At 43.4% G+C, this 57281-nt stretch carries 55 protein-coding genes, 1 other RNA gene and 2 pseudogenes (1 of these 58 running past the window's edge); 21 read left to right on the plus strand and 37 right to left on the minus strand.

The genetic code is table 11. The features are described 5' to 3' along the window. The first annotated feature begins 467 nt into the window (after positions 1-467). From murF to ACERC8_RS02985, 3 genes are all read left to right on the plus strand, one after another. Positions 468-1835, plus strand: a complete 1368-nt coding sequence (gene murF, locus ACERC8_RS02975) for a UDP-N-acetylmuramoyl-tripeptide--D-alanyl-D-alanine ligase (RefSeq protein WP_373658417.1) — start codon at positions 468-470, stop codon at positions 1833-1835. Beyond that, a complete protein-coding gene (locus ACERC8_RS02980) occupies positions 1828-2496 on the plus strand; it encodes a TIGR02206 family membrane protein (protein ID WP_373658418.1) in 669 nt (222 codons plus the stop codon). Before murF ends, ACERC8_RS02980 begins: the two co-directional genes overlap by 8 nt. 183 nt (positions 2497-2679) lie before the next feature. Next, a complete protein-coding gene (locus tag ACERC8_RS02985) occupies positions 2680-4224 on the plus strand; it encodes a peptide chain release factor 3 (protein ID WP_373658419.1) in 1545 nt (514 codons plus the stop codon). 62 nt (positions 4225-4286) lie between these two features. On the opposite strand, the gene ACERC8_RS02990 is transcribed toward ACERC8_RS02985, so the two are convergent. The 3 genes from ACERC8_RS02990 to ACERC8_RS03000 form a co-directional block, all read right to left on the minus strand. Continuing rightward, entirely contained in the window at positions 4287-5063 is a 777-nt protein-coding gene (locus ACERC8_RS02990) for an ABC transporter permease (protein WP_373658420.1), read from the minus strand. Positions 5064-5072: 9 nt separating this feature from the next. Next, complete coding sequence (locus ACERC8_RS02995) at positions 5073-5771, minus strand: ABC transporter ATP-binding protein (protein ID WP_373658421.1); 699 nt, start codon at positions 5769-5771, stop codon at positions 5073-5075. A gap of 132 nt (positions 5772-5903) precedes the next feature. Continuing rightward, on the minus strand, positions 5904-6275 hold the full coding sequence (locus ACERC8_RS03000; RefSeq protein WP_018368935.1) for a GntR family transcriptional regulator: 372 nt from the start codon (positions 6273-6275) through the stop codon (positions 5904-5906). A 531-nt stretch (positions 6276-6806) separates the two neighbouring features. Between ACERC8_RS03000 and ACERC8_RS03005 the strand changes: the two genes are divergently transcribed. From ACERC8_RS03005 to ACERC8_RS03025, 5 genes are all read left to right on the plus strand, one after another. Further along, complete coding sequence (locus ACERC8_RS03005) at positions 6807-9914, plus strand: DNA polymerase III subunit alpha (protein ID WP_373658422.1); 3108 nt, start codon at positions 6807-6809, stop codon at positions 9912-9914. Between the two features lie 113 nt (positions 9915-10027). Beyond that, positions 10028-11041: a 6-phosphofructokinase gene (gene pfkA, locus ACERC8_RS03010; RefSeq protein ID WP_373658424.1), complete on the plus strand. Its 1014-nt coding sequence runs from the start codon at positions 10028-10030 to the stop codon at positions 11039-11041. A gap of 33 nt (positions 11042-11074) precedes the next feature. After that, entirely contained in the window at positions 11075-12580 is a 1506-nt protein-coding gene (pyk, locus tag ACERC8_RS03015) for a pyruvate kinase (protein WP_373658425.1), read from the plus strand. A gap of 79 nt (positions 12581-12659) precedes the next feature. Further along, complete coding sequence (locus tag ACERC8_RS03020) at positions 12660-13652, plus strand: aromatic acid exporter family protein (protein WP_373658426.1); 993 nt, start codon at positions 12660-12662, stop codon at positions 13650-13652. 41 nt (positions 13653-13693) lie between these two features. Continuing rightward, positions 13694-14152 carry a Fur family transcriptional regulator gene (locus tag ACERC8_RS03025; RefSeq protein ID WP_373658427.1) on the plus strand — a complete coding sequence of 153 codons (459 nt, stop codon included), beginning with the start codon at positions 13694-13696 and terminating at the stop codon, positions 14150-14152. A 38-nt stretch (positions 14153-14190) separates the two neighbouring features. Here the strand turns inward: ACERC8_RS03025 and ACERC8_RS03030 are convergent, their stop codons facing one another. Then, the gene (locus ACERC8_RS03030) at positions 14191-15108 is read right to left on the minus strand and encodes a neutral zinc metallopeptidase (protein WP_373658428.1); all 918 of its coding nucleotides are present in this window, start codon (positions 15106-15108) and stop codon (positions 14191-14193) included. A 47-nt stretch (positions 15109-15155) separates the two neighbouring features. Between ACERC8_RS03030 and ACERC8_RS03035 the strand changes: the two genes are divergently transcribed. From ACERC8_RS03035 to xerS, 5 genes are all read left to right on the plus strand, one after another. Continuing rightward, complete coding sequence (locus ACERC8_RS03035) at positions 15156-15365, plus strand: hypothetical protein (protein WP_373658429.1); 210 nt, start codon at positions 15156-15158, stop codon at positions 15363-15365. 133 nt (positions 15366-15498) lie between these two features. Continuing rightward, a complete protein-coding gene (locus ACERC8_RS03040) occupies positions 15499-15831 on the plus strand; it encodes a putative DNA-binding protein (protein ID WP_373658430.1) in 333 nt (110 codons plus the stop codon). A gap of 90 nt (positions 15832-15921) precedes the next feature. Next, a complete protein-coding gene (gene ffh, locus ACERC8_RS03045; protein ID WP_373658431.1) occupies positions 15922-17481 on the plus strand; it encodes a signal recognition particle protein in 1560 nt (519 codons plus the stop codon). A 148-nt stretch (positions 17482-17629) separates the two neighbouring features. Continuing rightward, a complete protein-coding gene (gene add / locus ACERC8_RS03050) occupies positions 17630-18655 on the plus strand; it encodes an adenosine deaminase (RefSeq protein ID WP_373658432.1) in 1026 nt (341 codons plus the stop codon). 160 nt (positions 18656-18815) lie between these two features. Then, on the plus strand, positions 18816-19886 hold the full coding sequence (gene xerS, locus ACERC8_RS03055) for a tyrosine recombinase XerS (RefSeq protein WP_373658433.1): 1071 nt from the start codon (positions 18816-18818) through the stop codon (positions 19884-19886). Positions 19887-19944: 58 nt separating this feature from the next. Here xerS and ACERC8_RS03060 read toward each other — a convergent pair whose 3' ends face one another. From ACERC8_RS03060 to efeO, 6 genes are read right to left on the minus strand one after another with little or no spacing between them, the layout of a single operon-like run. Then, positions 19945-20313, minus strand: a complete 369-nt coding sequence (locus ACERC8_RS03060; protein WP_373658434.1) for an OsmC family protein — start codon at positions 20311-20313, stop codon at positions 19945-19947. Next, positions 20313-20486 (minus strand): twin-arginine translocase TatA/TatE family subunit, encoded by a 174-nt coding sequence (locus ACERC8_RS03065; RefSeq protein WP_373658435.1) that lies wholly within the window; start codon positions 20484-20486, stop codon positions 20313-20315. Before ACERC8_RS03065 ends, ACERC8_RS03060 begins: the two co-directional genes overlap by 1 nt. Positions 20487-20488: 2 nt before the next feature. Continuing rightward, a complete protein-coding gene (gene tatC / locus ACERC8_RS03070) occupies positions 20489-21193 on the minus strand; it encodes a twin-arginine translocase subunit TatC (RefSeq protein WP_373658436.1) in 705 nt (234 codons plus the stop codon). Further along, positions 21190-22887 carry an FTR1 family protein gene (locus tag ACERC8_RS03075; RefSeq protein ID WP_373658437.1) on the minus strand — a complete coding sequence of 566 codons (1698 nt, stop codon included), beginning with the start codon at positions 22885-22887 and terminating at the stop codon, positions 21190-21192. The genes tatC and ACERC8_RS03075 overlap by 4 nt, the downstream gene beginning before the upstream one ends. Next, positions 22865-24106: an iron uptake transporter deferrochelatase/peroxidase subunit gene (gene efeB / locus ACERC8_RS03080; protein WP_373658438.1), complete on the minus strand. Its 1242-nt coding sequence runs from the start codon at positions 24104-24106 to the stop codon at positions 22865-22867. Before efeB ends, ACERC8_RS03075 begins: the two co-directional genes overlap by 23 nt. Positions 24107-24115: 9 nt before the next feature. Beyond that, positions 24116-24979, minus strand: a complete 864-nt coding sequence (efeO, locus tag ACERC8_RS03085; RefSeq protein ID WP_373658439.1) for an iron uptake system protein EfeO — start codon at positions 24977-24979, stop codon at positions 24116-24118. A 144-nt stretch (positions 24980-25123) separates the two neighbouring features. On the opposite strand from efeO, the gene ACERC8_RS03090 reads away from it, so the two are divergent. Next, a complete protein-coding gene (locus ACERC8_RS03090) occupies positions 25124-25531 on the plus strand; it encodes a NusG domain II-containing protein (RefSeq protein WP_373658440.1) in 408 nt (135 codons plus the stop codon). 30 nt (positions 25532-25561) lie between these two features. Here the strand turns inward: ACERC8_RS03090 and ACERC8_RS03095 are convergent, their stop codons facing one another. The 5 genes from ACERC8_RS03095 to ACERC8_RS03115 form a co-directional block, all read right to left on the minus strand. Next, positions 25562-26518, minus strand: a complete 957-nt coding sequence (locus ACERC8_RS03095; RefSeq protein WP_373658441.1) for a 1,4-dihydroxy-2-naphthoate polyprenyltransferase — start codon at positions 26516-26518, stop codon at positions 25562-25564. After that, positions 26508-27548 (minus strand): FAD:protein FMN transferase, encoded by a 1041-nt coding sequence (locus ACERC8_RS03100; RefSeq protein ID WP_373658442.1) that lies wholly within the window; start codon positions 27546-27548, stop codon positions 26508-26510. The genes ACERC8_RS03095 and ACERC8_RS03100 overlap by 11 nt, the downstream gene beginning before the upstream one ends. A gap of 53 nt (positions 27549-27601) precedes the next feature. Then, positions 27602-28129 (minus strand): FMN-binding protein, encoded by a 528-nt coding sequence (locus tag ACERC8_RS03105; RefSeq protein WP_373658443.1) that lies wholly within the window; start codon positions 28127-28129, stop codon positions 27602-27604. 61 nt (positions 28130-28190) lie between these two features. Continuing rightward, entirely contained in the window at positions 28191-29162 is a 972-nt protein-coding gene (locus ACERC8_RS03110) for a polyprenyl synthetase family protein (protein ID WP_373658444.1), read from the minus strand. Positions 29163-29423: 261 nt separating this feature from the next. After that, positions 29424-31307: an FAD-dependent oxidoreductase gene (locus ACERC8_RS03115; protein ID WP_373658445.1), complete on the minus strand. Its 1884-nt coding sequence runs from the start codon at positions 31305-31307 to the stop codon at positions 29424-29426. 266 nt (positions 31308-31573) lie between these two features. Between ACERC8_RS03115 and ACERC8_RS03120 the strand changes: the two genes are divergently transcribed. Continuing rightward, a complete protein-coding gene (locus ACERC8_RS03120) occupies positions 31574-32089 on the plus strand; it encodes a Gx transporter family protein (RefSeq protein ID WP_373658477.1) in 516 nt (171 codons plus the stop codon). A 115-nt stretch (positions 32090-32204) separates the two neighbouring features. Here ACERC8_RS03120 and pcrA read toward each other — a convergent pair whose 3' ends face one another. After that, a complete protein-coding gene (gene pcrA / locus ACERC8_RS03125) occupies positions 32205-34481 on the minus strand; it encodes a DNA helicase PcrA (protein ID WP_373658447.1) in 2277 nt (758 codons plus the stop codon). A 99-nt stretch (positions 34482-34580) separates the two neighbouring features. Between pcrA and ACERC8_RS03130 the strand changes: the two genes are divergently transcribed. Continuing rightward, positions 34581-35774 (plus strand): cation diffusion facilitator family transporter, encoded by a 1194-nt coding sequence (locus ACERC8_RS03130; RefSeq protein ID WP_373658448.1) that lies wholly within the window; start codon positions 34581-34583, stop codon positions 35772-35774. 29 nt (positions 35775-35803) lie between these two features. On the opposite strand, the pseudogene ACERC8_RS03135 reads toward ACERC8_RS03130, so the two are convergent. After that, a pseudogene (locus ACERC8_RS03135) lies at positions 35804-36183 on the minus strand (PH domain-containing protein). 12 nt (positions 36184-36195) lie between these two features. Continuing rightward, on the minus strand, positions 36196-36795 hold the full coding sequence (locus ACERC8_RS03140; protein WP_373658449.1) for a TVP38/TMEM64 family protein: 600 nt from the start codon (positions 36793-36795) through the stop codon (positions 36196-36198). 80 nt (positions 36796-36875) lie between these two features. Between ACERC8_RS03140 and ssrA the strand changes: the two genes are divergently transcribed. After that, positions 36876-37222, plus strand: a transfer-messenger RNA (tmRNA) gene (gene ssrA, locus ACERC8_RS03145). A gap of 415 nt (positions 37223-37637) precedes the next feature. On the opposite strand, the gene nox is transcribed toward ssrA, so the two are convergent. From nox to ACERC8_RS03215, 14 genes are all read right to left on the minus strand, one after another. Further along, the gene (gene nox / locus ACERC8_RS03150) at positions 37638-39005 is read right to left on the minus strand and encodes a H2O-forming NADH oxidase (protein ID WP_373658450.1); all 1368 of its coding nucleotides are present in this window, start codon (positions 39003-39005) and stop codon (positions 37638-37640) included. A 295-nt stretch (positions 39006-39300) separates the two neighbouring features. Then, positions 39301-40248 carry an ABC transporter permease gene (locus tag ACERC8_RS03155; RefSeq protein ID WP_373658452.1) on the minus strand — a complete coding sequence of 316 codons (948 nt, stop codon included), beginning with the start codon at positions 40246-40248 and terminating at the stop codon, positions 39301-39303. Position 40249: 1 nt separating this feature from the next. Then, the gene (locus ACERC8_RS03160; RefSeq protein WP_373658453.1) at positions 40250-41311 is read right to left on the minus strand and encodes an ABC transporter permease; all 1062 of its coding nucleotides are present in this window, start codon (positions 41309-41311) and stop codon (positions 40250-40252) included. Then, positions 41304-42836, minus strand: coding sequence for an ABC transporter ATP-binding protein (locus ACERC8_RS03165; RefSeq protein ID WP_373658454.1), 1533 nt, complete (start codon positions 42834-42836; stop codon positions 41304-41306). The genes ACERC8_RS03160 and ACERC8_RS03165 overlap by 8 nt, the downstream gene beginning before the upstream one ends. A 129-nt stretch (positions 42837-42965) precedes the next feature. Continuing rightward, positions 42966-44027, minus strand: a complete 1062-nt coding sequence (locus ACERC8_RS03170; protein ID WP_373658455.1) for a BMP family protein — start codon at positions 44025-44027, stop codon at positions 42966-42968. A gap of 81 nt (positions 44028-44108) precedes the next feature. After that, positions 44109-44498, minus strand: coding sequence for a cytidine deaminase (locus ACERC8_RS03175; RefSeq protein ID WP_373658456.1), 390 nt, complete (start codon positions 44496-44498; stop codon positions 44109-44111). Then, positions 44485-45147: a deoxyribose-phosphate aldolase gene (gene deoC / locus ACERC8_RS03180; RefSeq protein WP_373658457.1), complete on the minus strand. Its 663-nt coding sequence runs from the start codon at positions 45145-45147 to the stop codon at positions 44485-44487. The genes ACERC8_RS03175 and deoC overlap by 14 nt, the downstream gene beginning before the upstream one ends. A gap of 13 nt (positions 45148-45160) precedes the next feature. Beyond that, on the minus strand, positions 45161-46438 hold the full coding sequence (locus tag ACERC8_RS03185) for a pyrimidine-nucleoside phosphorylase (protein ID WP_373658458.1): 1278 nt from the start codon (positions 46436-46438) through the stop codon (positions 45161-45163). Next, positions 46425-47024, minus strand: coding sequence for a class I SAM-dependent methyltransferase (locus ACERC8_RS03190; protein ID WP_373658478.1), 600 nt, complete (start codon positions 47022-47024; stop codon positions 46425-46427). The genes ACERC8_RS03185 and ACERC8_RS03190 overlap by 14 nt, the downstream gene beginning before the upstream one ends. A gap of 420 nt (positions 47025-47444) precedes the next feature. Continuing rightward, on the minus strand, positions 47445-47864 hold the full coding sequence (locus ACERC8_RS03195) for a VOC family protein (protein ID WP_373658459.1): 420 nt from the start codon (positions 47862-47864) through the stop codon (positions 47445-47447). Positions 47865-47911: 47 nt separating this feature from the next. Next, positions 47912-48661, minus strand: a complete 750-nt coding sequence (locus ACERC8_RS03200; protein WP_373658460.1) for a class A sortase — start codon at positions 48659-48661, stop codon at positions 47912-47914. Next, complete coding sequence (gene gyrA, locus ACERC8_RS03205; RefSeq protein WP_373658461.1) at positions 48645-51110, minus strand: DNA gyrase subunit A; 2466 nt, start codon at positions 51108-51110, stop codon at positions 48645-48647. The genes ACERC8_RS03200 and gyrA overlap by 17 nt, the downstream gene beginning before the upstream one ends. A gap of 103 nt (positions 51111-51213) precedes the next feature. Continuing rightward, positions 51214-51552 (minus strand): hypothetical protein, encoded by a 339-nt coding sequence (locus tag ACERC8_RS03210; RefSeq protein ID WP_373658462.1) that lies wholly within the window; start codon positions 51550-51552, stop codon positions 51214-51216. Then, entirely contained in the window at positions 51536-51688 is a 153-nt protein-coding gene (locus tag ACERC8_RS03215; RefSeq protein ID WP_373658463.1) for a hypothetical protein, read from the minus strand. Before ACERC8_RS03215 ends, ACERC8_RS03210 begins: the two co-directional genes overlap by 17 nt. A gap of 29 nt (positions 51689-51717) precedes the next feature. On the opposite strand from ACERC8_RS03215, the gene ACERC8_RS03220 reads away from it, so the two are divergent. The 3 genes and pseudogenes from ACERC8_RS03220 to ACERC8_RS03230 all read left to right on the plus strand — a co-directional run bounded on the left by ACERC8_RS03220 (position 51718) and on the right by ACERC8_RS03230 (position 52622). After that, positions 51718-51936 carry a hypothetical protein gene (locus tag ACERC8_RS03220; RefSeq protein WP_373658464.1) on the plus strand — a complete coding sequence of 73 codons (219 nt, stop codon included), beginning with the start codon at positions 51718-51720 and terminating at the stop codon, positions 51934-51936. Between the two features lie 102 nt (positions 51937-52038). After that, a pseudogene (locus ACERC8_RS03225) lies at positions 52039-52342 on the plus strand (hypothetical protein). Continuing rightward, a complete protein-coding gene (locus ACERC8_RS03230) occupies positions 52329-52622 on the plus strand; it encodes a DUF5960 family protein (protein ID WP_373658466.1) in 294 nt (97 codons plus the stop codon). The pseudogene ACERC8_RS03225 and the gene ACERC8_RS03230 overlap by 14 nt, the downstream one beginning before the upstream one ends. Here ACERC8_RS03230 and ACERC8_RS03235 read toward each other — a convergent pair. After that, entirely contained in the window at positions 52580-53503 is a 924-nt protein-coding gene (locus tag ACERC8_RS03235; RefSeq protein ID WP_373658467.1) for a carboxylesterase family protein, read from the minus strand. The genes ACERC8_RS03230 and ACERC8_RS03235 overlap by 43 nt on opposite strands. Continuing rightward, entirely contained in the window at positions 53452-53934 is a 483-nt protein-coding gene (locus ACERC8_RS03240; protein ID WP_373658468.1) for a carboxylesterase family protein, read from the minus strand. The genes ACERC8_RS03235 and ACERC8_RS03240 overlap by 52 nt, the downstream gene beginning before the upstream one ends. Before the next feature lie 75 nt (positions 53935-54009). Here ACERC8_RS03240 and ACERC8_RS03245 point away from each other — a divergent pair, with 75 nt between their 5' ends. Continuing rightward, positions 54010-54474 carry a MerR family transcriptional regulator gene (locus tag ACERC8_RS03245; RefSeq protein ID WP_373658469.1) on the plus strand — a complete coding sequence of 155 codons (465 nt, stop codon included), beginning with the start codon at positions 54010-54012 and terminating at the stop codon, positions 54472-54474. A gap of 243 nt (positions 54475-54717) precedes the next feature. On the opposite strand, the gene ACERC8_RS03250 is transcribed toward ACERC8_RS03245, so the two are convergent. The 3 genes from ACERC8_RS03250 to ACERC8_RS03260 all read right to left on the minus strand — a co-directional run. Next, the gene (locus tag ACERC8_RS03250) at positions 54718-55602 is read right to left on the minus strand and encodes an aldose 1-epimerase family protein (RefSeq protein ID WP_373658480.1); all 885 of its coding nucleotides are present in this window, start codon (positions 55600-55602) and stop codon (positions 54718-54720) included. Between the two features lie 63 nt (positions 55603-55665). Beyond that, positions 55666-57072 carry a 6-phospho-beta-galactosidase gene (lacG, locus tag ACERC8_RS03255; RefSeq protein WP_373658470.1) on the minus strand — a complete coding sequence of 469 codons (1407 nt, stop codon included), beginning with the start codon at positions 57070-57072 and terminating at the stop codon, positions 55666-55668. A gap of 76 nt (positions 57073-57148) precedes the next feature. Beyond that, positions 57149-57281: the end of a lactose-specific PTS transporter subunit EIIC gene (locus tag ACERC8_RS03260; protein WP_373658471.1), read on the minus strand. It continues 1568 nt past the right edge of the window; 133 of the gene's 1701 nt are visible here — the last part of the coding sequence; its start codon lies beyond the right edge, outside the window — the gene reads right to left on this strand; the stop codon is at positions 57149-57151.

The following is a 57281-nucleotide window of genomic DNA, read 5'->3' on the forward strand; positions in this document are numbered from 1 at the left end:
CTAGACATAGAGTTCTCCTGTTTTCTTTAGTGTAGAACACTTTATAAATTCTGTCTAGTTTAGTGTAACCGATTCAGAAAAATCAGTCGACGGTATTGAGGTACCTGCTAAGTATTCTCTGTTTCTTGATGCTACCTGCTGTTCTGTATTTTGGGACAGCTCTTGCTGTTATCCTCTTGACTATTGGGTAATGGTCCTATGGCTACGCTGATGTTGTCTATCAAGGGCAGGCTTATACCATTGTGTACACCCATAAGACCTCTGGTTTGTTTTTTTCAGAAGACCAAACTTTTAACCGAGTATTTATACCAGAAAAACACTTATCGACCGATCCGTGAGCGACAAGAAATCATTAGTTATGACCCTAGCTATGCTCATGACAACTTACGATTTCAGCTACCAAAACCAGAGGAGCTGGCTGGTTACCTGGATAGCTTTACCGATCTTGATGAGAATTTGGAGAATCAATGAAATTAACCTTACACGAAATCGCCCAAGTGGTGGGTGCTAAAAATGATGTGGCTGCCTTTGATGACCTGCCACTGACAGGACTAGAGTTTGATAGCCGAAAGATTGCATCAGGCCATCTTTTTGTCCCGCTCAAGGGTGCTAGGGATGGTCATGACTTTATCGAGACAGCTTTTGAGAACGGTGCAGTAGCGACCTTTTCGGAGCGTGACTTGGGAGAGCGCCCTCACTTGTTGGTCGATGATTGCTTGGTAGCCTTGCAAGAGCTGGCTAGCTACTACATTGACAAAATGCAGGTGGAGGTCATCGCTGTCACAGGCTCAAATGGCAAGACCACGACCAAGGACATGATTGCCCAAGTCCTAGCAACTACCTACAAGACCTACAAGACCAAAGGCAACTACAACAACGAGATTGGGCTGCCCTACACTGTTTTTCAGATGCCAGATGATACAGAAAAGCTGGTGCTGGAGATGGGGCAGGATCGTCTGGGTGATATTGCGCTACTGTCTAAGATTGCACGCCCTCGTCTATCTGTGGTGACCATGATTGGAGAGGCGCATTTGGAGTTCTTTGGTAGTCGGGAAAAAATCGCTGAGGGCAAGATGCAAATCACTGACCACATGCCAGACGGGGGCTTGCTGATTGTTCCAGACGATGAGATTATTCTGCCATTTTTACCTCACCATCAGACTATCATCAGGGCTGGTCAGGACATCCAGCTGACAGAACTTGTCGAGCACAAAGAGAGTGTGGACTTTTCGGTCAATTTTATGGCGAAAGGGCTTCATCTGCCTGTGACAGGCAAGTACAATGCCACCAACGCCATGCTGGCAGCCTATGTCGGCAAGGAACTAGGGGTGACAGAAGAGGCGATTGTGACCAGTCTAGCTGATCTCGTCTTGACCCGCAACCGTACCGAGTGGAAAAAGGCAGCCAACGGTGCTGACCTGCTTAGCGATGTCTACAATGCCAATCCGACGGCGATGCGCTTGATTTTAGAGACCTTTTCAGCCATTCCTAAAAATCCTGGCGGGCAAAAAATCGTGGTCTTGGCAGATATGAAGGAGTTAGGAGCAGCTAGTTTTGACCTTCATGCTCAGATGATGGACAGCCTAGACCCCAAGGTGCTAGACAGGGTCTTCCTCTATGGGGAGGACATCCGAGCGCTCTATGATCAGGCTGTATCAGTCTTTCCAGCTGGTCGCGTCAGCCATTTTATCAAGACAAAAAATCTAGATCAGCTAGAGGAATTGACGCAGGCGCTCAGAGCAGTCCTTGAGCCAGCCGACCAAGTCCTCTTTAAGGGGTCCAATTCCATGAACTTGAGCCATGTGGTAGAGGCACTGGAGGTTGAGAATGCCTGATTTTTTCACGACCCAAGCTAGTCAAGCTCCTGAGCTATCTTTGTTGGTGCGTGCTAGCTTGTTAGGAATGTTACCGATTTTGCTTTTGCTGACCATTCGCTATAGAGACAAAGTAGCCTATCAACGGATTTTCCAAGGGTTGCAGCTGGTACAATTGGTATTTCTGTATAGCTGGTACCTATCAGACGGTTTTCCGCTGGAGGAGAGTTTGCCACTTTACCATTGCCGGATTGCCATGTTTGCGGTACTCTTCTTGCCAAAAGCATCGCTCATCAAAGATTATCTCGCTTATTTAGGGATTGGTGGTGCCATTGTTGCCTTTGTTTATCCTGTTTTTGATCCCTTTCCTATCTGGCATGTGACGACTGCTTCCTTTGTGCTGGGGCACTACACCCTCTTTGTCAATGGCTGGCTGTATCTACTTGGTAAACAGAAAGAGGAAAACCTCACTGTGCTGAGGAGTTTGACGTATAGCTTGGTGATTAACTTGTTCCTCTTGTTGGTCAACCAGCTGACAGGCGGAAATTACGGATTCTTAGCGGTAACACCTCTGGTCAACAGCCATAATATCTGGCTCAATCTTGTTCTTGTTACGCTTGCCAACCTTGCCTTGGTAGCCTTGGTGCAGAAAGGGCAGAAGCGATTGCTAGAGCTTAGTTAACTAATTCCTTCTGTTTTTCAGGAGGAATTTTTATAAGGTTTGAAAAAGCCCTTCTTTTTTGGTATAATAGGAGGGTTAAGATTATAAGAGGACTATCCAATGTAGCAATAGACAATCATCATATCCGTATTGAAAACCAGCAGACCAGCTCTGCTATTTATCAAAAAAGAAGAAAGAAATACCATGAGTTTACAAGATCAGATTCAAAAACGCCGTACCTTTGCCATCATCAGTCACCCAGACGCAGGAAAGACCACCATCACTGAGCAGCTCCTCTACTTTGGGGGTGAGATTCGCGAGGCTGGGACGGTCAAGGGCAAGAGGACTGGTAACTTTGCCAAGTCCGACTGGATGGACATTGAGAAGCAGCGGGGGATTTCGGTGACCTCGTCTGTCATGCAGTTTGACTATGCGGGCAAGCGGGTCAATATCCTGGACACCCCGGGGCACGAGGACTTCTCTGAGGACACCTATCGGACCCTGATGGCGGTGGATGCGGCGGTCATGGTCGTTGATTCGGCCAAGGGGATTGAGGCGCAGACCAAAAAGCTTTTTGAGGTCGTCAAGCACCGCAATATCCCTGTCTTTACCTTTATCAATAAGCTGGACCGCGATGGTCGTGAGCCCTTAGATTTGCTCCAAGAGCTGGAGGAGGTGCTAGGCATCGCTAGCTATCCGATGAACTGGCCGATTGGGATGGGCAAGAGCTTTGAGGGGCTCTATGACCTGCATAACCAACGTCTGGAGCTGTACCGTAGTGAGGAGCGGTTTGCGCCTTTGGAAAATGGCGGAGCTCTCTTTGCCAATAACCCCTTTTATGAGCAGGTTTTGGAAGACATTGAGCTCTTGGCTGAAGCTGGAAATGAGTTCTCCCGTGAGGCGATTTTGTCTGGAGATTTGACCCCTGTTTTCTTTGGATCAGCCTTGACCAACTTTGGCGTGCAGACCTTCCTTGATACTTTCTTAGAGTTTGCACCAGAGCCGCACGGTCACAAGACCACGACAGGTGAGGTCATTGACCCACTGGATAAGAATTTTTCAGGCTTTGTCTTCAAAATTCAAGCCAATATGGATCCTCGTCACCGTGACCGGATTGCCTTTGTTCGTGTGGTGTCAGGCGAGTTTACCCGTGGGATGGCGGTCAATCTCCCTCGCACTGGCAAGGGAGCCAAGTTGTCCAATGTGACCCAGTTTATGGCGGAAAGCCGTGAGAATGTCGAAAATGCGGTGGCTGGCGACATTATCGGTGTCTACGATACAGGAACTTACCAAGTCGGCGATACCTTGACCTTTGGAAAGAACAAGTTTGAATTTGAACCTCTGCCGACCTTTACTCCAGAGATTTTCATGAAGGTCTCCGCTAAGAATGTCATGAAGCAAAAATCCTTCCACAAAGGCATTGAGCAGCTGGCGCAGGAGGGGGCGATTCAGCTCTACAAAAACTACCAGACAGGCGAATACATGCTGGGAGCGGTCGGTCAGCTCCAGTTTGAAGTCTTTAAGCACCGCATGGAAGGTGAGTACAATGCCGAGGTTGTCATGACACCCATGGGCAAGAAAACCGTTCGCTGGATCAAGCCAGAAGACCTAGACGAGCGTATGTCTTCTAGCCGCAATATCCTAGCAAAAGACCGCTTTGGTCAGCCCGTCTTCCTCTTTGAAAACGACTTTGCCCTGCGTTGGTTTGCGGACAAGTATCCCAAAGTGGAATTGGAAGAGAAGATGTAGATGTTATTAAAAAGCTTAGCATTAGGGTTAATGAGACCTTAATGCTAAGCTTTTTTTAGATTTTATTGCAAGTTTAATCGATGTGTCATGATATAATTTGTCGCCAAGTAGCATCCTACACCCTGAACAGCTGATGTCAAGAGTACAAAAATAAGGTAGCCATTATCGAATAATAATCCTGTATCACTGCTTGAGTCTGGCAAGATAAAACTTGATAAGAAACTAATCAGAATATAAAGGGCAAAATAAGCGACAACACTCATCAGTTCACGCCGATTCTGAAAGAGTTGACCGATGGAAATCGCCAAATAAATCAGTAAAATACTTGCTAACTGGCTGACGATGACCACCAACAGAAGTAGAGGAATTGAAATATACTGAGAAAGTTGGGGCAAGAGGTTTGGCAATAGCACCAAGAGATTTGGTAAATCAATTAATGGCGCAATGAAAAAGAAGAAAGCCAAGACTACTGTTGCTGATGAGGCAGTCATCCAGAAAAACGCCGCCGTTAATTTAGATAGGATAATCTGATGATTTGACACCGGCAAGGTTAACGTTAGGTAGCCCTCGCGCCCATAAATGTTTTTATAGAAGCGGTTGATGACTAAAAACAGGGTTGCAAGTCCTAAACCGATGGTTAGAGCAATAATCGTTAGTAAAGCAAGAAAGTAGAGATGATCCTGTAAGGAAAAGATACTTTCTGAGTATTCTAAGGTATTGTCGAGCCAAGCCCTGGTAACAAATCCAAAAATTGGTGAGATGATTAAGGTTGCCAGATAGAGCAACAGATACCATTTCCCTGCAGCTTTAATTTCATATTTGATGAGTTTTCCAAACATAGTATCCTCCTAAACTCTGAATGTCTCACGAAAGAGAGCATCAATTGATTTCCCATGCTCAGTTCGCAGGTCATCGGTGTTGCCTTGTAAGACAAGTTCCCCTTTTTTGATGAAAATGGCCTCATCTAAAATCGGCTCGACATCACTGATGAGATGAGTAGAGATGATGACAGAACTATCAGGGCTATAATTATTGATGATGGTGCGTAAGATATAATCTCGTGCAGCAGGGTCAACCCCACCAATTGGTTCATCAAGCACATAAAGTTTAGCACGACGACTCATCACAAGAATCAGTTGAACTTTTTCCTTGTTTCCTTTGGACAGGTTTTTCATGAGACTAGTTGGGTCAATGTCAAGGTCAGCCAACAAGATTATCGCTCTGCCATGGTCAAAATCACTATAAAAATCGTTGAACATGGTTAAGAGGTCTGATACCTTCATGTCGTCTCGTAAGTAAGTGGTATCTGGTAGATAGGATACGATAGCTTTGGTTGCTGGCGAAGGGCGTTGACCATCTACAAGCAACTCACCAGAACTTGGTTGCAACAGACCGTTGATGAGTTTGATGAGGGTTGTTTTCCCACTTCCATTTGGTCCCAATAGACCGATAATTTTTCCAGCATCAATTGTCAAGTTCAAGTCATTGATGGCTTGGTGATTGCCATATGATTTACTGAGGTGATGTAGGTGCAATAAGTGCGTCATTGTCAGTCTCCTTATCTTCTTATCGTATAGAGGTAAACGAGTAGAGGCATTGAGGTAAAGGGTATGCTATTACTTATTCCTAACATTATCGCTAAGATAAGTAGTGAGTCTCCACTCTTTTTGGAAAATTTCTTAGCCTTTAGTTTCCTTGAGATAAGCTTTAATCTCAGAAGTGATGTCCTTCTCGCTAAAACCAAGGGTCAGCATTTTTTTGATAAAGGTTGCAATTTCATTTGCAGCGAGTTCGTGACGTTTTTGGTCGATGAGTTCCTGATCATCAGTTACAAAACGTCCAGATGTCCGCTTGGCATAAACCAAGCCCTCACGTTCTAATTCTGTAAAAGCACGCTGCATCGTATTAGGATTTACACCAGCTTTTTCTGCAAAATCACGCACCGTTGGCAACTGCTCGCCACTCTTTATTTGGTAGCTAACAATTTGTAGCTTGATTTCTTGCACAATTTGTGAATAAATGGGCGATCTTTCGTCAAATGTCCAGACCATAATCTTTGTCCTTTCGCTTCAACGACCCAAAGGGTCTGTTAGTTTATCTCCTATCTAATAAATGAGATGAAGGTGAAACTCAATCAGTCATTTATCAGCAGTTGATGTTGTCGTGCTGCTTTGCCTAGTCCAACCTTTGTTTTTAGGTTGCTGAGACTAGCGCATTTGACGAGTTGTTCCGTCAATCAAGATGATTGACCTTTAAAGTCCGTAGGGATTGAGGGACCCAGCAGTGTTTTTCAACACTAAAGTACCTACTAGAACGGTGGAGGGAAAACTCAACATCCAACAAAGCTGATAAAAATTACCCCTAACCATTGTGTCTCGTTGATTTAATAACAATAACATGGAAGGCTGTAACGCTTGCCACACTCTTGATTTCTCAAGCATTAGTTTGTACTATTCTAATCATACGAAAAAAACTTAGATTTGTCAAGTGAAAACTCTTTTATAAAATAGTATAATAGACATAAGCATCAAGTAGTAGTTGTTCCCAGAAAAACTACTGCCACAAGTTTTGAGGAGGTCAGAATGTTTGTACCCTTAGACACAAAGACAGTCTACTCATTTTTAGATAGTTTGATTGATTTGCCAACCTACATCAGTACAGCTAAAGCTTTGGGCTATCAGAGCATTGGTATCATGGACAAGGAGAACCTCTACGCTGCTTATCATTTTATTCGTCAGACTAAAGCTGCTGACTTGCAACCCATTCTAGGGATTGAAATCCATCAAGCGATTGCTGGGCTGGAATTGCCAATTTATCTCATTGCTAGGAACACAGCAGGCTACAAAACCTTGCTCAAATACTCCAGTCAACGGCTCACTGATGATGTTGTCCCTGACCTGCCAGAAACTGATGATGTTGCTGTTGTTGTCCCCTACCAAGAGGGCATTGAAGAGCTGGACTTGCCCCATCATGCCTTTATCGGTGTTTTTTTAGATAGTCCGCAAAAAGTGTTTAACCGTCCACTGCTCGCTCTACAAACTGTTCGTTACTTTCGCGAGGAAGAGACGCAGGAATTACGCGTTTTGCATGCTATCCGTGATAATCTACCTTTGCGAGATATTCCGCAGCCAACCTCTCATCAGTTGCTTTATCCTGCTGAACAGATGACCGAGCAGTTCAGACAAAGGTTTCCAGAAGCTTTGGAAAACCTCGAACATTTGGTGACAGGTATCGATTATCAGTTTGATACAGCTCTAAAACTACCGCGGTTTAACCGAAACCGCCCTGCCCATGAAGAATTACGTGACCGTTCAGAACAAGGACTGCGTTCAAAAAATCTCTGGCAGCCCCTTTACTGCAATCGATTAGATGAAGAGTTGGCCGTTATCCACGACATGGGCTTTGATGATTACTTTCTTATTGTTTGGGACTTGCTCCGTTTCGGACGTCATCAAGGCTATTATATGGGTATGGGAAGAGGTTCTGCAGCTGGCAGTCTTGTCGCTTACGCCCTAGATGTTACTGGTATTGATCCCGTGGCTAATCATTTACTGTTTGAACGTTTCCTCAATCGCGAACGTTACAGCATGCCAGATATTGATATTGACCTGCCTGACCTTTATCGTAGTGAGTTTCTACGCTATGTCCGTGATCGTTATGGCAGTCAGCACACCGCTCAAATTATCACTTTTTCAACATTTGGTGCTAAGCAAGCTATTCGTGATGTTTTCAAACGCTTCGGAACGTCTGAATACGAATTAACCAACATAACGAAGAAAATCGGTTTCAGAGACACATTAGCCAGCGCTTACGAGAACAATATCAGCTTTCGACAGCTCATCAACAGTAAGCCCGAATACCAAAAGGCTTTCGCTATCGCCAAGCGTATTGAAGGACAGCCACGTCAGACCTCTATCCATGCGGCTGGTATCGTGATGAGTGACGATGAGCTTACAGACCATATTCCCCTTAAAAATGGAGAGGAGATGTTCATCACGCAGTATGATGCTCCTGCCATCGAAGCAAATGGCCTCTTGAAAATGGATTTTTTAGGCTTAAGAAATTTGACCTTTGTTCAAAAAATGGCAGAAAAAGTCAAGGAAGAGACAGGTGTTACGATTGACATTGCAGCTATTGACCTAGAAGACTCAGCAACCTTGGCACTGTTTGCCCAAGGTCGGACCAAGGGCATTTTTCAATTTGAACAAGCTGGGGCTATTAACCTGTTGAAACGAATTAGGCCAAGACGATTTGAAGATGTTGTCGCAACGACCAGCCTCAATCGTCCAGGGGCTAGTGATTACATCGATAATTTTATCAAGCGACGAGAAGGAAGAGAAGCCGTTGATTTAATCGATGATGTGGTCGCACCGATTCTAGCACCAACCTATGGTATCATGCTTTACCAGGAGCAGGTGATGCAGATTGCCCAGGCCTATGCTGGCTTTAGCCTTGGAAAAGCCGATTTGCTAAGGCGTGCTATGTCGAAAAAAGATAAGGCTGAAATGAACAAGATGGAAACAGAATTCCTTCAAGGCGCGGCTACACTTGGTCGCAACCTAGAGACAGCAAAACGCCTCTATCAAATGATGGCAAAATTTGCAGGATACGGTTTTAACCGAAGCCACGCTTTTGCTTATTCAGCATTAGCTTTTCAGCTCTGCTATTTTAAGGCCCACTACCCAGCCGTTTTTTACGATGTCATGCTCAATTACTCGAACACCGATTACATTGACGATGCACTAGCCGCAGGCTTTCAGCTGGGACGACTCTCGATAAACACGGTTCCTTACTATGACAAAATAGCAGAGCAGACGATTACACTTGGGTTACGTCACCTACGGGCAGTGCCAAGAGAGCTTGCTTACTCGATTCTTGAAAGCAGAGCGAGTCAACCCTTCGAAAGCATAGAAGATTTCATCACCCGTCTACCTGTCAAGTACCACAAAACTGAGCTACTAGAGCCCATGGTGCAGGTCGGACTGTTTGACCAATTTGATCGCAATCGTCGTAAAATCATCTCCAACCTAAGCCATCTCTTCACCTTTGTCACCGAGCTAGGTAGTCTGTTTTCGGGTAGCTCCTACAGTTGGCTGACTGCTGAGGATTACAGCCCATCAGAGAAGTATCAGCTAGAAATTGACTTGTTAGGTGTTGGCATTAGTCCACACCCTCTTGTAACCATTAGCAAACAAGAACAGGGTAATTTCATCCCTTTATCTGAGCTAGTTGTTAATAGTCAAGCCACCATTCTCGTTCAACTGATGAGACTTCGCGTCATTAGGACAAAAACGAACGGGCAACAAATGGCTTTTGCCACCGTAACAGATACCAAGCAACAATTGGATGTGACCCTTTTCCCAGAAACTTATCAGTTGTACCATCAGCAGTTAGTGGAAGGGCAAATCTACCTGATGACGGGGCGTTTGCAGGAGCGAAATGGTAACTTGCAGATGATTCTCTCCCAGCTGCATCAGCCTGTCACGGAAAAGTGCTGGATTCAACTGTCTAACCATGACCAAGACAAGGAAATTTTAGCTGTTTTAACAGAACATCCTGGTAACTATCCTGTCGTTCTACACTATGAGGACACTAAGAAAACACTTCAGATAAAACAGCCACGAGTGCAAAAAACGCTTGCACTGATTGAGGAACTAAAACCTCTTGTAATGAAAACGATTTTTCGATAAAATTTTGATACTATTCATTACATTTTTTTCTAACTATGCTATAATAGATAAGTCAAATTGATTTTGAGTCAACTGGTTGACAGTTGGTTATTTTCCTAGAAAAGGAGTTACAAATGAAACGTATTGCTGTTTTAACTAGTGGTGGTGACGCCCCTGGTATGAACGCTGCTGTCCGTGCCGTCGTTCGTAAGGCGATTGTCGAAGGTATGGAGGTCTATGGTATTAACCGTGGTTACAAAGGCATGGTTGAGGGAGACATTTTCCCGCTAAACGCTCGCGGGGTGTCTGATCGCTTAACACGTGGAGGTACCTTCCTCCAGTCTGCACGCTACCCTGAGTTTAGGGAATTAGAGGGCCAACTCAAAGGAATCGAGCAACTGAAAAAACACGGTATCGAAGGTCTTGTTGTTATCGGTGGTGACGGTTCTTATCATGGTGCTATGCGTTTAACAGAACATGGCTTCCCAGCTATCGGTGTTCCTGGCACAATTGACAATGACATTGTCGGTACAGATTTTACTATCGGTTTTGATACAGCTGTTAATACTGCGACAGAAGCCTTGGATAAAATTCGCGACACCTCATTTAGCCATAAACGTACCTTTGTGGTTGAAGTTATGGGACGCAACGCCGGTGATATTGCTCTCTGGTCTGGTATCGCCTCAGGTGCTGACCAAATCATTATCCCAGAAGAAGAGCACGACATCAATGATGTTGTTGCTAATATTCGTGATGGGTATGAGAAAAAAGGAAAAAATCACCACATTATCGTCTTAGCTGAAGGGGTGATGCGAGCAGAAGATTTCGCAGAGCAATTAAAAGCAGCCGGTGACACAAGTGACCTCAGGGTGACAGACCTTGGTCATATCCTGCGCGGAGGGAACCCAACGCCACGTGACCGTGTTCTTGCTTCATGGATGGGAGCTCATGCTGTTGAGTTGCTTAAAGCTGGTCGTGGAGGTCTTGCTGTTGGTATTCACAACGAAGAATTGGTTGAAAGCCCAATCCTTGGTACAGCAGAAGAAGGTGCCCTGTTTAGCTTGACTGAAGACGGCAATATTATTGTTAATAACCCACACAAGGCACGTCTTGACTTTGCGGCCCTTAACCGTGACTTAGCACATTAATCTATCGTAAAACAAAAAGGAGTATCCTAACAAATGAATAAACGTGTAAAAATTGTCTCAACCCTTGGTCCTGCAGTTGAAATCCGTGGCGGTAAACGCTTCGGTGAAGAAGGTTATTGGGCTGGTGAGCTTGATGTTGAAGCATCAGCTCAAATTATCGCTCAGTTAATTAAAGAAGGTGCTAACGTCTTCCGTTTCAACTTCTCTCATGGTGACCACGCTGAGCAAGGCGCTCGTATGGCAACTGTGCGTCGTGCAGAAGAAATTGCGGGAAGAAAAGTAGGTTTCCTGCTTGATACTAAAGGTCCTGAAATCCGTACAGAACTTTTTGCTGACGATGCTAAGGGATATGATTACAAAACTGGTGATCAGTTGCGTGTCGCTACTAAACAAGGTATCAAATCAACACGTGATGTCATCGCCCTCAACGTTGCAGGTGCTCTTGATATTTTTGATGATGTTGCTGTAGGAAACCAAATTTTAGTTGACGATGGTAAACTTGGTTTGACTGTCATCGCAAAAGATGAGGATACCCGTGAATTTATCGTTGGTGTCGAAAACGATGGCAAGATCGAAAAACAAAAAGGTGTTAACATCCCTTACACCAAAATTCCTTTCCCTGCTCTTGCTGAACGTGACAACGCGGATATTCGTTTCGGTCTTGAGCAAGGTCTCAACTACATTGCTATCTCATTTGTTCGTACGGCTAAAGATGTTGAAGAAGTTCGTAATATCCTTCGCGAGACTGGCAATGAGCATGTGCAACTAATTTCTAAAATCGAAAACCAACAAGGTATCGAGAACCTTGAAGAGATTCTTGAAGCCTCAGACGGTATCATGGTAGCTCGTGGTGATATGGGTATCGAAGTACCATTTGAGATGGTTCCTGTTTACCAAAAACAAATCATTTCAGCATGTAACGCTGCTGGTAAACCAGTAATCACTGCAACAAACATGCTTGAAACCATGACTGAGAAGCCACGTGCGACTCGTTCAGAAGTTTCTGATGTGTTCAACGCCGTCATTGATGGTACCGATGCAACCATGCTTTCTGGTGAGTCAGCAAATGGTAAATACCCTGTTGAAGCTGTTCGTACTATGGCAACTATCAATAAGAATGCCCAACACCTTCTTAATGAATACGGTCACTTGTCATCTGACGCTTACCACCGTGATTCTAAGACAGATGTCATCGCCTCAGCAGTAAAAGATGCAACTAACTCAATGGACATCAAACTTGTTGTAACTGTGACAGAAACTGGTCATACTGCACGTGCTATTTCCCAATTCCGCCCAAATGCTGATATTCTCGCAGTGACATTTACTGAACTTGTTCAAAAGAGCCTCATGCTCAACTGGGGTGTTATCCCAGTTGTTACAGACAAGCCAAAATCAACTGATGACATGTTCGAATTGGCTGAAAAAGTTGCAATCGAACAAGGTCTTGTCGAAGCAGGTGACAACATCATTATCGTTGCTGGAGTTCCTGTAGGTGTGGCTGGTTCAACCAACACAATGCGTGTACGTACAGTACAATAATCTAAACCGCTAGTAGCCAGTTAGATACTTACTTATCTACTGGCTTTTTGCACTTCTGATTTGATTAAGTAGGTCTGATATGTCAATTGTTCAAAAATCAATAAAGCTTGTCCTTGCTACTAGTTTTGCGATCTATTTAGCTCATCAATTTGGTTTGCTGTACGCTAATTCAGCTGGTGTTATCGCTTTACTTAGTGTGTTAGATACGAGACGTACCTCTTTACTTGTCGCAAAAGAGCGATTGCTGGCGAATTTGTTGGGTCTGTTTCTATCTAGTTTTGTTTTTTCGATACTAGGTTTCTCACAACTTAGCTTAACTTCTTTTCTGGTGCTCTATTTGCCCTCGGCATTTTATTGGAAACTTGACAAAGGGATTGCGCCAAGTACTGTCCTTGTTCTTCATCTTTTTCAAGAAGGGCAAGTAATGTTCCAGCTTTTGTTAAATGAATTGGCTTTGTTTGGCATCGGGACTGGGCTTGCTTTAGTAGTTAATCTCTACATGCCCTCAAAAGCAACAGCTATCGCCCAATACCGTCAGCAGGTTGAGGATCAGTTGCGAGTGATTATGCGACGATTCGAGTCTTTTCTCCTGTCAGGCAACGGTATTAACGAAGGCTTGCTTGTCATCGAGCTTGAACAGCTTTTAGAAACTGCCCTGGATCTAGTTTATCAAGAACGTCATAACCAAATCTTCCATCAAACCAATTATGATGTCCATTATTTTGAAATGAGACGGATGCAAGCAACTATTCTAAAACGAATGGCAAAGCTCATCAACGGACTCAAGGAATCATCTCCAGAGAGCATTATTTTAGCTCAGCTATTTTCAGAAACAGCCCAACAAATTAGTGAAAAAAATTCGGGTTATAAACTGCTCAAGGATATTGATGCTTTCTTGACCTCTTTCCGCAAACGAGAACTGCCTCAGACACGATTAGCATTTGAAAATCGAGCCTTGCTCTTTCAGTTACTCAATGATATGCAACACTTTATTCAAGTGAAGTTGGATTTTTATCAGCATTATGAAGGAATCTTGCTCAAAAATGAGCCAAATTCGGCACCTGAACTATAAAATCTGTTATAATAGAAGAAGTAGTTGAAAAGGAGGAGCTGATGCTAGAGCAACCATTGTTAAAACCGGATCAGGAAAATGCCTATGATCATGTTATTGAACACCTTAAGAGCAAGCAGATACGGATTACAGAAACGCGAAAAGCTGTCACCCGTTATATGATTACCACAACGCATCACCCTAGTGCTGAGCAAATTTATCAAGACCTACTCCCTATGATTCCTGGAATGAGCCTGGCTACCGTTTATAATAACTTGAGGGTATTAGTGGAAGCGGGATTTGTCTCTGAACTCAAACTTTCTAACGATAACACGACTTATTTTGACTTTTTAGGTCACGAGCACTTGCATGTTGTGTGTGAGTCTTGCGGCAAAATTGCGGATATCATGGATGCAGATGTTTCGATTTTCAAACAGACTGCCCAATCGGCGACTGGCTATAAAATCAGCAAGGAACAGTTTCTCCTCTACGGGATTTGTCCTAGCTGTCAGAACAATTAAAAATCCATTCTGAATAAGTTCAGAATGGATTTTTTCGATTATAATGTTACAGCGTTAAAGGTGTCACCATGTTCAATATCACCATACTGGTAGCCACGGTCAAACCAGCGTTTACGCTGCTCAGATGTCCCATGTGTGAAACTATCAGGCACCACTCGCCCGTAAGCTTCTTTTTGCAAGGTATCATCTCCAACTGCATGAGCAGCAGCCATCGCTTCTTCAATATCGCCGACATCAAGATAACCTAGACCATCAACATATTTTGCCCAAGCGCCTGCATAATAATCAGCCTGCAGTTCTAAACGAACAGTTAGCTCATTAGCTTGTTTTTCAGACATCCCTTGACGTGAACGTGCGTATTGGTTCATGATTCCTGACTCATTCTGCACATGATGACCGACTTCATGTGCAATGACATAGGCCATCGCAAAATCACCCTTGGCACGGTATTTGGTCGTTAATTCACGATAGAAAGAAATATCTAAATAGACAGTTCGATCAGCTGAACAGTAAAAAGATCCAGAAGATGCCTGTCCGACTCCACAAGCTGTATGTGTTTGTCCGGTATAGAAGACCAACTTCGGCGCATTATAGGTCTGACCATGGCGACGGAATTCTTCTGTCCAAAAGTCCTCTGTCGATGCCAGAACCTTACTAACAAATTCAGCTTCGTCATCAGTCACATCACTGGCTGGCGTCCCAACTTGAGTTGATTGGTAGGAAGAGTAGCCAGTATCTCCGCCCAGAAGATTCCCCATTCCTCCCCCAGCAAAGACCAGTAAAAGCAAGAGAAGAAGTAATTTACCCTTCCAGCCCATGCGTGAAAATAATAGTGGTAGTAAAATGTTACCACCAGACATGCCACCTTGTCTTCCATAGTTCCCGCCTGGCAATGAACCCGATTGCCCACGTCGGTCTTCGACGTTGTTACTTTTTCGTAAATGATCAGTTTTCATACGATTCTCCTTTAGTGATAGCCTTATTATACGTTATTTTCTTAAAAATGTCATTAGACTTGCCTTTAGTTTATGAAAAGGTTATAATGGCAATTAGAAAGGTAGGCAACATGTCCATTGAGCTAATTATTATTATTGTTTTAGTAGCTTTTTCTATTGTCAAAATCGTTTCAATCAGCAAAGTCACCAAACTCATGACTGAAAAAATCAAAAAAGAGGCAGAAGAAGCTAAACAAGCAGAAAAAAATGAGAATTAACTACGGTTTACATGATAAGGTTAGAGTTGGTATACTTTCCAACTCTTTTTACATAATTATAATTACGCAAAAACATAGTATTTCCTAATAGAAAATGCTATTAAAACAAGGGAAAATCTGCTATAATAAACCTATGGAAATTGAAAAAACCAACCGAATGAACGCCTTGTTTGAGTTCTATGCAGCGCTCTTAACAGATAAGCAGATGAACTATATCGAGCTTTACTATGCCGATGATTATAGTTTAGCAGAGATTGCAGAGGAGTTTCAAGTTAGTCGGCAGGCTGTTTATGACAATATCAAGCGGACAGAGAAAATCTTAGAAGATTATGAGATGAAGCTCCATATGTACTCTGATTACATCGTTCGTTCCCAGATTTTTGAAGAAATAGCAGAGCGCTATCCAGAGGAGGAGTTCCTACAAGAGCGACTAGCCATCCTCAGCAACATCGATAACCGTGAATGATTTTTACGTAACTTTATTTATGTAAAAATTAAATTTACATCAAAACATAGACAAAAGGAGGTTTACATAATTTATTTTATGTAATATTTTATGGCATTTGAAAGTTTAACCGAACGCTTGCAGGGCGTTTTCAAAAACCTGCGTGGTAAGAAAAAGCTGAATGAAAAAGATGTTCAAGAAGTCACCAAGGAAATTCGTCTGGCTCTCTTAGAAGCTGACGTTGCTCTTCCTGTCGTTAAGGACTTTATCAAAAAAGTTCGTGAGCGAGCCATTGGTCACGAAGTCATCGACACGCTCAATCCCAGTCAGCAAATTGTCAAAATTGTCAACGAAGAGCTGACAACCATTTTAGGTTCTGAAACAGCTGGTCTTAACAAATCGCCAAAAATCCCAACGATTATCATGATGGTTGGTTTGCAGGGGGCTGGTAAAACAACATTTGCAGGCAAGCTCGCAAACAAGCTCATCAAAGAAGAAAATGCTCGCCCACTGATGATTGCAGCGGATATTTATCGTCCAGCTGCCATTGACCAACTTAAAACCTTAGGTCAGCAAATCAATGTCCCTGTTTTTGATATGGGGACAGAGGTCCCTGCGGTTCAAATCGTAGCAGAAGGTCTCAAGCAGGCACAGATAAATCGCAATGACTACGTCCTCATCGATACGGCAGGTCGGTTGCAGATTGATGAGAAGCTTATGGAGGAGCTACGTGATGTCAAGGCACTAGCTCAGCCAAATGAGATTTTGCTGGTTGTCGACAGCATGATTGGTCAAGAAGCCGCCAATGTTGCTCGTGAATTTAACGACCAGTTAGACATCACAGGGGTCATTTTAACCAAAATTGATGGTGATACTCGCGGTGGTGCCGCCTTGTCTATCCGCCACATTACTGGTAAGCCGATTAAGTTCACTGGTATCGGTGAAAAAATTACTGACATAGAAACCTTCCACCCAGACCGCATGTCCAGTCGTATCTTAGGGATGGGTGACCTCTTAACCTTGATAGAGAAGGCTTCAGCCGAATATGATGAGAAAAAATCGTTAGAATTGGCTGAAAAAATGCGGGAAAATACCTTTGATTTTAATGATTTCATCGATCAGCTGAATCAGGTACAAAGCATGGGCCCAATGGAAGACCTACTTAAAATGCTACCAGGTATGGCTGGTAACCCGGCACTTGCTAATCTCAAGGTTGACCAGCGCGAAATCGCTAGAAAACGCGCCATTGTCTCATCCATGACCCCTGAAGAACGGGAAAATCCAGACTTACTGACACCGAGCCGTCGTCGCCGTATTGCTAGCGGTTCAGGCAATAGCTTTGTTGAGGTCAACAAGTTTATCAAAGATTTTAACCAAGCTAAGGTCATGATGCAGGGGATGATGAATGGGGATATGACTCAAATGATGAAGCAGATGGGTATCAATCCCAACAATCTGCCGAAAAACCTCCAAAATATGGGGGGGGGTCTGCCTGATTTTGGTGGTATGGATATGTCTTCCCTCAGCGATATGATGGGGGGCGGTGCTATGCCATCTATGTCAGATATGTTTGGCGGCGGTCTCAAAGGGAAAATTGGTGAATTTGCCATGAAGTCCGCCATGAAACGTCAGGTTAATAAAATGAAAAAGGCCAAGAAGAAGCGTAAATAAGATAATCAAACTCACACCTTTTGATCTGCGATTGACAGAAACAAAAGGTGTTTTTTAATCATGCACTTTTTAATTAATAAAATAGTTGACTTTTATTTTTTTATCAGTTATAATTGATAAAATCCGAATGAAAAAAGGTGTATTATAGATGGATATTAAAAAACTACCTAAAACCGAGCTACATTGCCATCTGGATGGTTCCCTATCATTCTCAGCCATTCGTCAACTAGCCCGTTGGGCCGATATCAGTCTTCCAGAAAGCGATGAGGAGTTAAAAAGACTTGTCACAGCTCCTTCAGATATTAGTAGCCTTAATGATTATCTAAGTACTTTTGATACTATTCTTCCTTTGTTACAGACTAAAAAAGCACTGAGGTTTGCTGCCTATGATGTGGCTCAGCAAGCCGCTAAAGAAGGTGCCATCTATGCTGAAATTCGTTTCGCACCAACCCTATCCACCGCTAAGGGGCTGACTGCCATAGAAGTCGTCGAAGCGGTTTTAGATGGCTTTGAACAGGCTCAATATGATTTTGGTATTGTTGTCAAAGCCTTGGCTTGTGGGATGAGGCAGTCAAATCTTGATGAAACTTATCGCATGTTTAAGGAAGTTAGTCGTCTTGCGACACGAGGGCTAGTTGGTTTTGACTTTGCAGGAAATGAGGCTGATTTTCCGACTGGTGTTTTAGAAAAAATCATCACAGATACTCAGGCGCTAGGGTTGCCTTTTACCCTCCATGCTGGAGAATGCGGGTGCGCTAACAATATTGCACAAGGTCTGAAACTAGGCATTAAGCGGTTTGGTCATGCGACAGCCCTATCCTTATCAGCAGAGATTCTTGACGATTTTGTTGCGAAAGAAGCAACTGCTGAATTATGCTTAACAAGCAATCTTCAAACAAAAGCAATTTCTGAATTAAGTGAATATCCTTACCATATTTTCTACGATAAAGGCGTACGAATAACGATAAACACCGATAACCGAACAGTTTCTGACACCAATTTAACAAAAGAATACCAATTATTTGCTGATTATTTTGGGGTATCTATAACAGATTTTTTAAGGTTTAATGAATATGCTTTAGAGGCCAGCTTTGCCACTCCAGCGGAAAAAATGAAACTTTTGGAAAAATTACATCAGGGCTACGCACCATTTTTAAACACAGACAGCAATTAACTAGACAGAGTTGAGATGAGCAAACAATTCATACTTGAGATTGTCAGCGCATCCTACTCTAATTTTCACCTTACATCTTTCCGAAAAACTATAATTTTCTTGAAAAATATATCTTTCTATGCTATACTACTTATATAGAAAGATATAGTATAGGTGATTTATGCGACGTGAGTTGTTATTGGAGAAAATTGAGGAATTAAAAGGAATGATGCCCTGGTATGTCTTGGATTATTACCAGTCCAAGCTCGCTGTTCCTTATAGTTTCACGACCCTGTACGAATATCTAAAGGAATACCGTCGATTTTTTGAATGGTTGCAAGATACAGACTTGGTCAGTGCTCAGCGGCTGGCAGATATCCCCTTGGATACACTGGAACATTTAACCAAAAAAGATGTCGAAGCCTTTATCCTCTACCTACGAGAGCGTCCTCTGCTCAATGCTAATACCACCCAACAGGGAGTCTCGCAAACGACCATTAACCGTACCCTGTCAGCTCTTTCAAGTCTTTATAAATACCTGACGGAAGAGGTCGAAAACGAACAAGGAGAGTCTTATTTTTACCGCAATGTCATGAAAAAAGTCTCCACCCAGAAAAAAAGAGAGACTCTAGCCTCTCGTGCGGAAAACATCAAGCAAAAACTCTTTTTAGGTGATGAAACGACTGCCTTTCTCGACTATGTGAACACCGAGTACGAGCACAAACTCTCCAATCGTGCTTCTTCTTCTTTCCGAAAAAACAAGGAGCGGGACTTAGCGATTTTAGCTCTGCTATTGGCGTCTGGCGTGCGATTATCCGAAGCGGTCAACCTCGACCTCAAGGATGTCAATCTCAAGATGATGATCATCGACGTGACGCGAAAAGGTGGCAAGCGCGATGCTGTTAATGTGGCAAATTTTGCCAAACCGTATCTGGAAGCCTATGTCGCTATTCGCAAGCAACGCTACCGATCAGAAAAAACGGATGTTGCCTTTTTCTTGTCTGAATACCGCGGTAAAGCTAATCGTATCGACGCTTCTTCTATTGAAAAAATGGTGGCAAAGTACTCCGCTGACTTCAAAATCCGTGTCACTCCTCACAAACTCCGCCATACGCTAGCCACTCGCCTCTACGATGCCACCAAGTCTCAGGTCCTTGTCAGTCACCAGCTCGGGCATGCCAATACCCAAGTCACAGACCTTTATACCCATATTGTCAATGATGAGCAAAAAGATGCCTTAAACAAGCTATAATGTTACATATTTATAATTATGTAAAACACCAACTCGGAAAGTCGGTGTTTTTTTACGGTTAACTTCTTGTGAATACGATATTGATAACAAGGTCGGGGTGCAATAACTGCTTAACCCGACATTTATCGGCGATGTAAGCTTCTAACTCAAGTTCAAGGTCAGGCTGTATTGGCTCTGATAGGGCAACCTGTATATCAAATGTTGCCTCACTATAGCTTGCAGAAACCTCAACTGGAAAATCCTCGTTTCCGTGTCGTCGTGCAAAGTAGCCTTGGACACACATGCTGACACAAGAGGCTAGGGCAACGACAACCAAACTGACAGGGGTCTCTCCTTGTTCAGTTGTTGCAAATGTGGTGATTGGCTCCCCATAACCTGTTGATTTCACTTGAAATAGCTGTTCCCCTTTGACGTATGTCTGATACATCACTTGTTCTCCTGATCCTCATCCTCATTGGCTGATACAGCTTTTTTGAATTCGGTAATCATTTTACCGATGGAAGCGCCTAGTTCTGGTAGTTTTTGCGGTCCAAAGATAATCAGAGCTGCAATCACAATAACCAAAACACCTGGTGCACCAATATCTCTTAACAATCCCATTATTATCCTCGTTTCTTTTCTACACTTCTACTTACTATGATACCAATTTCATAAATCAATAGCAAGGGTAAACTCATGATCAGGTCACTAATCACATCTGCTGGTGTTAACATCACTGCCAAACAAATCATGGCAAAATAAGCCTGCCTACGATAGCTTCTTAGGAAGCGAGCATTAACAAGACCTAGACGTGTCAAAAAGGCGATAATAACTGGAAATTCAAACAAAATAGCTAACGGCAGGGTGGTGTGCCAAACGAAAGACAGGTAATTTTGTGCTGTTATCTGGGTGATAAATAAATCATCTCCCAATGATAGTAAGACCCGAAATAAAGACGGTGTAACCAGATAAAAACCAAATGCTAAGCCTGTGATAAAACAGGCAAAAACAGCTGGAATATAGGTCAGTACCCCTCTTACTTCACTAGGTTTTAGCGCGGGACGAACATAAGCCCAAATCTGATAAGTGATGAATGGCAATATCAGGCTGAAGCTCATCAAGCTCGCCAACCGAACATAAATCCATAAAATATCATTCGGACCAAGAACCAGCAATTTTTGTTTCAGGGGACTGGTGATAAAACGATACAGTTCAGGTGACCAGTACAGACTTAGGATAAAAAATCCGACAAAGGTCAATAAGACAATGATGAGCCTTTTCCTAAGTTCGGTCAAATGCTCTAAGATACTTTCTTCTTTATGGGTCATGCTTCCCTACTTTTTATAACAAACAGGCTAACAGCGACCGCCAGAATAAGGATTATCTGCAGTAGGACAACTTCCCAGCTCGGATAAATGCCCAACCAGTCAATACTTGGCAGCCAAGTGATGTGATGGCTCGAAACCTGATTGGTCAACTGTAAGGTGTGAATGCTGACACCTAACATCTTAAAGGCTAGCCCATAAATCAACCACCCCAAAACATAAAAGAGACGGTTAATCGGCAATCGTTTGGCAGAATTCAAGAAAATGACGGTCAAAACGAGTAAGCAGGCTAGGGCTAGTCCAATACCAATCAAAAAATCAGGCAGGGAAATGTGAGGCAACATGCCTGCATAAAACAAAATGGCCTCAGCTCCTTCACGAAAAACAGCTAAAAATGATAGAAGAAACATGGAAAAGAAAGATCCTGTTGACATGACAAGGGACAGTTGTTTTGTCATATAAGCTTGCCAGGCAGTAGCTTGAGATTTACGATGTAACCACATGCCGATGGTCAGCATCATCACAACCGCAAAAATACCAATAAATCCTTCTAAAATTTCACGGTTAGCACCTGAGGTAAAAGTTGGAAAGAGCTGATGGAGCAACCAAGCTGTCACTGCGCTCGCTACTAGTCCTGCTACTGCTCCGCCATATACCCAGCGTAAGCCTTTCTTTTGCCCGACTGAGCGTAAGACACCCACTAAACTCAAAACAATGAGCAGAGCTTCAACTCCTTCACGTAGCAAAATCAACATGCTATCAAAAGGTGTATAAGCCGCTGTCGTATCAATGGTTTTTAACTGACTGATTAAGTCACGCAGGTCTTGCTGCGAATCTTTTTCAGAAAACTTTGCCATGATAATCGGTATCTGGCTTTCTACCTGACGGTACAAACTGGCATTCCTTGTGCTGACGGCACTTTCAAAGCTCGGCCAGGCAAGAATAAATTCACGCAACTGTTGTTGTCCCTTGCTCAAGTTTCCCTCGTTAGAAGCTTTTACTGCTGCTTCTAGAGTGGCAATGCCTTGACTGAGACTAGAAATCGTGGAAATGGCAGCTACGTCTTCTCCTGAAACAAATGCCTTAAGCGCCGTTTCTAGCTCATTTAACTGGCTAATGATGAGTGTTTTGTCTAAAGGGTCGGTCTCGATAGCTGCTCGCAAAAAGGATAAAGCTGTTTCGATACGCCCATAATGCTTAATGCTTGGGCGAACCCGAGCCTCATGACGTGTCCAAACACTATTAAAGGCTAAAAAGGCTGTTTTTAACTCCTCTCTATCCTCTACACCGCTGATGGTTTGGCGCAGGCGCTCAAGAGCTGGAAAAACCTTGTTCTCAAATTTTTCAAGTTCGGTCTCGTAATCGACAGGATTTTGTTCCTGTTCAAACTGCAGCAACTGTTTGGATAGATTAGTGAGTTCAGCTTCTGTGATGGTTTTATCAGATAAGCTATCGGCTACTGCAACTAAAACTTCCTGACCTGCTTTAGACTTGCTCTCTTCTAAAGCAACAAATGCTTGCTGGAAATTTTCTAGCTCTGTGAGAGCTTTGTCTGCTTGATGATTTTGTAGAGCTGTTTTGGCATCGGAGATTTTGATAAAAAATTCACTGTAAGACTGGGCATGAACTGGGCTGACAAACAAGGCAAATGCCGCTATTATCAGCAACACAAGTCTATTCAAATAAGTCTTGACCAAGATAGCCTCCTTTTTTGACACCAGCAAAGCAAGCAAATAGCCCAGAACCAATATGAGTGATGTATTCATTAAGCTTATCACTGGCCCCCATCATGGTCTGGATTTTGACAAATTGGTCAGGGTCCTTTTGAAAGGAGATAAAGAGCAGACCAGACTCAAATTGCCCTGTTGTCTCGTTAATCCCGTCAGAATAGCTATAAGAACGACGATAAAGCTCCAGACCGGTTTTCTTAGCCAGATGAACATGAGAATCAACAGGAATGACAGGATTTCCTTGAGCATCTGTTTTCTCAATATCGACTGTGGCAAATTCATCAGTTTCTCCCAAGGGTGCTCCGCTAATCTTATGACGACCGAAGGTATTTTCCTGCTCATTCAAACTGGTTCTGTCCCATGTTTCTAAATGTATGCGGATTTTTCGAATCGCCATAAATGTCCCATCTGCCAGCCAGTCCTTACCATCGTACCAGATAATATCCTGCTGGGCTTTAGGTTTTGTTGGGTTGGCAGTTCCGTCTTTAAATCCAAAAAGGTTACGTGGTGTTTCCTTACCGTTGCCGATGGCTGTAAACCCAGACTGACTCCATTTCATGGTGACTGAACCTCTGGCTTTCCTGATTAGATTGCGAACAGCATGAAAGGCGACTTGCTCATCATCTGCACAGGCCTGAATCATGATGTCGCCACCTGTATAACGTTCCTCTAGCTGCTCACCAGGAAAGGGCGGAAACTCTTTGAAAACACTAGGAATTTTATGGGTCCAGCCTAATTTTTCCAGAAAACGTCTGCTAATGCCAAAGGTCAAGGTTAAGCGATAAGGATTTAGCCCGACGGTTTCTCCAGTATCTTTTGGCGGTAAGTGAATGTTATCTGGTTCGTCTTCGACAGCCTTACCATCAATGAGGTTCTCAGCATAGACCGTCCAGTCCTTAAAGACCTGACGCAACTGATTTCTATCTTTTGTCGCCAAATCGAGTACCACAAGGTAGATGTTTTTCTGCACTGGGCTGACGATACCGGCCTGATGACGGCCGTAAAAGGCAAAACTATCCTGACCGACCAACTCGTTTTTAACTGATTGAACCTGCTTGGTCAAGAGACCTCCGACGACTGATGAACCGACCAGTGCTCCAGCACCTGCTAAACTAGCCTGCTTGAGAAAATCTCGTCTACTCAGTTTTTTGTCGAAAAATCTTGTTTTTTTATCATCTTGAGTCATCGATGTCTCCTATTCAATGACAATCCCCATTTGAGATAGGGGTTCACCTAACTTCGTGACCGCTTCTGACAAGGCACGTGTGTCTTCCTTGGTCAAGTCAGTATAGGATTTGTAGTTGGTACCATCCGTCATGTGGCTGTCAAGTAGCGCATGTACATATGCAAATCGAGCCTCCAACTCTTTAACAAGGTCAGAATTCTTTTCTTGTAAGAGCAGACGGAAGAGGTCAAAAATCTTTTCTGCTCCCTCGATATTGGCGCGGAAGTCGTACAGATCGGTATGCGAGTAGATTTCTTCTTCACCGGTTATCTTGCTTGTGGCAACTTCGTTGAGCAAATCAACCGCTCCCGTAGTCATCATGTCTGGAGTCACATCAACTGTTGATACCTTGGCACGGAGTTCCTTGATGTCTTTGACCAACTGGTCAGCGTATTCGACCGTTCCCTCGGTCGTGTTATTTTCCCAGAGAATGCGTTCGATACGGTGAAAACCAGACCAGCCCTCCTCCGTGTTATTCTCATCGACATAGTCTACCAAACGGAAATCAATTCGAACATCCAGCTCACCGAAACTCTCTGCAATCGGTTCGCTCCGTTCATAAGCCATCCTGATAATGGGATAATGCGCTTTAGCTTCTTCAAGTTTGCCCGCTTTTAAGAGCTCCGCCCATTTTTCGGTATCCGTCAGCAGCTGGTCGATTTGCTGTTCAACAAAAGCCTGATAGTCCTTAGTAATCTGATTTAACTGGTCTTGATTATTTAGGACAACCGTCTGACCAGACGAGGGAGATGTTGCCGTCGGGCTGTTTTGAGCACAAGCTGCAAGGCTAAGGGTAGCTACTGCCAATAGGGAATAACGCAAAATATTCTTCATTGTAACCTCTTTCTAATGCTTATATTATAACGGATAGGAACGAGGCTTGTAAACCATTTCTCAAATATGAGAACTGTTATAAAATAAGCTATCTCCACTCTCTTCTATCGTGACCTTTGCCTGGCTTTTTGGTAAAATAAAGAAATGAAAAGCATTCTTAAACATTTCAAACCTTATGACTATCTTTTAATTGGGGTAACCCTGCTAATCAGCCTATCGCCTTGGTTTATTACTCTCTGGAAAGCCCAACACCCGCAACCAGCTAACCTGGTTGCTGTTGTCAAAATTAAGGGTGAAATTGTTGACCAGTTCGACCTGACTGCTGACAGCACCAATCAGACCATCACCTATACCCCAAATCCTGGTCAGTATAATATTGTCGAAATCGACAGCGGGCGGATTCGGGTCAAGGAAGACAACAGTCCTGATCAGATTGCTGTTCGGACTGGATGGATTAGCCAGGCTGGACAAGTTCTGGTCTGCCTGCCCCACCAATTTCTCATCGAAATCCAAGGTCAGGCTAGCGAGGATGAGCTTATTTTACCGCGATAGCAAAAAAGCCCAAACTAGGGCTTTTTCTTCTTAACGAAACAGTCCAGCAATCAGCAAGACCAGCACATAGAGCCCGCTCCAAAGCACAAAACTCTTTATGCTCTCTATAAAAGTCTCCCGTTTGACCTGATTGGCTGAAAAACGTTTGATACTGCTCAGGTGCAAGGGAATAGCTAAGCAGATAAGCAAGCTCCACCAAGGTAACAGCCTTAGCAGAACAGCTAAAAGAAAACTCACCCAAGGCAGAGCGGACAACATTTGATAGAGCTTGACTGAGCGGTCCGGGGTCAAGTAATGCACCAAGGTGTAACGGTGATTGCGCACATCCTGTTCATAGTCGCAGATATTGTTGGCAAGCATGATATTGGCAATCAAGGCCACCAGAGGCAAGCTGATTAAGGCTAGCTCAACGAGAGGCCTGACATTGACTTGCAAGCTGAAGAAACCATCCACCCAGCCACTGCGGACAAAGTAGGTTGGGTACTGGACATAATTGGCCAAAAAGAAGATGCCAAAACCCATGGTCACTCCAGAAAAAGCTTCTCCCAGAGGCAGGCGAGACAGGGGCAGAGGACCAAAGGTATAGAAAATCCCAATCAAAAAGCAAACCATACCCATAGGCAGGAGCAACCAGTCCGTCTGCCAGACCAAGACCAGAGATAAGGCAGTTGCTAAGCCTAAAAGACCAAAGATAATTTGGACCATTCGATTATAATCGAGCCGATGTCGCCCAATGATATTATCTTCTGTTTTATAGAGTATGTCCTTAGCCTTCTTATAGTCCATCGTATTGTTGATGGCAGTGGTCGTCAAATCAAAAGTCAAGACCGCTAGGCTAAACAAAAAGGTATTGAGCCAATCCAGCTGACCGTACCAGTAACGGTACCAGAGCAAGCCCATGATCAGTGGGAAAATACTAGCCACTTTGGTCTTAAGTTCCACAAACTCTAAAAAAATTGGTAGGGTTAATTTGGTTTTAGTTGGCAAGGTGATACTCCTCGTTGCTTAATTCAAAGGTGTTTTTCAGACCATCACTAACATGAACTCCGTGGTCCTTGTCAACGAAAACAGCTTCCGCATCGTCCAGTTGGTTGATATGGGCAAGTCCTTCCTCTAAGCCCATGACAAAGAGACTCGTAGAGAGAGCATCAGCCTGGGTAGATGACTTGGTAAAGACCGTTACGCCGGAGATACTGTTGTCAATCGGGTAGCCCGTTTTAGGATTAAGGATATGGTGATATCGAACCCCATCCACTTCCAGATACCGCTCGTAAATGCCAGAAGTCACAATAGAGCTGTCGGTCTGAAGCACACTGCCAACCGTTGCTCCACGGATTTCGTCAGGGTCTTGAACACCAATCTTCCAGCCGTCAGGATTGTTGGGAGAGCTACCCATAACAATGACGTTACCTCCTAGATTGATGACGGCTGTTGTGATGCCTTTCTTGACAAAAAGATTTCTAATCTGGTCAGCAATGAAGCCTTTAGAAATGGCTCCCAGCTCCAAAATCATGCCTGCTGGAATTTTTACGGTCTGGTTGGTCTTGTCTAATTCAATTTTTCGATAGTCGATATGATTTAGCCCTTCAGTAATTTCTTCATCCGATGGTTTTCTGGCCTCAGTTGACCCAATTCGCCAGAGCTGACTGATAGCCCCGATAGAGATGTCAAAACGACCTTGGCTGGTCTTAGAGACCTCAATAGCTTCTTCTATCAGGCTAAAGGTGCGCGAATCCACCTTAATAGCCTCTTTACCTGCAGCCTGATTAATCTTGTAAATGTCGGACGTTTCTAAATTAGTGGAGAGTAGGCTTTCAAGCTCTGCTATTTCAGCCAAAGCTTCCTCCATAACCTCCTCTAGACCTTCGTGGTAGATGCTAAGGGTGACGACGGTGTGAAGGAGGGACTCGGTTCGGGTCAGGGGTGTTTTGGTGACGGTCAGACCGTCAGTGTTTTTGGTCTGGCAGGCGGTCAAGAGGGTCAAAACCAGACCTACAAGGACAAAAAAGCGTTTCATAAGATCCTTTCTTTGATAGGCGAAAAGCCCTCAAATGAGGACTTTCTTGACAATTATTTGATGATGATAGTCTCAGTTTTGCCTTCTTTAGCAGCTGCAATCAACTCAGCAATTGATTTTTTGAAGTCGTTAGAGATGGTTGTTGCGCCTGAAACTACTTCGATGTTCTCAAGACCTGGTGTTGCAACAACGCCAGCGTTAAGTTTCTCGATAGCTTCTGCATGAGAAACGCCAACTTTATCTTTCATGTTGGTGTTATACTCAGCACTCTCACTTTTAAGTTGACCTTCAGCGTTGATGTAGTCGAATTTAGACTCAACTACTTTAGCGTCTTTAACAACAATCGTGTGAGTAATTTTCCAACCGTGCTCATCTGCTTCAGCACCTTCTGCTGTGTAAGTCCCATCAACAAGAGTGCCGTTAGTTGCACCTGATGTTGCTTCTGCTGAGCTTGAAGCTACCACTGATGAGCTTGCTTCTGAAGATGTAGCGGCAGTTTCTTCTTTCTTAGCACCACAAGCAGCCAGCGTCAAGCTAGCAGCCAAAACAAGAGCACTGTTTAAAAACCATTTTTTAGACATGTATGTTCCCTTTTCTATTTGTTTTTTTACTACTTAATGTTACCATATCGTGATAAAATTGTCAAATTTTTTTCGACAATTTTGCCAAAGACTGTGAGGATATCCCCAATTCCTTGAAAGCTCGTTCGGCCTTAGCCAAATAAGCTATTTTTAACCTTCTCGTTTTTTCCAGAGCCTGACTGGTTGCCAGTTTATCCATCAAAATCTGCAAATCTTCCTCTGACCAACCGTGTTTTTGTCGCTCATTTATCCAGCCCTTAAAATCAGGATAACCAACAAAGGCATAGAGGATTGGAGCCGTATAAATACCGTTTTGCACGTCCTGAAACCGAGGTTTACCTGACTGACCTAAAGCCTGCTCATAATCTAAGAGGTCGTCCGCTAGCTGAAAGGCCATCCCCAGAGCCCGTCCTGCCTGATGGGCTAACTGGAGCTCACGAGGACTACTTCCCACTCTCAGACTACCACCTTGACAGGCTAAGGAAAATAGCAGAGCTGTTTTACCTTGGATTTGTTTGAGGTAGTCTTTGAAGGTAATTTGGAGATTGTAGTGATTGAGGAGTTGACGGATTTCACCAACTAAAACCCCATCAATCAGCCGATCTTTAAGACCGTCTGGTGATTCTTTCAGACCAAGCAGTTGTAATCCCTTGGTTGCCAAATGTCCCGCCTTAGTTAAGAGGTAATCTCCTGTGTAAATGGCTAAGCGATTAGAAGTTACCTGATGCAGGGCTTCAATGCCTCTTCTGTAACTGGCCCCATCAATCACATCATCGTGCACCAGGGTGGCCAAGTGAAAGAGTTCTAAAGCAGCAGCCAGGTAGTAACGCCCTTCCCTTAACTCTCCATCCAACTCCAAGGCGACCAGGAGGATTAGACCAGACCTCAGGTATTTACCAGGAGCGGTGATATAACGTGCTACTTCCTGTCCAATCAGACCAGGCAAACCCTTAGATTCATCCAGCATAATCTGACGAACCTTAATCAGCCCAGCCTGAACCTGAGGAAAATCATCCCAAATCGGGTGAACCATAATAACCTCTCCTTTCGTCTCTTGTCGCTTGCAGAGGGAGTGAGGGGCCAGAGATAGTATTTCATCTTTTCACCCCTTGCTCGATTACTCGGGGTGAAAAGATAAGAATAACTTGCCAATTCTTCCCCCTGTGTCTTATTTCATTAACCGCGAACCTAAGAAGGTCAGGAACCTTGTCCTAACCTTTTTACATTTTCTTTTTATCCTTATTCTGGTTGAGAAAACGCATTGCTCTGCTATTTCCCAAAGGTAATCCATAAACTATTTCTTCTGCCCATAAATGTGGCGTTCTTTACCGTATAGGAGGCGATCTAGCTGGTTACCTAGCCAAGGCATTACCCAGTAGTCCAGACCAAAGGCTTGACCAGCGCCACCCATGAGGGCGATAGCAACTGGAATAAACCAGATGTTTACCCAATAGAACATGCCCGACAGGCTGAACATAGCCACCATACCAGCGGTTATTGCAGAAATCAACCAAACAAAGAGACCAGCAATCAGAGCCAAACCGATGGCAATCTCAACGAAGACCATGAATTTTTGCATGAGAAGAGCTACTTCTTGATTAGGCATCATAAATTCCATAATGGACGCAAACCAATCTGGCATTTGTTCAAAGACCGTCATCGGGGTTTCGCCGTAAGTGTAGCTCAGGCTAAAGACTGGCTCAGCCACTTCTGCTGCTGCCATTGAGGCACTGGTTGTTGCCTCCACTGCCTGAGAAGCACCTGAAACTGTCTCTTGCAACCAAGGAAATGGAAAGACCACCTTGTCTCCCAACCACGAGGTTGTGCCGAAGAGACCAAAAGCTTTTTTCAAGCCTTCAAAAAGCCAGACACTACCGTAGAAGACCCGCAAAGGCACTAGCCAGAGACGATTGCCTTTGCTGGACAAATGGCCACCAAAGACGTTACGACGGTTTTTGACATCAAAGAACTCGTGACGGGTATAGGTCACCATGTTGTAGAGGGAGCTGATACTGAAGAAGTAAACTAGGTTGACCAGATGCTTGACCAGGGTCGCCATAAAGCCTGACAGGTGGTACTTGTCATTGAGGTAAGCCACGGCATATTTGGCACCGATAGAGACCATGAAACCATCGTACTTGCCTTCGAAAGTGTGTTTTTCCCCTCCGGTAATGGCTGCTGCAATGTTGCTAGCTGCGGTATGCCCAGTTTGCTCAGCTGCTTGAACAATCTGAGGTACTGGTCGCCCTTCCTGACTGGCATCTTCATAGTAGACCAAGTCACCAGCCACATAAACATTTTCCTTGTCCAAGGCTTCCATGCATTGGTTAGCCATGAGACGTCCAGCACGCCCTTTACTGATGTTGAAGTTTTCAGTATCTGAATTGGCCTGAACACCAGCTGTCCAAATTGATGTATAAGTTGGGATGGAACGACCTGACGCCAGATTGAGCTGATGATTGTCAACAGACGTTACCCCATCTGCCAAAATCAATTCAACACCTCTTTTCGTCAGGTACTTGGTCGCCTTCTCACGCTCCACCTCAGTCACCATAGCCAAGATGTTTGGTGTGGCTTCAACCAATTTGAGAGAAAATTCTTTTTCGTCCAAACGGAACTGTTTAGCCAAGATTGGTACCCAATCAATCAGCTCACCAATCATCTCAATCCCTGTAAAGCCTCCCCCAATAACAGTGAAGGTCAAGAGGGCACGGCGTTTGGATTCGTCATGTTCACGGCTTGCGCGGTAGCAGGCATCAATGATTTGGGCATGCAGGGCTTCCGCTGCTTCGATAGACCAGAGGGTAAAACCATTCTCTTTAACACCAGGTGTGCCGAAGTCATTGGCTTCACCCCCCATAGCTAAGAGCAGGTAGTCATAAGAAAAAGTGCCGTGCTCAGCAAGAACTGCCTTCTTATCATAGTCAACCTTGGTCACCTTGTCGGTCACTAGATCAACTTTGGGGTACTTTTTGAAAATTCGTTGTAGATCATGCTTGACCGCATCAGGTTCCACCCGACCAGCTGCTACTTCATGAAGCTCAGTCATATAGGTCATAAAGGGATTCTTGTCAATCAAGGTGATGCTGATATCTTGATTTTTCTTAAAGGTCTTTGCTAAATGGCGAGCAGCTGAAACACCAGCATAGCCAGCACCAACAATAACAATCCGTTTCATTGGGAAAAATCCTCTCTAACTATTGATAAGTTCTATTATAGCAGGTTCTCAAGAAAGAGCAAGGGAAATATTTCGACCAAGCCTAATAATAGGAGTTTTAGAGAATAATAATGGGCTTTTTTTATCTTACTTTCAATATACGCTCAACTTCCACAACAATCCTCACTTGCCTATTTGACTCAAAAGAGTTAGTATTAAAGTAAGAATAATTTTAAGTAATAATAGTTTTAGAAAGGACTGACGTGACCAAATCTATTAACAAAACCATGTTTATCACCATGTTGGCAGCACAGGCAGTGATTATCAGTCTAGTTGAGCGGACTATCCCAGCTCCCTTTGCCTTTGCACCTGGAGCCAAGCTAGGTCTAGGTAACCTGATTAGCTTAATCGCCATTTTTAGTCTCAGTCCCAAAGACAGTTTTAAGGTAATCAGCCTGAGGCTAGGTGTCTCTACTCTTCTGGCTGGGGGCTTTTCTAGCTTTCTTTATGCCTTGGCCGGAACCCTACTCAGCTACCTGGGTATGCTGGCTAGCAAACAGCTAGGACCAAGACGGGTCAGCCTAATCGGGATTTCTACTTTAGGTGGGATACTTCATAATCTTGGGCAACTCCTGGTCTTCTCAATCTTAGCGCGATCTTTTGCCCCGCTGAACTACCTCCCTATCCTAGCTTTTTCAGGTATCCTCTCAGGATTTGTCGTTGGTCTAGCTGGTCACTTCCTCCTCAAAAAAATTGCACCTCTACGCACCTATTATCCTGAACTAGCCAAGACTTGGCTGTAGTTATTTTTTAGGAAAATAGCTGATTAGTAAGGATGTACTCTACAAAAAAACTGAGATAGATTCGCATAACTGCCAGTCAGCCCTGCGAACCTGTCTCGGTTTTTTCTTTATGAGATTAGTTTTTCTTCTCAATCGGTGCTAGGCTGGCGAGCAGTTTTTTGAGACCGATTTCTGGGAACTTGATTTTGAGTTCTTGGTTGCTGCCTGTGCCCGTGACTTCAAGCACTAGACCTTGCCCCCATTTGCGGTGAATGGCAACATCTCCCACCTGCCAATCAGTTGCGTTGGTGTCTGGCTGACCGACACTTGGTCGAACAGGCTGTCCGAAGGTGGCTGGGCGAGCCTGAGCTTTGCGAGTTTGCAAGGCTTGAGATAAACTCATCCCTTGACCAAACTGGGTTGCTCCGCCATTTGCAGAAGAGGCAATAAAAGACGTGTGGGCTGGACGTGCCAGTCCCTGATAATCCAGCAGATCCGCTGAAATCTCGTTAAGGAAGCGACTAGGACGGTTGTAGCCCAGCTTACCAAAGAGGGTGCGGGCGTTGGCGTTGGTCAAGTAAAGCTGAGTCTCAGCTCGAGTGATGCCGACATAAGCTAGACGGCGCTCCTCCTCCAGCTCCTCAGGGTTTTCAGTCGCACGACTGAGCGGAAAGACGCCCTCCTCCATGCCGATAAGAAAGACCAGCGGAAACTCCAGTCCCTTGGCCGCATGAAGGGTCATGAGGGTCACCTCAGCGCTCTGACTGTCGCCATCATCGGTGTCTGCAATCAGGGCCAAGTCATTGAGAAAGCGACTGAGTTTATCAATCCCTATCTCTTCTGTCGTTTCTTCCTTGTCGTCAAAGTTCTTAGTCACCGAGAGAAATTCTCGGATATTTTCTACCCTTGCCTGACTCTCCAGCGTATTTTGTAACTCAAGGGCGGACAGGTAACCTATCTTGTCAAGAACGGTCTCCACTAACTCAGTCAAACTATAATTGTCTAATCGGTCACGGAGGTTGAGCAAGAGATTACCCAGCTCAAAGAGAGCTTGAGCGGCCTTGCCCTTGATGCCAGATAGCATAACCTGACTAGCCCCCTCCAGCAAGGATAGGCCAGCTGGATAGGCAAAATCGCGGAGCTTGTCCAGCGTGCCCGGCCCCACACCACGCTTGGGTTCGTTGACAATCCGTTCAAAGCTCATGTTGTCGGCCGGGTTAGCAATGACATTAAGGTAGGCGATGAGGTCTCGTATTTCCTTACGGTTGTAGAATTTGGTGCCGCCGACCATGGTGTAGGGAATATCGGCCTTTAACAGGGCTTCCTCAATGGTACGAGACTGGGCATTCGTCCGATAGAGCACAGCCATATCCTTGAAAGACCTGCCGTCCTGTCTGACAGCTTGATCAATCTGGCTAGCGACAAAAATTGCTTCCTCATGCTCATCACGCGCCCGATAATAAACCAACTTGCCGCCGTCATCATTTTGCGTCCAGAGTTTCTTGTCCCTGCGATTGCGATTATTTTTGATGACCTCGTTAGCTGCCTGCAAGATGGTCTTGGTTGAGCGGTAGTTCTCCTCCAGGAGCACCACCTTAGCCTCAGGATAGTCCTTTTCAAAATCTAGGATATTCTGCATATCCGCACCCCGCCAGCCGTAGATGGACTGATCTGCGTCTCCGACCACACAGATGTTGCGAAAACGAGAGGCCAAGAGCTTAACCAGCTGGTACTGAGCATGGTTGGTGTCCTGATACTCGTCCACGTGGATATACTGGTAACGGTTTTGGTAATAGCTGAGCACCTCAGGTTGTTCGTCAAAGAGGCGCAGGGTCACCATAATCAGGTCATCAAAGTCCATAGCCTCGCTGCGGCGCAGTTCAGCCTGATAGAGCTTGTAGCACTTGGCGACCATTTGTGTGTAGATATCGCCAGCCTGCATCTCGTAGGCCTTGTCATCCAGTAAATCATTTTTAGCATTGGAAATGGTACCTAAAATCGCGCGTTCATTCCATTTTTTCGGATCCAGATTGAGCTGTTTGAGGATACGCTTCATCAGCGTCCGCTGCTCACCAGGATCAACGATGGTAAAGTTGCGACCATAGCCGATTTTGTCTCCCTCACGGCGCAAGATTCTCACGCACATGGCGTGAAAAGTGGCAATCAAGGTATCCGCTGTCGCTGGATTGAGGGCCATAGCACGCTCTTTCATCTCGCGTGCGGCCTTATTGGTAAAGGTGATGGCGAGAATGTTCCAAGGTGCTACACCGACCTCATCAATCAAATAAGCGATACGATGGGTCAATACCCTGGTCTTACCAGAGCCAGCCCCAGCCATAATCAAGAGCGGTCCTTGCGTTGTCTGCACAGCCTCTGCCTGTTTGTCATTCATTCCGTTTAATAATGGGTTCATATTATCCTCATTTCTTTGTCTTGAAAATTATAGCACATTTCCAACAGGAAAAAAAGAATGGCACAAGCGATTTGCGTCATTTCGTGCTATAATAGTCTCATGACACATCCTAGTAAGAACCTCAAGTTAGCGGAGCGTGGACCGCTGATTAGCATTGTGACCTATCTCATTTTAGCGATCAGCAAATTGACCGCTGGGTATTGGTTAACATCATCGTCATTGATTGCCGATGGCTTTAACAACCTTTCAGACATTCTGGGAAATTTGGCCATCCTCATCGGACTAAAAATGGCACAGAAACCAGCCGACGGTGACCATAAATTTGGGCACTGGAAGATTGAAGATTTGGCCAGTCTGGTTACTTCTTTTCTGATGTTTGTGGTGGGGGTTCAGGTTCTGGTTCAAACAACTAGAGACATTGTCGCTGACAGCCCTGTGACAGCTGACCCTCTAGGCAGTCTGGTCGGCTTGGTCTCAGCTGGCGTCATGTTTGCCCTCTACCGCTATAACAAACACCTGTCTCAATCCCTAAAGTCGGGCTCACTCCTAGCTGCTGCCAAGGACAACCTCTCAGATGCGGTGACTTCGCTTGGAACCAGCTTAGCTATTGTCGCCTCAACCCTCAAGTTTCCCCTATTCGACAAACTCGTTGCCTTGGTTATCACGCTTTTTATCCTCAAAACCGCCTATGAGATCTTCAGCCGCGCTACCTTTAGTTTGTCGGACGGCTTTGACGACCAGCACCTGACTCAGTACGAAACGGCTATCCTCCAGTTGCCTAAGGTTTTGGCAGTCAAATCCCAAAGGGGTCGAACCTACGGTTCGAATGTGTATCTGGATATTGTGCTGGAAATGCACCCCGACCTATCGGTTTACGAGAGCCATGAGGTAACTGAACAGGTCGAGCAGCTCCTACGTGACCAGTTTGGTGTCTACGACATTGACATTCACGTCGAGCCTTCTCCTGTTCCTGAGGACGAAGTCTACGAGAATGTTTACCACAAGCTCATTAAACTGGAAAAAACTGTCCTCTCTAAAATCCCAGATTACGAGAACTTGTTGACAAGTGAATTTAGATATGTTGATTATACTGGTCAAGTCCTTTCAGCAAGAGACTTTGACCATGATAAACCGTCTATTGGCAACGACATGACGGCTATTGAACTAGTCTCTATCAGTCAGAAAACCAAACTCCTGACCTACGAGCTGGACGGCTGTCATCACAGCTCCCTCTGGCGACGGCATGAAACCTGGCAACTGATGTTTCATCAGGTAACACAAATCCCTCGTTAAGTAACCTTAGCGAGGGATTTCATATAGCGTCATCGTAAAACAGCTTCTGCCACGGCTTGTTGAATCTGGATGACACTGTTATCGCTCTTGAATTGGAGAATTTCAGCCGGTTCTGCTGCCGAGGAAATCCAAATTTTCAACTCAGAGTCAAGGTCAAAATGACCAGAGGTTTCAACAGTAAAACGTGAAATGGAACGATACGGAATGGACTTGTAAGAGACTTTTTCCCAGTTACTCCCTGTTTATCCACTAAAATTAAACGTTTCTCTGTAAACACAATCAAGTCTCGAATCAGGCTAAAAGCCAGGTGTACCTGTTCGTTTGGAATGAGAATGTCTGCTAAGTCGCGCTCGACCTTATCGTTGTCACGTTGGGACGCATTGCCTAAAAGTCCTAAAAATAATCCCATTGTTAGCTCCTTTTATTTGAATAGATGAATTAAATACTGTAGTAACTTTGCACCATACACCCACAGCACAGAGTAGCCGATAATAGAAAAGGGTTTTGTCAAAAGGATGATGGTCGTAAATCGTCGTAAGCTCATCTTAGTCAAGCCTGTTATCATCACCATAATATCAGCTGGTGAGACAGGAGAGACCATACAGAAGATAAAGAACCATTCATACGTTTTACTCTCTAACTTCTTCTCGTACTTGTTGAACTCACTTTCTTTAACAAATAACAAAATGAAAGCTTTGCCATATTTCTTAACCAAGAGAAATAGCAAAATGCTACCGATGACAATACCTGTATAGTTGTAAATAAAGCCCCATATTGGACCAAAAACCAAGGCACCTGCTACTGTCGTGACCCCACCTGGAATGATTGGAATAACGATTTGAACGATTTGAATGAGAATAAAAATAACAGGAGCAAGTAATTTGTACTGTAAGACCCAATCTTTGAACGCATTGCTATCATTGAGGATCCCTTGCTTAAAGAGCCAGATAACCATGACTGCTGATCCTACCAGAGCTAAAATACCTAAAATCTGGAAAAATTGCTGTAATCGTTTATACATGGATTCTATCATACCAAAATCCTTTTTATTTTGCTATTTTTTACTGTTTATGTTACAATGTTGTAAGCAACATAATTTTCGGGGTCGTTACGGATTCGACAGGCATTATGAGGCATGTTCTGCAACTCGTGTGGCGACGTTAACGCTCAGTTAAAAATAACTGCAAAAAATAACACTTCTTACGCTCTCGCAGCTTAATAACCTGCAAGCGTGACTGACGGCTGTTTGCTTACGGCAACCTGAGGTCTTAATCTAGTAAGCTGGTTGACAAGAGAGGTTTCGTGCTTGTCAACGAGATTTAGAAACTCGCTAGTCGCAGGCCTGAGTGGTGTGTCGGCGATTAGTTAAAGCAAAACACCACCTATGGTTGTAGACGAATATGTTAGCAGGTGTTTGGACGTGGGTTCGACTCCCACCGGCTCCATAATAAGTTCTTAAAATTTTTTTAGAATAGCTAAAGACGTTGTTAAAGCAGCGTCTTTAGTTTTTACCTTGCTAATTTGCAATATTTTAAAATGTCATCTATCACGGTTTAACAGTCGGTTCTGTCAGTTCGACTGTTTCGTGCTTAATAACAGATGTCTCTAAATACCTTGTCTAACATCATATAGAGTGGGGCTTAATCGGGTTATCGTCAGAGCTATAAAAGCTGATGACATCAACTCATTAGGGAATAGAGATGATCTGCAACTCACGTTTTACAACTGTCAAGGCTCAGGCACTTTGGAGCGTTCAGCTATGTCTTACTTAGTGAATAATAATAAAAAGGAGAGAACTAATTTAGTTCTCTCCAAATTTTAGCGTTTCGCTAATTTATTTAAGGGCAATAATAATTTAAAATCTTATTTCGCACTTAAAGCTGCCATGGTGATGTAGTTGTATGGCTTATTGAAATGTGGCAAGAAGAGAATATCAAGAAGAGCCAACTTGTCGATGGTTACTTGCTCTTGGATAGCTAGTGAGAACATGTGCATACCCATAGAGATGTCTTCTTTAGAAGCTATTTGTGCACCTAAGATAACACGAGTATCAGCATCGTAAACGATACGGATTTTCACATCATGGTTATCGTGTTCCATGAATTCTGGTTTTTGCAAATCTTCAAAGTCAGTTGCAACAGCATTGAATCCGAAGCGTTTAGCTTTTTCAAGTGTCAAACCAGTTGATACCATCTTGAGATCAAAGATAGAGATACCGTTAGATCCTTGAACACCAGCTGTTTCAAGCTCAGTACCACAAGCATTATGTGCTGCAACAATAGCTGTACGGACTGCGTTTGATGCCAAAGCAATATAGTTTGTATCTTGCAATGAGTTGTCATAAACAGTTGCACAGTCACCAATGGCATAAACATCAGGGATGTTGGTTTCACCTTTTTTGTTAACCACAAAGGCACCGTTACGGAAGAGTTCAATCTTACCATCTCCAAGGGCAGTGTTTGGACGGAAACCAACAGCCAAGATAACCATATCAACATCGAAAGTTTCTTTGTCAGTCACCAAACGCTCAACTTTGCCATCGCCTTCCACGGCTTGTACAGTTTGACCAAATGCCAACTTGATACCATTTTCTTCAAGGTTTTTGTTCATCAAATCAGTGAATTCTGAATCGTAGTAACCACCGAGTGATGTTTCAGCAATATCAACCAAGATAACTTCTTTATCAAGGCGTTTGAAGGCTTCAGCCAACTCAACACCGATGTAACCTGCACCAACAACAGCTACACGTTTGATGTCTGGGTTGTTGAGTTTTTCGATAACCTCAGCAGAGTTTTGGTAAAGTTTTACGAATTGCAAGTTTTCCAAAGTTGCTTTGAACTCACGTGAACCTTCTTGGATTTCAGCACCTTTGATTGGAGGCAAGATTGGTTGTGAACCTGTCGCAAGGATCAACTTGTTATAGCTCTCAACATGTTTTTCACCGTTGACAATAGCATGCACTTCTTTTTTATCGTAGTCGATGAACTCAACAGGTGACTCCATGTAAACTTTAGCGCCTTTTGATTCAAGCGTTTCTTTATCTGAGTAGAACAAACCTTCTGGACCTGAGATTTGTTTACCAATCCAAAGCGCCATACCACATCCCAAGAATGAGATGTTGTTGTTTTGGTCGAAAACAACTACTTCGTTTTGATCGCCATAGTTGTTCAAGATAGTGTTAATAGCTGATGTACCGGCGTGGTTAGCACCGACAACAACGATTTTAGCCATGTGTAAATTCCTCTTTCTCATTTTATGTAATCATTTACAATAACTATTATAGCATACTTCACAAAGAGTTTCAAGTTTTTTCTCTGAAAGCCCTTAAATTAACAAAAATCAAGATTTTTATCCAAGTTTTTGTGAAATTTGTAACTTTCCGGAATCATAAATCAATCAAATACTACTAAAGAAGGTTTTAGCTCATATTGTTTTCTTGTTGGATTTATCTGGAATGACCTAACAGTAATAAGAAAAAATAGCATCATAAGACCGGCGTGTCTCACTGGTCTTATGATGACTATTATCATTTTGATTTGATATAATTGACACCGCCTGCTTTTGGTCCAACGGCTTTACCAAAGAAAGCAGCAAGAACGATAATTGTCAAGAGATACGGAGCCATCTGCAAATAGACCGTCGGAACTTTTGACAAGAATGATATTTGCCCGCCAATAACTGCTAAACTTTGTGATAAACCAAAGAACAAACTAGAGAGCATCGCCCCAATTGGATTCCAACGACCAAAGATCATGGCTGCTAGCGCAATGAACCCAGGACCCAGTATGGTTGTTACGGCAAAGTTAACAGAGACAGATTGTGCATACAAGGCACCGCCCATACCACCAAGGAAGCCTGAAATCATGATGCCTAGATACTTCATCAAATAAACGTTAATCCCTAAGGTATCTGCTGCTTGTGGGTGTTCCCCTACTGAACGTAATCTCAATCCAAATCGCGTCTTATAAAGGATATACCAAGCCACGAAAGCAAAAGCAACCGTTAGATATCCTGCAAGGCTAGTGTTTTTGAAGAAAATATCTCCAATCACTGGCAAATCTGCTAGTACTGGAAAATTAAATTTACCAAAAGCATGTCTAATGTTATCTGTCTGACCTTTGCCATAGAAAACTTTAGTCAAGAAAACGGCTAAGGCTGGTGCCATTAGATTTAAGACAGTCCCTGAAACCACATGGTCAGCACGGAAATTAACCGTAGCAACCGCGTGGATTAGTGAGAATGCTAGTCCTGCAACTCCTGCCATTAAGAGGGCAATCCAAGGGGTCGCTTTCCCCAAATTCTCCGCCATTTCAAGATTAAAGACAATACCTGTAAAGGCACCGATAACCATGATTCCTTCAAGACCAACATTGACAACGCCTGAGCGCTCGGAGAAGACGCCACCAATGGACGTTAAAATGAGAGGCGCCGCATAAACCAGCATTGACGGAACTAAAATTGCAAACATATTCATCTTATTTCCCTCCTTTTACTGCTTTTTTAGGCTTGATGTAACGCTCAATCACATAGTGAGCTCCGACAAAGAAAATGATAGAAGCTGTCACAATTTTAACTACTTCCGGTGGAATGCCTGCAATATTCATACCAGGAGAGCCGACACTCAAAGTACCGAACAAGAAAGCTGCAAAAATACTGCCGATTGGGTTGTTACCTGCCAGAAGACTGACAGCCATACCATCAAATCCGATGGCCAATGAACTTGATTGAACAAAGACGTTTTCAAAAGTGCCTAGACCTTCAACAACACCAGCTAATCCCGCCAAAGCACCTGAGATAATCATTGAGAGAATGATGGTTCGTTTGGAGGAAATACCTGCATACTCACTGGCATAGGGGTTAAGTCCCACTGAGCGAATCTCAAAACCAACGGTTGTCTTGTTGAGCAAATACCAAATAATCGCCACCGCAATCAAGGCAAGGAAAATGCCTAAGTTAGCACGAGAATTATTGGTGAAACTTGACAGCCACTCTAAGCGGTAAGTCGCATTAGCAGAAACAGCAACGGTTGAATCAATGGATTTTTTAAGCGGCTCTGCCATCAATTGTTGAATAGCATAGTTCCCAAAATAAAGGATAATGTAGTTCATCATGATGGTAACGATAACTTCACTTGTGCCGAGAAATGCCCGCAAGATACCAGGGATAGCCCCTGCAATGCCCCCAGCTATCATACCAATCACAACGGTTAAGAAAATCATCAGCGGTCGTGGCAGGTCTGGGAAAGCTAAAGCAAACCAGCCTGCCGCTAACCAGCCCGCAAAGGCTTGACCAGACAGACCGATATTAAAGAAGCCTGCTCGGCTAGCTACTGTAAAGCCAAGTGCCACTAAAATCAGAGGCGCCATCGCACGAACAATTTCACCGATATTCTTCAAGCTACCAAATGCTGTCTGGAACAGCCCTTCATAACCCCAGATAGGATCATAGCCAAAGAGCAGCATAATCAGAGCCCCTAAAATCAGACCCATCAGTACCGAAATCAGAGGTACAGCAATCTGTTGCGTTTTTTTAGACATTGTTTGCCTCCTTTTCAATACGACCACCTGCCATCAAAATACCCAATTCTTGCTTGTTGGTGTCTTCTGGCAAGACAATACCTTGAATCTGACCATCATGGATAACTGCAATTCTGTCAGATAGGTTAAGGATTTCATCCAGTTCAAAACTCACCACCAAAACAGCCTTGCCTTTGTCACGTTCTTCAATGAGACGACGGTGAATATACTCAATCGCACCAACATCAAGTCCACGAGTGGGTTGGCTAACAATCAGCAAATCAGGGTTTCTATCCACTTCACGAGCGATAATGGCTTTTTGCTGGTTACCACCTGAAAAACCTTTAGCAGGCACCAATTCATTTGCTCCACGGACATCGAACTCAGCCATTAGCTTTCTAGCGTACTCATTCATTTTATTGTAGTTAAGGACACCATTTTTGCTAAGCGGTTCTTTGTAGTAAGTTTGCAAAGCGGTGTTTTCAGCTAATGTCATTTGAAGAATCAATCCGTCACGATGACGGTCCTCAGGAACATGACCAACACTGAGCTCTGTGATTTGGCGGGTCGTCATTTTTGAGACTTCTTGCCCTTTTATCGTAATACTACCTGATTTAATCTTACGAAGACCTGTGATAGCTTGAATCAACTCACTCTGTCCATTACCATCAATCCCTGCAATACCAACAATCTCTCCAGCTCGTACATCCAGAGACAAGTTCTTTACAGCAGGGACACCACGATTTTCATTGACAACTAAATCCTTGATAGACAAGACAACGTCCTTAGGCTGTGCTGCTTGTTTTTCAGTTTTAAATGAAACTGAGCGTCCGACCATCATTTCAGCTAAATCTTGTGCAGAAGCCCCGGCCACATCAACTGTTTGAATGGATTTACCACGACGAATAACCGTCACGCAGTCTGCAACCGCGCGGATCTCATCAAGCTTATGGGTAATCAAAATGATCGACTTGCCTTCCTTGACCAGATTTTTCATGATAACCATCAATTCTTGAATCTCAGCGGGAGTCAGAACTGCTGTTGGCTCATCAAAAATGAGCATGTCAGCACCACGATAGAGGGTTTTCAAAATCTCTACACGTTGTTGTGCTCCAACAGAAATATCTGCAACTTTGGCTTCTGGATCAACAGCCAAGCCATACTTTTCTGACAAAGCTTTAATTTCCTTATGAGCTTGTTTCAAATCAAGCACACCGTTTTTAACAACTTCATTGCCTAAGATAATATTTTCAGCAACCGTAAAAGCTTCAATAAGCATAAAGTGCTGGTGAACCATCCCGATACCTAGGTGAGCTGATTTAGAAGGTGAATCGATGACAACAGGCTGGCCGTTAATCACAATCTCACCACTAGTCGGTTGTAAGAGACCAGCTAGCATGTTCATGAGCGTTGACTTACCAGCACCGTTCTCACCCAATAAGGCATGAATTTCGCCTTTTTTGACTTGAAGATTGATGCGATCGTTTGCAACAAAATCACCAAATTTCTTGGTAATTTCACGCATATCAATGACAGGTTGTGCCATATCGTTTTCCTTTCATCCAAACATTATAATTCAGTAAAACCTATCAAAACGATGATAGGTTTTGCTGAAGCATAAGGCTTCAGTTTTGGAAAAAGCGACCGACTCTAGTCAGGTCGCCTTTCTCTTATATTATTTTTCAGGAACAGTAACTTTACCTGAGATAATCGCTTCTTTTGCTTCTTCTACAGCTTTTTTCGCGTCATCATCTAGGCTAGTTGTTGCCAATTCTACACCAGCATCTTTCAAACCGTAAACAGTAACAACACCACCTGGGAATTTACCGTCTTGTGTTTGAGTTGCAATCAATTGAACAGCTTTACCAACTTCTTTGATGGTTGATGCTAAAACAAAGTTAGATTCTTTACCATCTTTAGATGTGTATTTACCTTCCTCTGCTTGGTCACGGTCAACACCGATAACCCAAACTTTTTCAGCTTCATTTTTTGTTTCGTTGATTGCTTTCGCTTCAGAGAAGACACCTGCACCAGTACCACCAGCAGCTTGGAAAATCACATCAGCACCTGCAGCGTATTGAGCTGCAGCGATGGTTTTACCTTTAGCTGAATCGCTAAATGAACCAGCATATTGAACGTCAACTTTGATTGATGGGTCAACTGAGGCAACACCTGCTAAGAAACCTTTTTCAAAGCGAGTGATAACGACACCTTCCATACCACCGACAAAACCGATTTTCTTAGTTTTAGTTGCTTTTGCAGCAGCAACACCTGCTAAATAAGAAGCTTCGTGGTCAGCAAAGGTTACGCTAGCAACGTTATCCAAACCTTCAATAACATTATCAACAATGATAAAGTTTGTGTCGGTATTGTTTTTAGCTGTTGTTTCAACAGCTTCTGTCAATAGGAAGCCGATACCTGCAACAAGATTGTAGCCGTTTGATACCGCTGTATCAAAGTTAGTCACATATTCTGATTCATTGTTAGAGCTGAAATAGTGGTAACCATTTCCTTTAGACAAACCATTTTCAGCACCCCAAGCTTGCAAACCTTCCCAAGCTGATTGGTTAAATGATTTATCATCTATACCACCAGTATCTGTAACGATAGCAACCTTCAAATCAGTCTTAGCTTCAGTACCTGATGCAGCTTCTTTAGAAGCACCACGGTTGCCACAAGCAGCCAAACCAAGAACAGCAACTGCTGTCAAACCAACACCGATATATTTCTTGTTCATTTGAATGAACCCTCCTAATTTTTTTGGCAACAAAATGTTGCAAGTTAAATGGCTTTGCCTCAAAGAGGCGGTTTTCACAAACTAGGTCAAGTCTGTGAAAGAGTATGGAAGTAATTCCCTGACCGTCATCTCGACCGTCTGACCGTCTTTAGCGATCAATGTAATTTTTGCATCCTGTGGAAAAAATTCTGCCATGACTTGGCGACAAGCGCCACAAGGCGATACAGGTTGATCTGTCTGACCATAAACGGCTAGTTCAATCAGGTCGCGATGCCCATCGGAAACGGCTTTGAAAATAGCTGTTCTCTCACCACAATTAGTCAGACCAAAACTGGCATTTTCAATATTGCACCCTGTGTAAACCTGTCCATCTGCGGTTTTCACGGCTGCACCAATGGGAAAATGTGAATAAGGAACGTAGGCGTTTTGGCTGGCTTCAATGGCTAATTCAATCAGATTAGTAGCCACCATTGACCTCCTGTCCTTGGACAATGGCTACGCCAGACGACGTTCCAATACGGGTTGCCCCAGCTTTGATAAAGGCTTCGGCATCTGCTAAACTACGAGCACCGCCCGCTGCCTTAACTCCTACATCTGGACCAACAGTCTGACGCATCAAAGCGACATCTTCCAAGGTCGCACCGCCAGTTGAAAAACCGGTTGACGTCTTAACGAAATCCGCCCCAGCACGAACACTCGCCTCACAAGCGGCGACTTTTTCTTCGTCTGTCAGCAGGCAGGCTTCGATGATGACTTTAACGATTTTGTCACCACTCGCCTCAACAACAGCTCGAATATCGTCTTCAACTAACTGCCAGTTGCCGTCTTTGGCAGCACCGATATTGATAACCATGTCAATCTCGTCTGCGCCATTCTCGATAGCGTTCGTTGTTTCAAATGCTTTGACAGCACTGGTTGTCGCTCCCAGAGGAAATCCGACAACGGTACACACTTTTACAGTTGTTTCATTCAGCTTTTCCGAACAATAACTCACCCAAGTCGGATTGACACAGACGCTAGCAAACTGATGTTGAATAGCCTCTGCAATCAGTTGGTCGATTTGGTCTTTGCGACTGTCTGCTTTAAGCAGGGTATGGTCGATGTAAGTATTGATTGTCATTTAATCTCCTCCTTTATCTGATAATGGTGATGATTTCTTTAGGGACAATTTTCTCTTCACCTATTGTAACATTTTTTTGGAAATTTGTAAGCCCTTTTGAATCAATTTTTTCATTGGAATAGATTTTGGCGATAACTTCCCCTTCTTTAACCGAGTCACCCACCTTTTTATCGAACACTATGCCTGTTTCAAAGTCCAATGAATCGGTTTTTACAGCGCGTCCTGCACCTAGCCGCATAGCATATAGGCCAAATTCTAAAGCTGGAAGAGCAGTAATGTAACCTGTTTTTTTAGCATAAACCTCTGTAACATAGGCTGCTGTGCTCGGACGGAACAGGTCATCAAGGTCTCCGCCTTGAGCAAGAATCATCTGCTTGAATTTGTCCAAAGCTCTGCCATTGACCAAATGCTCTCTAATCTCATCAAGAGACTTGGTAACGCCTGCTAAATCAAGCATGAGCTGAGCCAGTTCGCAGATAAAATGTGTGATGTCCTCGCGCCCCTGTCCCTGCATGATGTCAAGAGCTTCCAATACCTCTAAGCGGTTGCCAATAGCGCGTCCAAGTGGCTGACTCATGTCTGTGATGACCGCAATCGTCTGGCGGTTAACAGCTTTTCCGAGGTCAACCATGGTACGAGAGAGCTGTTTGGCATCCTCAATGGTCTTCATGAAAGCCCCGTCTCCAACAGTCACATCAAGCAGAATAGCATCTGAGCCCGCAGCAATTTTTTTACTCATGACCGAGCTTGCGATTAAAGGAATAATATCCACAGTCGCTGTCACATCGCGCAGGGCATAGAGGAGCTTGTCTGCTCGCACCAACTGATCAGATTGACCGATGACTGCGATATTGATGTCCTGAACCTGCTTGATAAATTCTTCCTCGCTACGCTCAATCTGAAATCCTTTGATAGATTCCAGCTTGTCCAGAGTACCACCTGTATGCCCTAGACCTCGACCGCTCATTTTTGCCACAGGTACTTCAAAACTAGCAACGAGGGGAGCTAGGATCAAGGTCACCTTATCTCCGACACCACCTGTTGAGTGCTTATCAGTCTTTATCCCTGGGATGGCTGAGAGGTCAATCTGCTGACCAGTGCCTACCATGGCCATGGTCAAGTCACTGGTTTCCCTCGTGGTCATGCCTCTAAAATAGATTGCCATAGCCAAAGCTGACATCTGATAATCTGGCACATCACCTTTGGCATAGCCATCAATTAACCAATAAATTTCTTCTGTTGACAGCTCCTTGCCGTCTCGTTTTTTCTGGATTAAGTCAACTGTTCTCATAGTAACTCCTTAGAATATAGTAGCCCTTATCCTTTTTCAAAATCTCACAATTCTCAAAAACCTCTGCCATCTTCGTTTTGGCACTCGGTGCGCCTTGTTTCTTTTGAATCACAATAGTCAAATGCCCACCTGTTTTCAGATAAGTTGGCGCCTGCTCGATAATGGCATGAACAACCTGTTTTCCTGCTCGAATGGGTGGGTTGCTGATAATGGCATCAAACTGTCCCTCCACCTGAGCGTAGAGATCTGACTGGTAAATCGTCGCAATCACACCGTTTCTCTCAGCATTTTTCTGGGCAAGCCCAATCGCTCTGCTATTGACATCAATCATAGTAGGCACCACACCTTGTGTTTTTGCCAGAGCAATGCCAAGAGGTCCATAGCCACAGCCAACATCAAGCAAGGTCTGACCTGAAGTCACATCATCTAAGCAACTCAGCAATACCTGACTACCGTAGTCAATCATTTTTTTCGAGAAAACCCCTGCATCAGTATAAAATTGAAACGTTTCACCTAGCAAGGTCACGCTTAAATCATGAATGTCATGAGCAGCATCTGGATTTTCCGCATAATACATCTGTGTTATCGTTATCACCTACTTTCATCCCAGAAAGTAATTATAACATTTTTTGAAAATGTTTTCAACACCTATCTGATACTAGTAAATAAAAACCATATCCCCTCAGATAAACGTATAAGAGTGTTGTCACCACATTTGCTACTAGAACTAAATATAAGAGATCTTCTAATGGTTCACTATTCGTTGTATATTTAACCTTGCAAACATTCTAAAATAGAAAAATCCTGCAGTATTTTTCTATTTTAGAATGTTCTATTGACGCAATCTATTCCAATTTTCGTTCACCGCTTAACCTCATGTCATTAAAAACACCCTAGAGCTTAGATTTGTTATCTGATGCTCTAAGGTGCTATTTAAAAGAATCACCGGTTGTAAATTAGAAGTATGGATTTGAACTAATTATTAAATTGATAAAACTTAGTTGTTCTACTCATGCAACTCTAGTGGCAAGCCATCTGGATCAAAAAAGAAGGTCATGGCTTTCCCTGTGTAGTCATCATAACGAATGGGTTCACAAGCAATCCCTAGCTTGGTTAATTCTGCTACTGTTGTTTTAACGTCTGGAACATAAAAGGCTAGGTGTCTAAGACCGCAGGCCTCTCGGTCGTACTCTGGTCTGCCTATCCGCTTGGGCGGTGCAACGTAGGCAGCATCGCTCAGCTTATTGCCAAAAATCTCTAGCTCAATAGTCCCGCAACGTAAATCTAATTTATAATCATGGCGTTCTGGACGATGGTTCTCACGAATCACTTCAAAACCCAGCTTGTTAACATAAAAATCACGGGACCGATCATAGTCTGAGACGATAATCGCCACATGATGAATGGCTGATAAGTCAAGTGTCATCTCTTTCTCCTTACTAAGAACCCCTCGCATTTGCGAGGGGGATTGTCTTAAAAAATACGCTGGTTGTATTTCATTTCAAAGGCTTTAAGGACTTCCGTTGGTGCTTTTGCAAATTCTACAGACTCTTGGAAAGTGCCGTGGACGATAATCCGATTCGTCGCATCAAAGTCTGTACAAGTCACCAAGGTCACCTCCGTTTGACCAGGACGGTCATCAATGACCTCAACGTGTTCAGGTGATACGACCTTGACCTCAGAAATGACATAGGTATAGATTTTCTCCTTGTCAGTCAAGTAGATTTTCATACCGTTTTGAGCATTGTCCAGCGGTGAAAAGAGCATTTTAGAAGCTCCTTCAATACCGAAGATATGGTGGCTAGCGAGTGCATAGTTACGCTCTCCCATCACCTGATCAGGCTTCATGGTGCCTGCACCATAAGCAATCTCGGTATTCCCAACCCCTTTAAAAATCGGTAGATTAATTTCCAACTCAGGAATAGCAATGCCTCCGATAACAGGTAAGTTTTGAGTATTCATCTGGGCTGCTAGAACAGCTTCCGTACTGAGCGACTGTACAGCAGCAAAGTCAAAGCTAGCTTCCGCTTCTTTGTTGGCCTCAATTTCTTCCTTAGTGACTTGTGTCACCTGATATTTATTACTATTTTGCCCTATGATAAAATTGCGGATAGACTTGTTAAAAATCAAAGCCAAACCAACAATAACTAGAAGAAACAAGAATAGATTGTAGAGGAAACGTCCTAGTCTTTTTGAATGTTTGGTTTTACGAGTTTTCGTCATGTTCTGCCTCATTTTCTTCATTTATTTCCTCAGGCTTGACCAAAGCAAAGGTGACAATTTTTGCTTCCTCATCTAGTCTCATAACCTTAACCCCTTGGGTTGAGCGACCGGTTTGAGAAATATCTGCCACGCGTGTTCGGATAATAACCCCTGTATCAGTGATAATCATGATGTCCTCATCTCCTGATACGGTTACTAAACCTGCCAAGGCCCCGTTTTTGCTGGTGATGTTAGCAGTTTTAATACCTTTACCTCCACGGTTCTTGGTTGGGTATTCGGTCGCTGAGGTCCGTTTACCAAAGCCTTTTTCGGTGATAATCAAGACTTCCTGATCATCATTGATTTGGGCTGCGCCGACGACACGGTCACCTTCTCTTAAAGTTACACCTTTAACCCCGGTCGCGACACGGCTCATGCTTCGGATGGTTTCTTCGTTGAAACGAACAGAATAACCCGTCTGAGTCCCGATAATGATGTCGTCTTGACCCGATGTCAACAGGACGTTAATCAACTCATCTTCGTCCCTCAGATTGAGTGCTCTTAGTCCATTTTGACGGATGTTGCCAAATTCAGATAGGCTAGTCCGCTTAATCACTCCTTGACGGGTCGTGAAGAAGAGGTGCTTATCCTTGAAGTCATCAGTTTTGACATTGATAATGGTCTGAATCGTTTCCCCCTCATCTAACTTGAGCAGGTTGACGACAGGAAGACCCTTGGCAGTCCGACCGTATTCTGGAATTTCATAGCCCTTCAGACGATATACCCTTCCTTTATTCGTAAAGAAGAGCATGGCGTCGTGGGTGCTGGTAGACACTAGCTCACGAACAAAGTCATCATCATTGACACCAGTTCCTTGCACCCCACGACCACCTCGTTTCTGAGCACGAAATTCATCTTGCGCCAAGCGTTTGATATAACCCTTGTTGGACAGAGTAATCAAGACATCTTCTTCTTCGATTAAATCTTCATCTTCAATAGACAATACTTCACCGACCATAAGTTCCGTGCGGCGGGCATCGTCATACTTGCGCTTAATCTCATCCATCTCATCCTTGATGATGGTCACTACCCGCTCTGGTTTAGCCAGAATATCAGCCAAATCAGCAATCAAGGCAATTAACTCATCATATTCGGACTGAATCTTGTCACGTTCCAAGCCCGTCAAACGACGCAGACGCATATCCAAGATAGCTTGACTCTGACGCTCTGACAGGTCAAACTTAGCCATCAATTCTGCCTGAGCTTGGGCATCTGTCTCACTATTTCGGATAATCCGAATGACTTCATCAATGTGATCAAGGGCAATCAAAAGACCGGCTAAGATATGCACCTTACTTTCTGCCTTGTCTTTATCAAATTGGGTGCGACGAACAATGACTTCCTTCTGGTGAGCGATGTAATTATCCAAAATCGCCCTCAGGGAGAGGATTTTTGGAATGCCATTTTCAATGGCCAGCATGTTAAAACTAAAATTAGTTTGAAGCTGCGTCAGCTTGAAGAGGTTGTTGAGGATAACACTAGCTGAGGCATCACGCTTAACTTCAATCACCATCCGTACCCCTTCACGACTGGACTCATCCCGAACAGCGGTGATGCCTTCTATTCGCTTCTCCTGAGCAAGCTTAACAATATGCTCAAGGACCTTACTTTTGTTGACCATGTAAGGGAATTCTGTCACCACGATGCGTTCTCGACCAGACTTGGTGGTTTCGATTTCAGTTCGTGACCTCAGAACAATCGACCCTTTACCTGTATCGTAAGCGCGGTGAATGCCTGATTTCCCCATAACCAGAGCCCCTGTAGGGAAGTCTGGTCCAGGCAAAACCTCCATCAATTCACGCGTCGTCACCTCTGGCTTGTCCATCACCAACTTGACTGCCTCGATGGTTTCACCGAGGTTATGAGGGGGGATATTGGTTGCCATACCAACGGCAATCCCTGTCGCTCCATTCACCAAGAGGTTAGGGAAGCGAGCAGGAAGCACCAAGGGCTCTTTCTCATTGCCATCGTAGTTGTCGGTAAAATCAACGGTGTTTTTGTTGATGTCACGGAGCATTTCAAGGGCAATCTTACTCATGCGAGCTTCGGTGTAACGCTGAGCAGCAGCCCCATCACCATCCATGGAGCCAAAGTTGCCGTGACCGTCAACCAGCATGTGGCGGTAGCTCCACCACTGAGCCATTCGCACCATGGCCTCATAGATAGAACTGTCCCCATGAGGGTGGTATTTACCCATGACATCACCCGTGATACGGGCGGATTTTTTGTGAGGCTTATCAGGCGTCACACCAAGTTCATTCATGCCATAGAGGATACGGCGATGAACAGGTTTAAGCCCATCTCGAACATCCGGAAGAGCCCGAGCCACGATGACACTCATGGCGTAGTCAATAAAACTCGTTTTCATTTCGCTGGTTAAATTGACCGTAACTAGGTTTTTATCTTGCATAACCATTCTCTTTCTTTGAGGTTAATCAATTACCATTATACCACAAATTAAGGAATTTAGCAGATTTATCGGCGATTAAACTTCTCAGTTAATTATTTTAAAGTCATTGATGGTTTTTAAGTGATTGATGACAGAACATCAGGGCTAAAAATATGGTTATAAGATTGGTTATAACTGCGTAGTTTATGCCATTGCTTGGAATGAGCAACTCTACATCAAGAAAGTTCATCTCAAAAAAGATATCATAAACATAAATAAGTGCAACAGATTCTAATAAAGCCCGAGAAGATAATTTTTTTCTTCTACTGAATTTTGTAATTCCTTCTATACTTTTTACAAAGTCAATAATAGCTTGAGTTGAAACTGTTGTTTTAGAATTCAAATCAGACAAGATGCAATTGTTATGGGCTGCAGCATTCCTTAAATTACGAACCAGATTCAAAACTTCCTTTGGAATATGAGAGATTATCTTTATTTATTTGATCCATTACCTTGTTTCCATATTTTTCTAGCATTTCTTCCAAAAATCTTGCTAATTCATCTATGTCTCTTATTTCAATAGTTGCATTTAACATCATTACGTCATCCTTCTTCCCAAAAATTTTGAATGGATCATCGAAAAAGACACAAAAAAAATAGACACAAACATAACCTAACCGGAAAAGATCTCATTCAAGATGAAACTGGAAATTTTTATGTTGTCGTTAAACGCGGTAAAGGAGGTAAACGGCAGGAACAATTAATCTTACCAAAAGATGTACCTACAGTTTTAGATACATTTAAAAATATTGACAATGAAGACCTCGTCTTTTCAGATAGGAAATGAAAAATTTAATCAATTTTCATGGAATGCGTGCGCATCACGCAAGAGACTGTTGACCGTTCATACTTACCATTTCAGTCAGCAAGAGAGCACCAGGATACTAAGATGCAAAAATGGATGGGATTTTTCCTATCTGAGCATACATCAGCACTCTTTGATGACACAAACAAAATAACGTACATGTCAGATTTGTCACTGGAGAAGAAATTATTACTCCTCAGTCAAGTATACGCTGGGCAGCTACACACGCGCATTCATCTGATTGATAAAAACTTTCTACACTGGAACAATACCAAGTCTGAATAAGGATTTCATTTTGATAAAAACTACAACAGCTCACATCAATTTGAAATTGAAAGATATTTTGAGTATTGAACTTGTTGAGGAGGTGCTTTATGAATCAGCTTGAGTTTCAGCGTAATCACCTGCAAATGGACTATTATAGCGAGAGCTACCAAGATTTTGAACGTGACTTCTACCGTTACTCCAACATGAATATTCCATTGACCTTCCTGATCGATGATATCCTCAAAACAATGGCGACTTCACGTAAGAATTACTTTGTCCTAAATAAGGAGAAGGCAAGAGATAACCGTAATCACTTCTTCATTTTTGAGGTAAGAACCTTAGAAGAGAATCCACTAATCTACCAATATTCGTATAAGAAAACTACAACATATTTAACTTGATTAATTTCCAACATAAGCGGTATACTGGCTAGGTCAACCTGACCTGTTCGGGCAAACTGTCCCCAAACTCTGCGAAGTCGTTGACCATCAACTTGAGTTTCAGACCAGCTTTTTCCCAAAAGAAAGGGCGAATCCGGAAAATCAGAGAAATTAAAAAGTAGTGGCAATTCTAAATCGTGACCCGCAGCAACAAGGTGGCTCTGATCTTGCCAAAAAAAGCTGTAATGGTAAGTTTTCCCACCAGCCTCAGCATAGGCTTGGGCAAAGTCCAGGGCAGGTTGGTTAAAAATCTTCCGACTGAGCTTCTTGACCACTAGCTCAATGGCCTTGCGGCCCAGGCGTTTGTCGCTCAATCCCAAAATCTTAGGCTGGGTCGGCAAAAAGCTGGCCACTTCTCTGGTGTTACTGCCGATAAAGAGGGGCACCTCCTTGGCACGCGCCTCTAAACGATCAGGAATCTCAGCCAAACTAGGCAAAGGATAGACCCCATAGTGCGGGCCAAACTTCATAAAACGAGCCAGCCCCCTGACCTTGGTCGTCTCCTCAATCTCCACCTGCTTAGTCAACAGTTCAGACAAGGGAGCATCTAGCGGGAGTTCCAGCAACTTGTCCAGCATCTCTTGGGACATGGCAGAGCGGTCAGCTTGTGCAGCCCCGATTGGGTCACTCTGTATTATCGCTCTCTGAATAAGACCTTCTGTCCCATCTGCAAGCAGGATGGCTCGTACTGATTCTGCTCCAGCCGATTGGCCAAAGAGTGTCATTTGAGCAGGATTACCACCAAATTGAGCAATTTGTGCCTTAATCCACTTAATTGCTTCAATTTGGTCTAGCAAGCCAAGATTGGCCAAGTGACCAGCTTGGTCTCGCAAATATCCCAACCCCCCAAAAAACGGTAGCTGATATTAACCACGATGACCCGCTCTTGGGAAACCAATAAATCTGGAGTGTACTCACTACTCTCCCCACTCCCATTCGTAAATGCTCCTCCATGAATCCAAATCATGACAGGCAACTGGTCAGCCTCTGTCGTTCCGACCGGTCGGTAAATGGATAGGATTTGCGGGTGCTCAGTCTGCTCCTGACTGTTGTAATTTTGCTTGAAGTAGTATTCCTTGAAATAGATGTTTGGCTGGGCTGCAATTGGTGCCAGCTTGGTCGCATCAATCACGCCACCTTCATAAGAAAAGGGCTGAGGAATACCATAGTGCTGGGCATGGGCATATCGAATCCCTGAAAACCGCTCAGTTACCCCGTCGCTACTACCGTGCACACGACCAAAAGTTGTCTCTTGAAATACACTTGTTCTCATTGTCTATAACCTCTTGTTTTTTTATCCAACTTAGTATAAACTATGAACCATAGTTTAATGTCAAGAGGTAAGATTATGACAATTAAAGAATTAGCAAAAGCAACAGGACTACCTATCTCCACCATCCGATATTACGAGCGAAGAGAACTTCTGCCTGAGCCTGAGCGTTTACCCAATAACTACCGTAATTACCCAGACCAAAGCGTCAAAACACTCCGTCTCATTTTGTACTTTTCAGGCTTGGGCTTAACTCTTGAACAAATCAGGACAATATTGAGAAAAATAACTGAGAAGACCCTAACAAAAACACTGATTCTAGAGTTAATCAATGACCAAAAATCTCACATTGAGAATCAGCTTAAACAACTCATATCCTTAAAACGTAGACTTAACGCTCTTGAATCACACGAACAACTTGTTGATGAATTCGTATCCTTTGATTGGTTTGAACACAATTCATCTCATAAGCCTGTTAACAGTTGGATTGAACAGGTTAACAGTGGACAACTACATCCCGATATCGCTAGCTTATTAATCTAAAATGACTGAAAAATTAAATTTCTAATTAGTACAATTGCTATAACAAACAAAAGTATAAATTGTTTTATGTGGATTCACTAGCCTGGTCACCTGTTCTAGTGCCAAAGACTTTTTTTGAATTGTCCTATTTGGACAATCGAAGTTACTGTATGACTTTCAGAGTGCTCCTGGCTATGCTTAATAATAAAAACCTCCACGAACAATATGGAGGCTCGCTAATAAAAATTAAAACGATTCTTACCTTTATAAGATCGTGATGTCAAACTCTTTACGACTCATTTGACCAGGTTCAATCATTTCAACTTGACGTTTTTGATGGAAGTCATCACTTTCCTCAAGAGACGTCGAGAGACCACTCCAGGGTTCCAGGGCAATAAATGGACCTTTATTGGTTGTTGACCAAATGATAAGATTTGAAAAGTCAGCAAAATCCACTCTCAGACCCTTATGACTTGTTCTAGATTTGAGGCTGACACTACGAGAAATCAGTTGATCTAGCGTAATCGCATCATGACTAAATAAATCGTAATCTAAATCTAAAATCTTTTGCCCATTCAAAAATGGTGTACGATCGTTTACATCCAACAAACCAGTTTCTGGGAAGCTCCGTGGAACGGTACAGGTTTCATCAGTCTCGAACTCCAGATAATAATCTTCGTAAGCTTCACCATCAAGTAGAGGACAATTGAAACCAGGATGACCACCTATAAAATAAGGCAATTCCTTCTCTGTTTCATGATTGATTACTTGATAAGTTGTCCTAATCGTTTTTCCAATTAAGGTATAAGTAATCTTCAATTCAAACCGATAAGGGTATTGTGCCAACATCTCATCAGTTGCTTGAATGGCAAATGTTACCTGATTTTCCTTTTGTTCTACCAATTCAAAGTCACACTTTCGAACGAGACCATGACGTGGCATAAAACCAACTTCATTATCGTCGTAAATAGCCTTGTCATTTCGCAAGCTGCCGCAAATAGGAAAAAGAACTGGTGCCTGCCCACTCCAATAAGTGGCATCTCCCTGCCAAAGGTATTCGATACCATCTTTATCTTTGATTGACGAAAGAGCTCCGCCCAAAGTTGAAAATTCAACCGTTAGCTCATCATTTTTTAATTGAATAACCATCATCTATCCTCCACGCAGAAGAGGGAGAGGCGTTAAGTGCGACCCTCCCATCAAAAATATCTCTTATAAAATTGTTAATGTCTCAGCTACTTCTTTGTACCAATAAGCCGATTTCTTAGGGTATCTTTCTTGTGTTTCAAAATCAACATAGAACAAACCATAACGTTTTTCGTAGCCGTTTGACCATGAGAAAACATCCATCAGAGACCAGATAAAGTAGCCTTTGACATTTGCACCGTCAGCAATCGCATCAGAAATCACTTCTAGGTGTTTTTTGACATAGTCAATCCGACCATCATCATAAACAGTACCATCGACAAATTCATCTTTATAACCCAAACCGTTTTCTGTAATATAGATTTTTTTATAGTTTGGATAATCTGTTTTGACACGCATGATTTGATCATACAACCCTTGTGGGTAAATAATCCAATCCCAGTCAGTTTTTGGAATATTGCCAGGTGCCTCACGACGTCCTATCCCCTTAATTTGGTATTTAGAACTGCCTTTTTCTCCCTTGCCATTATGAATGATTTCCGTCTCACCATCGAAAGCCCGCATCCAATCACTCATATAATAGTTAATTCCCAAGAAATCATTAAGAGCTTTGGCTGCTTCTAAGGCTGCAAAATCGTCATCACGGAGATCTAATTCCCCGCCATTTGTTGCTAAAATGTGGCGAACACCAGTCATAGTTGCTTCAGAATAATGACCCAAATAGGTGGCATCAAGGATAAATTTATTATGGATAATATCCTCTAATTCCGCTGCACGAACGTCTTCTGGGTTTTCAGGATCATATGGGTATTTGGTCGGCAAAGCATGAACCACACCAATTTCACCAGTATAACCCTTATCTTTATAGAGTTTAACCGCACGCGCATGAGAAACCATCATGTTATGGTGAGATTGGAACACTTTAGCTAAATCGTACTGGATTCCAGGAGGGAATTTTCCAACCAAGTATTGCCCATCACCAATTGGACCAATTTCATTGAAGGTTGTCCAGTAATTAACTTCTGTGAATTCTTCAAAGCAAAAGGCTGCATAATTCACAAAGTGGTCAATATTGTCACGGTTCAAGAAGTCACCATTTGAATGTAGTGCTTCCGGGGTATCAAAATGGTGCAACGTGACAAATGGCTCCACCCCACGTTTATGGCATTCCTCAAAAAGATTGTGATAGTATGCAACACCTTTGGGATTGACCTCTCCAAATCCAGTTGGAAAAATGCGTGACCAAGCAATTGAAATCCGAATGCCATTAACACCAAATTCCTCTGCTAACTTCAAATCAACTGGATAACGGTTATAAAAATCACTAGCTGGCTCTGCAGTGTACCAGTAATTTTCTTCCAGGTATTTATCCCAAGCAACCGACCCCTTACCATCTGTTTTTGTTGCCCCTTCTGCTTGGTAAGCAGCTGTTGCGCCACCGAAAATAAAGTCTTTTGGCAATGTTTTTGTCATCATATTCCTCTTCTAAAACTAGTTCTTCTAAGCCAAAGAGAAGGCTGAGTTCCCCCAACCTTCCATGTTTTCTTATTTAATTTTCAAATTGTTGCTTAACAAATTCAAGTGAACCTTGACCATCACGGGTCAAACCAATGTATTGAGCCCCTTCAGTCTTAGCCAATTTAATGCCAAGTTTATCTGTTTCCACCTTCATATCTTCATAG

Source organism: Streptococcus sp. E29BA, from assembly GCF_041807805.1.
GTDB lineage: Bacteria > Bacillota > Bacilli > Lactobacillales > Streptococcaceae > Streptococcus > Streptococcus entericus.

What these genes read in the sequence shown, in the direction of transcription:
- murF (WP_373658417.1), top strand. Translation starts at nt 468, where the DNA reads ATGAAATTAACCTTACACGAAATCGCCCAAGTGGTGGGTGCTAAAAAT.
- ACERC8_RS02980 (WP_373658418.1), top strand. Translation starts at nt 1,828, where the DNA reads ATGCCTGATTTTTTCACGACCCAAGCTAGTCAAGCTCCTGAGCTATCT.
- ACERC8_RS02985 (WP_373658419.1), top strand. Translation starts at nt 2,680, where the DNA reads ATGAGTTTACAAGATCAGATTCAAAAACGCCGTACCTTTGCCATCATC.
- ACERC8_RS02990 (WP_373658420.1), bottom strand. Translation starts at nt 5,063, where the DNA reads ATGTTTGGAAAACTCATCAAATATGAAATTAAAGCTGCAGGGAAATGG.
- ACERC8_RS02995 (WP_373658421.1), bottom strand. Translation starts at nt 5,771, where the DNA reads ATGACGCACTTATTGCACCTACATCACCTCAGTAAATCATATGGCAAT.
- ACERC8_RS03000 (WP_018368935.1), bottom strand. Translation starts at nt 6,275, where the DNA reads ATGGTCTGGACATTTGACGAAAGATCGCCCATTTATTCACAAATTGTG.
- ACERC8_RS03005 (WP_373658422.1), top strand. Translation starts at nt 6,807, where the DNA reads ATGTTTGTACCCTTAGACACAAAGACAGTCTACTCATTTTTAGATAGT.
- pfkA (WP_373658424.1), top strand. Translation starts at nt 10,028, where the DNA reads ATGAAACGTATTGCTGTTTTAACTAGTGGTGGTGACGCCCCTGGTATG.
- pyk (WP_373658425.1), top strand. Translation starts at nt 11,075, where the DNA reads ATGAATAAACGTGTAAAAATTGTCTCAACCCTTGGTCCTGCAGTTGAA.
- ACERC8_RS03020 (WP_373658426.1), top strand. Translation starts at nt 12,660, where the DNA reads ATGTCAATTGTTCAAAAATCAATAAAGCTTGTCCTTGCTACTAGTTTT.
- ACERC8_RS03025 (WP_373658427.1), top strand. Translation starts at nt 13,694, where the DNA reads ATGCTAGAGCAACCATTGTTAAAACCGGATCAGGAAAATGCCTATGAT.
- ACERC8_RS03030 (WP_373658428.1), bottom strand. Translation starts at nt 15,108, where the DNA reads ATGAAAACTGATCATTTACGAAAAAGTAACAACGTCGAAGACCGACGT.
- ACERC8_RS03035 (WP_373658429.1), top strand. Translation starts at nt 15,156, where the DNA reads ATGTCATTAGACTTGCCTTTAGTTTATGAAAAGGTTATAATGGCAATT.
- ACERC8_RS03040 (WP_373658430.1), top strand. Translation starts at nt 15,499, where the DNA reads ATGGAAATTGAAAAAACCAACCGAATGAACGCCTTGTTTGAGTTCTAT.
- ffh (WP_373658431.1), top strand. Translation starts at nt 15,922, where the DNA reads ATGGCATTTGAAAGTTTAACCGAACGCTTGCAGGGCGTTTTCAAAAAC.
- add (WP_373658432.1), top strand. Translation starts at nt 17,630, where the DNA reads ATGGATATTAAAAAACTACCTAAAACCGAGCTACATTGCCATCTGGAT.
- xerS (WP_373658433.1), top strand. Translation starts at nt 18,816, where the DNA reads ATGCGACGTGAGTTGTTATTGGAGAAAATTGAGGAATTAAAAGGAATG.
- ACERC8_RS03060 (WP_373658434.1), bottom strand. Translation starts at nt 20,313, where the DNA reads ATGTATCAGACATACGTCAAAGGGGAACAGCTATTTCAAGTGAAATCA.
- ACERC8_RS03065 (WP_373658435.1), bottom strand. Translation starts at nt 20,486, where the DNA reads ATGGGATTGTTAAGAGATATTGGTGCACCAGGTGTTTTGGTTATTGTG.
- tatC (WP_373658436.1), bottom strand. Translation starts at nt 21,193, where the DNA reads ATGACCCATAAAGAAGAAAGTATCTTAGAGCATTTGACCGAACTTAGG.
- efeB (WP_373658438.1), bottom strand. Translation starts at nt 24,106, where the DNA reads ATGACTCAAGATGATAAAAAAACAAGATTTTTCGACAAAAAACTGAGT.
- efeO (WP_373658439.1), bottom strand. Translation starts at nt 24,979, where the DNA reads ATGAAGAATATTTTGCGTTATTCCCTATTGGCAGTAGCTACCCTTAGC.
- ACERC8_RS03090 (WP_373658440.1), top strand. Translation starts at nt 25,124, where the DNA reads ATGAAAAGCATTCTTAAACATTTCAAACCTTATGACTATCTTTTAATT.
- ACERC8_RS03100 (WP_373658442.1), bottom strand. Translation starts at nt 27,548, where the DNA reads ATGAAACGCTTTTTTGTCCTTGTAGGTCTGGTTTTGACCCTCTTGACC.
- ACERC8_RS03105 (WP_373658443.1), bottom strand. Translation starts at nt 28,129, where the DNA reads ATGTCTAAAAAATGGTTTTTAAACAGTGCTCTTGTTTTGGCTGCTAGC.
- ACERC8_RS03110 (WP_373658444.1), bottom strand. Translation starts at nt 29,162, where the DNA reads ATGGTTCACCCGATTTGGGATGATTTTCCTCAGGTTCAGGCTGGGCTG.
- ACERC8_RS03115 (WP_373658445.1), bottom strand. Translation starts at nt 31,307, where the DNA reads ATGAAACGGATTGTTATTGTTGGTGCTGGCTATGCTGGTGTTTCAGCT.
- ACERC8_RS03120 (WP_373658477.1), top strand. Translation starts at nt 31,574, where the DNA reads ATGTTTATCACCATGTTGGCAGCACAGGCAGTGATTATCAGTCTAGTT.
- pcrA (WP_373658447.1), bottom strand. Translation starts at nt 34,481, where the DNA reads ATGAACCCATTATTAAACGGAATGAATGACAAACAGGCAGAGGCTGTG.
- ACERC8_RS03130 (WP_373658448.1), top strand. Translation starts at nt 34,581, where the DNA reads ATGACACATCCTAGTAAGAACCTCAAGTTAGCGGAGCGTGGACCGCTG.
- ACERC8_RS03140 (WP_373658449.1), bottom strand. Translation starts at nt 36,795, where the DNA reads ATGTATAAACGATTACAGCAATTTTTCCAGATTTTAGGTATTTTAGCT.
- nox (WP_373658450.1), bottom strand. Translation starts at nt 39,005, where the DNA reads ATGGCTAAAATCGTTGTTGTCGGTGCTAACCACGCCGGTACATCAGCT.
- ACERC8_RS03155 (WP_373658452.1), bottom strand. Translation starts at nt 40,248, where the DNA reads ATGAATATGTTTGCAATTTTAGTTCCGTCAATGCTGGTTTATGCGGCG.
- ACERC8_RS03160 (WP_373658453.1), bottom strand. Translation starts at nt 41,311, where the DNA reads ATGTCTAAAAAAACGCAACAGATTGCTGTACCTCTGATTTCGGTACTG.
- ACERC8_RS03165 (WP_373658454.1), bottom strand. Translation starts at nt 42,836, where the DNA reads ATGGCACAACCTGTCATTGATATGCGTGAAATTACCAAGAAATTTGGT.
- ACERC8_RS03170 (WP_373658455.1), bottom strand. Translation starts at nt 44,027, where the DNA reads ATGAACAAGAAATATATCGGTGTTGGTTTGACAGCAGTTGCTGTTCTT.
- ACERC8_RS03175 (WP_373658456.1), bottom strand. Translation starts at nt 44,498, where the DNA reads ATGGTGGCTACTAATCTGATTGAATTAGCCATTGAAGCCAGCCAAAAC.
- deoC (WP_373658457.1), bottom strand. Translation starts at nt 45,147, where the DNA reads ATGACAATCAATACTTACATCGACCATACCCTGCTTAAAGCAGACAGT.
- ACERC8_RS03185 (WP_373658458.1), bottom strand. Translation starts at nt 46,438, where the DNA reads ATGAGAACAGTTGACTTAATCCAGAAAAAACGAGACGGCAAGGAGCTG.
- ACERC8_RS03195 (WP_373658459.1), bottom strand. Translation starts at nt 47,864, where the DNA reads ATGACACTTGACTTATCAGCCATTCATCATGTGGCGATTATCGTCTCA.
- ACERC8_RS03200 (WP_373658460.1), bottom strand. Translation starts at nt 48,661, where the DNA reads ATGACGAAAACTCGTAAAACCAAACATTCAAAAAGACTAGGACGTTTC.
- gyrA (WP_373658461.1), bottom strand. Translation starts at nt 51,110, where the DNA reads ATGCAAGATAAAAACCTAGTTACGGTCAATTTAACCAGCGAAATGAAA.
- ACERC8_RS03215 (WP_373658463.1), bottom strand. Translation starts at nt 51,688, where the DNA reads ATGATGTTAAATGCAACTATTGAAATAAGAGACATAGATGAATTAGCA.
- ACERC8_RS03220 (WP_373658464.1), top strand. Translation starts at nt 51,718, where the DNA reads ATGGATCATCGAAAAAGACACAAAAAAAATAGACACAAACATAACCTA.
- ACERC8_RS03230 (WP_373658466.1), top strand. Translation starts at nt 52,329, where the DNA reads ATGAATCAGCTTGAGTTTCAGCGTAATCACCTGCAAATGGACTATTAT.
- ACERC8_RS03240 (WP_373658468.1), bottom strand. Translation starts at nt 53,934, where the DNA reads ATGAGAACAAGTGTATTTCAAGAGACAACTTTTGGTCGTGTGCACGGT.
- ACERC8_RS03245 (WP_373658469.1), top strand. Translation starts at nt 54,010, where the DNA reads ATGACAATTAAAGAATTAGCAAAAGCAACAGGACTACCTATCTCCACC.
- ACERC8_RS03250 (WP_373658480.1), bottom strand. Translation starts at nt 55,602, where the DNA reads ATGGTTATTCAATTAAAAAATGATGAGCTAACGGTTGAATTTTCAACT.
- lacG (WP_373658470.1), bottom strand. Translation starts at nt 57,072, where the DNA reads ATGACAAAAACATTGCCAAAAGACTTTATTTTCGGTGGCGCAACAGCT.